Source organism: Paenibacillus sp. J31R34 (genome assembly GCF_059383715.1).
In genome coordinates this window covers 230687-288357 of record NZ_JBXENU010000002.1, presented here as the reverse complement: position 1 = coordinate 288357, position 57671 = coordinate 230687, and the positions used below count along the sequence as shown (strand labels likewise).

Genomic DNA, 57671 nt, shown 5'->3' with positions numbered 1-57671 from the left:
TTATTGCAGGCATGCATTCACCGCTAGATGTTATAGGGGGACGTGTTATGGCAACGGCGCTAGCGGCTGCTACCTTGTCTGACCCGGACCATGCGGCACTCAAGCAGGAGGCTTATAATCAGGCGCATGCCCTTCTGTTGACCGAAACAGGTACAGCGGAAGACCGTTTCACTGACTATGAGAAAAATAAAGTGCAATTTACCGAGCGTTTGACCTACGGCTTCGATCAGATCCATTCGACAACCGAGCCGATGGTTGTACCTAAAGGGGCAGAAGTGCTGCTGGAAACGCGCCAGCCTTATTTGACGGGCGAGCAGCGCCGTGCGGTATTGGCTACTACCGGCATTTCTTCCGGCTATCCGGTGCTCGATGACCCAGAAGGCTGGGGACGTCTGAATCTCTTTGCAGCAGCAGACGGATATGGCGCTTTTGACAGTGACGCAACGGTGTCGATGGATGCCAGCAAGGGCGGCTTCCATGCAGTGGACAGCTGGAAGAATGATATTTCTGGCGTTGGCAAGCTGACGAAGGAAGGAACCGGCGCCTTGAAGCTGCTCGGTACCAACACGTATTCCGGTGGTACTCAGATTAACGCGGGTACGCTGGAGAGCGGTTCGGCAACAGCTCTTGGAAACGGCGATGTCGTGAATAACGGCGGTACGCTTACGGAGAATGTAGCTGGAAAAATGACGATTGACGGGGATTTCACGCAAGCTGCGAGCGGTAAGCTTGAGCTTAACGTTGCGAGCGCTAGTGATGTGCTTGAAATTAAAGGCGCGGTAAATGCGAACGGAAAATTGCAGGTGAATTTTCCAAGCAGCTACGTGCCAAGCAATGGCTCTGTCACACTTGTGAGCTACGGTGCTAATCAGCAAAGCGGACAGTTCTCATCGGTCGAGATCAGCGGGGTGCCGAGCCAGTATAATGCTCAGGTCGTTTATCAAGCCGATAAAATAACGCTTGAAATTACGAATAAATCGAGTTCTGGAGGCTCTGGTGGTTCTGGAGGCTCGGGTAATACGTCAACGCCTTCACCAACACCTGCTCCAACGCCTACTCCAGCTAACCCTGTAGATCAGAATTCTGGTGTAACGGTGACAGCAAAGGCTGACGCTAATGGAAATGCAGAGGCTGTCATTGACGATGCTCAGATTAAAACCGTAGTGGAGCAGGCTCAGGTGAAAGAAGCGGGAGCACGAATCGTCACGCTGACCGTTGAATCGGCAGATAACGCCAAATCAGTCGGCATCTCGCTATCCAAAGCTGCTGTTGCCAACCTGTCTGCTGGCAAAGTGGATAAAGTGGTCGTGGTGACTCCATTCGGCACCCTTACCATTCATTCAACTACGCTGAATGCAATTGAGAAGGCTGCAGGCAATAACATTCATGTCAAGGTAACACAAAGCGGAGCAGACACGCTTACACCGGAAGCCAAAAATGTAGTTGGCGCAAGACCAGTGCTGGATATAGCGATTGAATCCGGAAATACGAGTCTTTCTACCTTTGGTGGCAGCAGCATTCAAATTGATATTCCTTATACGCCTGCACAGGGCGAGGATACAAGCGCCATTGTTGCTTATTATATCGACAATGACGGGAAGCCTAGCATCATGAGCAATTCCAGCTACGGCAATGGCAAGGTTACTTTCGTAACGAATCACCTCAGTCATTATGCTGTTGGCTACAATAAGATCAGCTTTAGCGATACAAACAGCCATTGGGGAGCTTCATTCATCTCCTATTTAGCTGCCCGTGATATGATTGAAGGCAGCGGCGGCAACCAGTTTGCACCGGATAAGAACATTACGAGAGCAGAATTTGCTAAAATACTGGCGGGTATTGCAGGCGCAGATGTGTCTGGAAATACGACCTCCGCATTCGGAGATGTCAAAGCCGGAGATTGGTACCTGCCTTATGTAGCTTGGGCAGCAGAGCATGCGATTGTCCAAGGATCATCGAGCAGCACATTCAAGCCAAATGAGCCGATTAGCCGTGAGGAAATGGCGGTTATGCTGAAGCGATTTACGGATCAGGCTGGCTTCACGCTGCCTAAGTCGGCTAGCGGAGTTACTTTTGCTGATCAAAGCAGCATTAGCTCGTGGGCAACAGATGCAATCGTTTCGTTGCAGCAGGCCGAAATTATCTCCGGCAAGGGCGGCAATGCCTTTGATCCGAAAGGCGGCGCAACAAGAGCCGAAGCGGCGAAGATGCTAGCTGTGCTGCATCAAAGCATGAATAAACAATAATAGCGTCAAATATTCGAAAAAATAAGCTTTAAAGTGTGAGATTCAAGGGAACAGAAGCAAGAAACAAGAAACAAGAAACAAGAAAACATGGAACAGTGAGAACTCGAAATTGGGGTTCTCTTTTTTTCGTTTGACACAAGCGATTTAGCTTGGTCTATCGAATATAACACCAGTGATGAATCATGCTTGAAGCTGCTTAGACAAGGAGGCTCTACCCCAACTCCAAGCTTTACTTGAAAATGGCTGCTGATAGCCGTGTCCTATCGGACTGCACAGACCTTATTTTTTGAATTGAGATCATATATTCCTATTGGCGGACTGTGGGGCCGCTATCATCCGATTTCTGGTGGCATTTCACGGTTTTTGGAGACAATAGCGGCTTCTGAGTCCGCGAACCGGATAAAAAGGGGAAATGTTCAGTTTTAACGGCCTCTCGGTCCTCTCACCCTCCGATTCCCTTTAGACAAGACTGACAGGAAGTTAGTCAGTCAGGACTCCAGTTCGATGGCTGCTCTTTCTTCCATTCACTAGTTCAACTTATATTCACGATATCCTTTGAACTTACGAAAGGAGAGGGGCAAGGGAGTATCTTCTAACGATAGGAAAAGACGGTTATTTAATGGAAATACTCTGTTTTTTTCCTAGTGTCGCCAAATAGGAATCTATATACTAAAAAGGGATTTACTGCGCTAAATAGCTGTCGGAAAAAGGAGGCTAGATCGTTCAACCTGTATTTTGTAAGCGCAACCAACTGATCTTCAAATCGAAAGGATGCGATTGATTCATGTTCAGCAACCACTCCAACTGGCTTAAAAGGACGGCTGCCACGCTAACGGGGCTTACGCTGCTATGCGGCAGCGCCGCAGGCGCAACTGCTGCGGAAACGACAGCCTCAGGGCAAGCAGGGACAGCTTTGAGCAAAGTACAGCTGGAATATTTGGATAGAGGACTTGTAGCTGTAGCTTCTTCGGGAAACGTATTTCTCAGCTGGCGGCTGCTAGGCAATGAGGTGACGGGCTATTCCGAGGGTGGAATGACCGGAGCGAATTTCAACGTTTATCGGGATGGTACGCTCATTGCAACGGTGACGGACAGCACGAACTACTTGGATCCGCAGGGCAGCGCTTCATCGCGTTACCAGGTAGCGGCTGTGGTGAATGGGGAAGAGCTGGCACGCAGCAGTGAAGCTATACCGTGGGGAAATGGCTATTATGATTTGCCGCTTAATAAGCCGGCTGACGGGGTTACCCCTGTGGGCGAGGCTTTCACATATTCGGCTGCCGACATGAGCGTCGGCGATGTGGATGGCGACGGGCAATATGAATATATCGTCAAATGGGACCCGTCGAACGCCAAGGATGTGTCGCAGAAGGGCTACACCGGCGAGGTTATTATTGATGCCTACGAGCTTGATGGCACGCAGCTGTATCGCATTGAGCTAGGGCCGAATATTCGCGCCGGCGCGCATTATACCGAATTTATGGTGTATGACTTTGACGGTGACGGCAAGGCGGAAATGATGTTCAAGACAGCGCCGGGTACCAAAATAACGAAATACGACGGCAGCGGAGGAATCGCGTCCGAAAATTATATTACGATGCCTCAAGAGGATATTGCAGCAGGCTACAGCAATAACGACGATTATCGCGTGAGCAAGCAGGGCTATTACGAGCATGTCGTAAATATGTTCATGAACTGGGACAAGCATGAGGAGGTCGTAAACGGCAATTGGCCGGCAACGCTGGAAGAAAGCTTCGGTATTGCGCCGAAATATGCCTATCCTCTGTCCCGCGAGGATGCGGAAGCGCTGACGGATTATTTTATGGATGTATATGCGCCAGCGCGCAGCGGCAACAACAAGCTGCGTGATTTTGAAGGCTTTATTTTGAGCGGGCCAGAATATTTGACCGTGTTTGAAGGAGCGACAGGCAAGGAGCTGGAGACGATCCCCTACAAGCCGGGCCGGCATGACGATGGCCTCATGTGGGGCGACTATGCGATGGGCCGGATTGAGCCGGGCAACCGTGTAGACCGTTTCCTTGCAGGCGTAGCTTATTTGGATGGCACGAAGCCTTATGCCGTATTTGCCCGCGGCTACTATACGCGCTCGACGCTCGTTTCCTATGAATGGGACGGCAAGCATTTGCGCGAGCACTGGTTTGTCGACAGCGGCTGGGTGCCGATGACGAATCCTTTCAACGATGGGCCGCATGGCAGACCGGGACTGAATCCGGCCTTTGCAACGCTTACGACGCAGGGTGCGCATTCGCTAAGCACGGCGGATGTAGATGGCGATGGCAAGCAGGAAATTATTTATGGCTCCTCGACGATTGACCATGACGGTACACTGCTCTACAGCTCGGGCGATATTTTGCCGCCGGGCAGCGCAAATCCGGGGACGTATGCAGGTCTTGGACATGGCGATGCGCTTCATGTCGCAGATATTGATCCTGACCGTCCGGGCTTAGAAATTTTTATGGTGCATGAGGGTGGGCCGTATGCCCCTTATGGCTACTCGCTGCGCGATGCTGCGACAGGCGAAGTCATTTATGGCGGCTACACCGGCAAGGATACCGGACGCGGCATGGTAGGCGATATCGACCCGAATCACAGAGGGCTGGAGACATGGGCGGTTGGCACATGGACAGCAAGCGGGACTCAGATCAGCACTACCTCGCCAGGAACGAACATGAACATCAAATGGGCGGGCAATATGACGACGCAAATTGTGAATGGTTCCTTGGAAAACACGCCGACGATTGATGATTGGAAACGCGGCAGATTGCTAACGGCAAATGGAACCCGCACGAATAATCATACGAAGGGAACGCCTTCGCTCGTAGCGGATATTTTCGGAGACTGGCGGGAGGAAATGCTTGTGCGCACCGTGGACAGCTCGGCTATCCGCATCTATACGAGCACGGAGCTGACAGATCGCAAGCTGTATACGCTGATGCATGATCCGCAGTACCGTACAGGCGTAGCTTGGCAAAATACGACGTATAACCAGCCAACGTACACAAGCTTCTATTTTGCATCGGACACGAATTTTGCAGGTGTACCGATTCCGAATTATTGGACACCCGTTGTGGATGATCGAAGCTCCATCGGCGCAACGCTCATTGGACCTCATGCAATGGCGAAGGGACAAAGCTTCGATGTCGTTTATGCCCTGCAAAATGTGCCAAGAGGCATTGCGGAGCAAAGCATTCGAATCGAATATGATCCGACTGTATTGGAGCTTGTAAGAATACCGGAATCGCTGGATACAGGCAGATTTGTAATCAATGAGCATGTGGACGCTGCAGGCGTTATCAGCTTGAAGGGCAGTCATGCGGGCGACGGACTGAATAATCCGCTGGGCAATTTGTTCAAGCTGACCTTCCGCATAAAAGCGGATGCGCCAGCTGATGTGACCGCGCTTGCGGTAACCAAGCTGATCGGCACGGACGGAGCAGGCGTGAATACGCAGCTTGCAGGCGATGTGCTGAATATTAAAGTTCACTAATGGTATAAAGGATAGAGTAGGCCCGTTTATATGGCTTGTGGCGGCTAGCGCAAATGCGCATACCGCTGCAGAGCACCGGAAAACCTTCAAGGCTGCGTTTTAGCGCGGTCTTGAAGGTTTTTTTGCGATGAGTCTGAAAAGATGCTGCTAAATCGTTTATAGTAGAGTAGAAATCAACTGCTAACATAAGAGGGGAAGAAAGATGCGGAAAAAAGTGGCGATTGCCATCACGATTTTTTGTGGGATATGGATGGTCATTATGGCGTTCCCCTTTGCGACGATTGCCAGCGACGTTCCAGAAGCTGTAAACGGGGAGCTGGATTTGACAAAATGGGCTTTCTCCGAAAACGGTATTGCCCGCCTGGACGGGGAGTGGGAATTTTACCAGAACCGGCTACTGGCCCCGGCTGATTTTAAGCTGGAGAAGCGGGACAGACAAGGGCTTGAGAGAACGGGCTACGTCCATGTACCGGATAGATGGGAGCAATATGCAGTGGCGGCAGATGAACCTTCCCCCTACGGCTATGGAACCTTCCGCTTGCGTGTAAAGCTTCCGGAAGCAGGAGAGCATGTTTTCGGCATCAGGCAGACGAATATTAAAACAGCCCATAAGCTGTTCGTGAACGGTCGGGAGATTGGCGGCCGCGGGATTCCGGGAATGAGTAAGGAGGATACCGTTTCCGTGAATGCGCCATATGTCCGTTTTTTTACGGTGGAGGGCGGCGAAGCGGATATTGTTGTGCAGGTTGCCAATTATCGTTATTCGCAAGGAGGTATTACCCATTCCATCCTTTTGGGATATCAGGAGGACATCTTGTCTGTACGGGAGTTTGCGGTGGCCAAGGACTGGTTTGCTGCAACGACCTTTCTGTTAATGGGCATCTATTTCATCATATTGTTTCAAATGCGAGGGCATGACCGATCATGGCTCTATTTTGGCCTGTGCTGTATAGCGATCTGCTTGTATTCTATGACACATGGCGAAAAAATGCTTTTAATGCCGTTCCCGGGAATTCCCTATGAGCTGTTTACGAAAATTCAGGATCTTTCCGGTGTGCTTGCGGTGCTGTTTTTACTGCTATATACGAGGTATTCCTTGCCCCATCTGTTCCATAAAATCGCGCTGCAAACGTCCGGATTGCTGATAGCGTTCACCGTACTCCTTACTGTGGCGACTCCGGCCTCCGTCTTTACACGCTTTACACTCGTAAATTTCGCCTTGGCGCTTGTTGCCGTTCTCTACGTCATTTACGTCATGCTCGTTGCTGTCGTGAGGAGGATGGAGGGCTCGGTGTATATGCTGGTCAGCGTCGTATCGCAGCTGGTTATGACAGTTGCCTCCTTGATGGAGTTTCTAGGCGTACGGTCATACGTATCGTTGCAAATGGCTGCTTGGCTGTGTTTTTTCATGGCACAGGGCTTGCTATTATCCCGAAGATTTGTAAATGCGTTTGATTCGGTTCAGAAGCTGTCACAGCGGCTCGGCTCGATGGACCGGCTGAAGGATGAATTTCTGGCGAACACCTCCCATGAGATGAAAACGCCGCTGCATGGCATTATCAACATTTCGCAATCGCTGCTTGAGGGCGCGGCAGGCCGGATGACACCGCAGCAGGAGGAAAACATGGCGATGATTGTAGGCATCGGCAAAAAAATGAGCAATCTGGTCGGTGATCTGCTCGATTTCTCGAAATTGAAAAATGGTGAGCTTGTTCTGCATCAGCAGGCTGTTGCTCTGCGTCCGCTTGTGCGCATTATATTCGAGATGTTTCGCCATTTCGCCGGTGCAAAGCCGATACGCTTCACAGACCGTTTGAGTGATCAGCACTATGTTTATGCCGATGAAGACAGGCTTACGCAAATTATGAACAATCTAATCGGCAATGCGCTCAAATTTACAGCTTCAGGGGATATTGCCGTTGCAGCGCGTGAGGAAAACGGCTGGCTCGTGGTGTCTGTCTCGGACACGGGCATTGGCATACCTAATGATAAGCTGGAAGTTATTTTTGAATCCTTCGAGCAGGTTGGGGGAGCACTGGCGAAGGAACGAGGAGGAACGGGACTGGGGCTCAGTATCGTCAAGCGGCTTGTAGAGCTGCATGGCGGAAGCATTTGGGCCGAATCGGAGCTAGGTAAAGGCTCGGTATTCACATTTACTATTCCGCTCGCAAATGGCATGGACGTGGAGCCTGCTGAGGCAGGAGTAGATAGAATCCATGCAAGGCTGGGGAGTACAGCTCAGCGAAGCTACCCGGCAGAGACGATTAAACTGGAAAGCTTCGGGGCGGTTACGATTCTCGTTGTGGATGATGATGCCGCCAATCGGCAGGTGCTGCTCAATCTTTTGTCCGTAGAAAAATATTCGGTTATTGCCGTATCTAGCGGCAAGGAGGCGATGCGGCAGCTGGAGCAAGAACGCCGAATTGATTTGGCGGTTATTGATTTGATCATGCCGGAAATGTCAGGATACGAGCTGTGCCAGAGCATTCGCAAAAAATATTCGCTATCCGAGCTCCCGGTGCTGCTGCTTACGGCAAGAAATCGGCCAGAAGAAATGCTGGCGGCGTTCGACGCGGGAGTGAATGACTTTCTCGGAAAACCGGTCGAGGCTGGCGAGTTGAAATCGCGCATTCGCACACTGCTGGAAATGAAAAAGTCCGCGAGCGAATCGGCACTTGCCGAGATGGCCTTTCTGCAAGCGCAGATCAAGCCACATTTTCTCTACAATGCGCTTAACACAATCTCGGCTTACTCACTGGATGATCCTCAGGCTGCACGGGATTTGCTGGCCGCGCTAAGCGACTATTTGCGTGGCAGCTTCGATTTCAGAAACTTGGAAGAACTTGTTCCGCTGCATAAGGAGCTAGAGCTGGTGGAGGCTTATCTATCTATTGAAAAAGCCCGCTTTGGGGAGCGATTGCAGATTAGGTATGAGATAGACGGTGATGTAGATTGCCTTCTGCCGCCGCTTGTCATTCAGCCCTTGGTGGAAAATGCGGTGCAGCATGGTTTGGCGAGCCGCAAGCAAGGGGGGAGCGTTAAGATTTCCGTTTGCGAGGAGGAGCATGATGTCGTCATTACGGTAGAGGACGATGGCATAGGTTTTCAAGATTCCTATTATGCAACACGAATCGGGGATGGCGGGGCGCAGAGCAGCGGCGTGGCTCTGAAAAACATCCAGCAGCGTCTATTTCGGATATACGGTCGGCGTTTGGATTTTGCAAGCAAGAAGGATGGGGGTACAGCAATAAAGATTAGTATTCCGAAGGGAGACTACCTGGATGATTAAAGTAGTCGTGGTTGATGACGAGCTTCCGGCTTTAAAAATGGCTGAGAGTGTGCTGCGGACGTTGGGCGATGTGAAAATTTGTGGGCTTTTTGACGACGCTGAGGAGCTAGTGGCGTGCTTACATACGATAGAGGTTGACTTGATTTTTGTCGATATGAAAATGCCGAGCATGAATGGGTTGGAGCTGGCTGAGCAGATTCAGAGGCACAGACCCGATGTAGGAATCGCTTTCGTAACGGCCTATGACTATTATGCGGTTGACGTTTTTGAATCGGAAGCGTTCGATTATGTGATGAAGCCCATGACGGCGCAGCGGATCAGCAAGACGCTGGAACGATTCACAAAGAAGAGAGGGACAAGGCAAAGCGCGAAGCCAATGGACATCCTTGTCCGCAGCTTTGGGCAATTTTCCTTGGAAACGAGCCAGGGGAACACGCTCAAGATGCGCAGAACCAAAACGGAAGAGCTGCTTGCCTTCTTTCTCCACCACCGGGACCAGCCTGTTGGGATGGAGACCATTATGGATGCATTATGGGGGGACCGGGATGCGGAGCGGGCGCAGGCAATGCTGTATACGACAGTATATCAGCTGCGCAAAGAACTGGAAGCGCTCGGTCTGATGGATGTCATTGAGCAGACCCGCGCCGGAGGGGGACGCTACCGCTTGTTATGGGAACCGAAAAGCTGGGATTGCGATGAGTTCGAAAGCAGCTATCGGCGCTTCAAAAACGGCGGCAGCATGGATGAAGTGCAAAGGGCGTTGGAGCTGTACCGAAACGGCTATTTAACGGACAATGGGTACGAATGGGCGGAGACGAGACGGACGGAGCTTGAACTCAGATATATCGAGCTGCTGGAATGGGCAGTCGATGTGGAAGTACGGCAGCAGCGCTACGAGTTTGCTTTGCTGTATTTGCAAAGATGGGAAAAACAGCAGCCGTTTGCAGAGCGCATTCACGCTAAAATAATCGCTTTGCACTTGCTGATGAGCAACAAGGAAGCAGCCGCGGCGCAAGAGAGAAAGCTGCGGGACTTGTTTGCCGGCGAATTAGGCGCTTTACCGGATATAGATACAAGGGTGCTTGCTCTAAATCCCACGTCTGTTTTTTAAAATATAAGCATTTATAAGCTTCACCTTTATAATCGGCGATTACGAGCGGCTTCCCTGTCCTAAGGACGGTGGGGGCCGTTTTGTTTTGTTCAAATTCGGTTCAACAACGATAAAGTATAATGTCGAAATAAGGCATAATTTGAAGTTAAAATGTGAGAGGATGAATACACGAGTGAACACACGAAAAAAGAAAAAAATGCTATTGATATGGACATCATGGTTATTGATTATCTCCAACTTATTTTCAATAACGGCATTTGCCGGGCCCGCACCTATTTATAATCAAAGCGGCTTAGGCTACAGCGGGACAATCTCCGCATCCCCGATCGGCGATACGATTGAGATGACTGGGTATAGCGACTGGCCTGCTGGATTTACACAAAACAACAGCTTTTCGGGCGGTATTTTTGATGGAGAGAGCATTTGGATGCTTCCTCAAGGTGCTGAAGGCTTGATCAAGATTAACAAAGATACAGGAGCAATGAATGGCTACACGGCATGGCCTAGCGGGTTTGCGAGAGGAAGCTCAAAGCCGGATTTCACTAGCGGTGTCTTCGACGGCCAGAGCATCTGGATGATTCCTTATGGGGCGGATCGAGTGATCAAGGTGGACAAGGATACAGGAGTGATGACCGGTTATAACAACTGGCCAAGCGGTTTCGTATTGCCTAGCACTACGACAAATCCAAATCCTATGATTAGACCACAGCCAAACTTCTCTGGCGGTGTCTTTGACGGCCAAAATATTTGGATGGTTCCTGCCGGTGCCAATTATGTTATTAAAATCAACAAAGATACGGGAGCGATGATCGGCTATAATAACTGGCCAAGCGATGTTCAGCTGCCAAGCCAAGGTGTGCTAACACCTGAGGGAGCTTTTCTTATTAATACGAACTTCAATGGCGGCATCTTTGACGGTCAGAGCATCTGGATGGTTCCTAACGGAGCAGACCGGGTAGTCAAAATTGACAAAGACACTGGCGCGATGACGAGCTACAGCGATTGGCCAAGCGGCTTTACGAAAGATTTCTCTTCTTCTCAAGGCTTTAACGGCGGTATCTTCGATGGTCAGAACATTTGGCTAGTTCCTAACGGAGCAGACCGGGTCATCAAAATCGATAAAGACACCGGCGTGATGACGGGGTACAACAATTGGCCGAGTAGTCTGCCCGCTGGCGGCAAATATTTCAGCGGTGTCTTTGACGGTAGGAGCATCTGGCTGATGCCTGGTTTGTTTACGGATCAGCTTGTAAAGATTGACACAGACACGGGGGGAATGACGGCTTTCAACAATTGGCCGAGTACGACAACGATAGGCATGGCTCCTTTTTATAGTGGTGTTTTTGATGGCGAGAGCATCTGGATGACGCCTGGGACAGCTAATCAAGTGGTCAAGCTTGGTGGAGCGACGGTACCCGTGACGGGGGTGACGGTGAGCCCTGAAACGCTGACCCTTACAGCTGGAGGCAGTACAGGAACGTTGACAGCTAATGTATCGCCAAGCAATGCAACGAATAAAAAAGTAACGTGGACAAGCAATAATCCGTTGGTAGCGACAGTAGACGAAGACGGAGTGGTCACACCGCTGACAGCGGGAAACGTGACCATTACGGCGACGACGGAAGATGGAGGCCAAACGGGAACGAGCATGGTGACGATAAATGAAGCGGACGTGCTTGTGACGGAAGTAACGGTGAGCCCTGAAACGCTGACCCTTACAGCTGGAGGCAGTACAGGAACGTTGACAGCTAATGTATCGCCAAGCAATGCAACGAATAAGAAAGTAACGTGGACAAGCAGCAATCCATTGATAGCGACAGTTGATGAAGATGGAGTGGTCACACCGCTGACAGCGGGAATAGTAACCATAATCGGAACGACGGAAGATGGAAGCAAGACAGCAACGAGCACAGTGACGATAAATGAAGCGGACGTGCTTGTGACAGGAGTGACGGTGAGTCCGGGAACGCTGACTCTTACGGCTGGAGGCAGCCCGGGAACGGTGACGGCGGGCGTATCGCCGAGCAACGCGACGAACAAGAAGGTAACGTGGACGAGCAGCGATCCATCGGTAGCGACAGTGGATGAAGATGGAGTAATCACACCGCTGAGAGCAGGAACGGTGACGATTACAGGGACAACGGAAGATGGAGGCAAGACGTCAACGAGCACGGTGACGGTGAATGAGACAGACGTGGCGGTGACGGGAGTGACGGTGAGCCCGGGCACGCTGACCCTTACGGCTGGAGGCGGCACGGGAACGGTGACGGCGGGCGTATCGCCAAGCAATGCGACGAATACGAAAGTAACGTGGACGAGCAGCGATCCGTCGGTAGCGACGGTGGACGAAGACGGAGTGGTCACACCGCTGAGAGCAGGAATAGTGACGATTACAGGGACAACGGAAGACGGAGGCAAGGCGGCAACAAGCACCGTGACGGTGAATGCGCCCGGAACCTCTGCGCCAACCGCACTTACAGCGACAGCCGGCAATGGAACGGTGACGCTGAACTGGACTGGCGTACAGGGATCGGTTTCTTACAGTGTATATCAGTCAACGACGGCTGGTGATTACGGGTCCGTTCCAATTGCAGTTGTAAGCAGTGAGAATTTCACTGTAACGGGACTAACCAATGGAACAACTTATTACTTTAAGGTTAAAGCGAATGACGAAGAAGGAGTAGGCAGCTATTCCAATGAAGCGAGTGCAACGCCGAGAGCAGGCTCCCAAGGCTCGGGCGGTGATTCCTCCAGCGGTGGCAATGGCACTTCTGGTTCTTCCGCAACTGGCGGACAAGTGGCGCTGGAAGGTTTCCGAGTAATCGTGAACGGCAAGGAGTACGATCAGATTGCTACAGGGAACACGACGAAACAAGACGGTAAAAGTACTCTGACCGCAACGGTGGATACGAACAAGCTGACAGCACAGCTCGCCAAAGAGGGCGGTAATTCGACCATCATTATTCCTGTTGCGAGCGTGAGCGCGGATAAAGTATCCACGGTATTGACTGGGGATGCAGTGAAAGCGATGGAAAACAACGAGGCTATTCTGGAAGTTCGGACGATTAACGGGAACTACAAGCTGCCTGCGTCAGAAATTGCAATCGATAGCCTGTCATCATTGCTGGGCGTTCAAGTGAAGCTGACGGATATCGTCGTGCAAGTGGACATAGCGAAGAGCAATGATGCAAGCGTCGAGTTGGTTAAAAATACGGCGGGTAAAGACGGGTTTAGCGTGGTGCTGCCGCCAGTTGATTTTACGGTTACCGCTTCATACAATGGCAAAACTGTAGTCGTAGACAAGTTTAGCTCATATGTTCAACGGGAAATCCCGCTTCCGGCTGGAATAGACCTGAGCAAAATTACAACGGCAACCGTGCTTCTGGAGGACGGAACGGTTTATCATGTGCCGACGTACGTTACACAGCACGATAAAAATTATTTTGCGGTCGTTAGCAGTCTGACGAACAGCACGTATACTTTGATCTGGAATCCCATTACGTTCGCGGATGTGGAAGGGCATTGGTCAAAAGATGCGGTAAACGATATGGGGTCGCGTATTATTGTGAAAGGCATCGACGAGACGCATTTTAATCCGAATGCAGCCATTACGCGCTCGGAGTTCTCGGCGATTATCGTTCGGGCGCTGGGACTGGCCGAAAACGGAAAAACAACGACCTTCCATGATGTGAAGTCCAGCGACTGGTTCATGGGCGCAGTAGCTAAAGCGCAGGAATACGGTATTATTAAAGGCTATGAAGACGGCGCATTCCGTCCGAACAAAACGATTACACGCCAAGAAGCGATGGTTATGCTTGAGAGGGCGATGAAGCTTACGGGCTTGAACACAACGGTGAGCGAAGCTGAGGCAGCGTCTGCACTTGCTTCGTTTGCAGATGGCGCGGCTGTAGATGCTTGGGCGAAGCAGGCTGTCGCTGCGACAATAAACAGCGGCTTGGTTCAAGGCAGAGATGCTGGTTTGAAGCCAACAAGCAACATAACTAGAGCAGAAACGGCAGTTATCGTTCAGCGCATGCTGATTAAGGCTGAACTCATTGACCTCGGAAATTCGAAGTAAACGAGATTCCAAGCACAAAAACCTTCAAGGCTGCCTATTCGCGCAGCTTTGGAGGTTTTTTGCGTATGAGGGTGGTTGGGAATAACAGCTGCTGAGCGGTTTATTTTTGACAGGCAAGCTAGAAAATGGTTTATAGTAGAGAGGTAGAGTTGATAAGTGTTCATTCGTTCATGTTTGCGGGTAATTAGCATTAGAGTGTGGGGGCGAGTCATATGCGTAAATTAGTATTTTTTCTAGGCGGGGCGGGAGCGGGCAAGACGACGCTGGCCAAGGCGCTCGCACGGCGCAAGGGCGCTGCGATTTTTGATATGGATACGCTGCTGCGTCCGGCTGCCGAAGCGATTATGACGGCGTCGGGGCTCGATCCGAAGGACCGCGATTCGGAGCTGTATAAGGTGCGCTGCCGGGATCTCGGCTATCGGATTACGATGGATGCGGCTTTGGAAAATGTAGCGATTGGCACGGACGCGCTCGTCATCGGTCCTTTCACGAAGGAAACCGCTGATCCGCTATGGATTGAGCAGGAGCTGTCGGCAATCGGTGCAAGCCTGCGTGATGTGGCTGTGCGGGTCGTTCTTGTCTCCTTGCGGGATCAGGAGCTGCATCGCAGCCGGATAGAGGAACGGGGCCTAGAGCTTGATGAATGGAAGCTTGGCAATTGGGAAGCCTTCAGCCGCTCACTAGGGCCGCGCAAGCTGAATTGGCCGATTCCAGCGTCTTCGGTGCTTGATTTTGATAATTCAGGCGAGCTGAATGAGGCAAAGCTGTTGCTGCTGGAGCACTTCGTATATGGTGATGACATCGTAGAAGGGGAGTGAGGCTGCATGTCCTTATATTTCAGAGACAACTTCTTCAATTCCGGCAGTACAAGCATTATGAATGAGACGGGGCAGTCTGCGGGGTGGGTTAATCTGAAAAGTGCGTTCAGTACTTCGCTTGAAGTTTATGATGCCAATGATACGAAAATGTGCGAGGCGAGATTTCGATTTTTCTCGATGAAATGGGAGGTCAGCGACAGTCAGGGCACTCCGCTTGGCACGCTGCGCCCTCGGATGAGCTTCATGAACAAACGGTTCGATTATGATGCGGGCGAGCGAGGCTTTTATTTGATTGAGTCGCCGGCTTTTTCCAAGGAGTATATGATTATGAACCGCCGCGAGGAGTCGATAGCGAGCTTCGCGCAGACGAGCGGCTGGATGCAAAGCGGCGCTTATTGCTTATGGAATGAAACCCGCCTGCTTGGAGATTATGAGCTGATTGCCGTTATTATGGGCGTGAATGAAATTAGGAAGCGCCAGCGTCAATAGCGTGAATAGGAAAATGAACAGGCCGCCATGCCTTAATAATAGGTCTAAGTAAGCATGTGTGATTTCAACACATGCTTCTTTGTCGTTGTCTTCCTATCAAAAAAATCATGCTTCGTAATACTTCCGCCATGTTCATAAAGGCTTGCTTCGTGGAAAATGAAGGAAGTAGCCAGGGGGGATAACATGTTTTTAACGATAAAAGCGCTGGGCGAGCATGCGGATAAGCTTTCTTTTTTACTATCCAAGCATCCGGATCATTTATATGAACGCAGGGAAAAAGAGGCGCGCGTGTGCCTCGTTTATACGATAAGCTCGCCAGAAGAAACGGAGGTTCTGCTGTTTGCAGAGCCCGATCCCATAGATTTGTACAAAGGAAGCCCGGAGCATTATGATATTACGCATTATATTAATGACCGCGAATTTGCGGTGAGCAGCTTGTTCTGTACCTACATGCGATCCGCCCTCGGGACAGCCTTGAATGGCAAGCCGAAGGAGGCTTATGCCGAGTGGGTGCAGCATGCTTTCCAGCTGGAGCTGTCCTTCGGACCGCTCGCCTCGAATTTGCCGGACCGGACGATTGAAGAGCTGTTCGGCGCGCTCGGCTATGAGGTCGAGATTGAAAGGGCGGACATCGCCTATCCGTTTCAATTGAAAAGCCGCAGCTCGGCGCGGACGATTCGGCTTGCCGGCAAGCAGACGCTTCAGCTCGCCTTGCGCCAGCTGTTCATTATGCTGCCAATGCTGGACGATTATAAGCATTATTTTATTGGCGAGGATGAAGTGGGCAAGCTGCATCGGTATGGAGAAGGCTGGCTAGCTGGGCATCCGCAGCGCGAGCTTATTATTAGGCGCACGCTGCGCTTCAGCCCGCTGATTGCGAAGTTTAATCGCGAGTTTGCGCAGCAAACGCAGCGGCAGCCGGAGGCGCAGCAGGTAGAGCAGGGCATAGTAGCCGGAGTAGAAATAGAAGTGGAGCCGCCGCGCAAAGCAAGGCTGAACGAGCTTCGTTATGAAGCGATAGCTGAAGTGGTGGGGGCGCTTCCTCAGCATGCGTTTATCGTAGACATGGGCTCAGGGGAAGGCAAGCTGTCGGCGATGCTCGGAGCCGTAACGGGCGTGAAGACGATTATGGCGGTAGAGCCTTCGGGCCGCTCGCAAATTCGCGCCTTGGAACGTTTTGCAAAGCTTGAGGGCAGGCAGGGCACGGTAGTGCCGCAGGCCGTTATTGGCTCGCTTTTTTATTATGATGAATGGCTGTGTGGCAAAGATGTGCTGGTATTGTGCGAGGTCATTGAGCATATTGATGCCTTCCGGCTGGATCAGGCGATTGAAATGATTGTTTCGCGCTACAAGCCGCAGAGCTGGATCGTTACGACGCCGAATAAGGAATATAACACGCTGTATGAGCTGGACGACTATGAAATGAGGCATAACGATCATCGCTTCGAATGGACGCGGGAGCAATTCCGTGAATGGTGTGAAAAATGGGGCGAGCCATTTGGCTATGCAGTCCGTATATGCGGAGTTGGCGATGCGGATAGACAGTACGGACAGCCTACACAGATGGCTGTATTTACAAGATTAGAGGGGGATGGTCGATCATGAGCGAACAGGATAAAAGGGTCATTCGGCTCCCCCATGCCGGTATTGTGTTATTGGTTGGCCCATCGAACAGCGGCAAAACGACGCTGCTGGATACGCTGATCGCAGCGGGTACGATCAAGGCGACTGAGGTTGTGTCTTCAGACCAGTTCCGGATGCTCGTTGGCGATGTGGAATTTATGGATTGGACCAGTCGCAGCAAGCTGGAATCCGATATTATTTACAAGCAGTATCAGCATATTTCGGCAAAAGCGTTCGAAGCGATGGAGGGCATGATCGCCATGCGCTGCCGCTTGGATAAACTAACGCTGATTGACGCTACGCATTTATATGAGGAAGACCGCAAGCGTTATGTGGAGCTTGCACGGAAGCAGCATGTTCCGATTGTTGCGCTGGTGCTGGATACGCCTGAAGAGGAGCTGCTTCGCCGGGATGGCAAGCGTGAGTTTCCTAGGGGCAAGCAGCGGGTGAAGAAGCAAGCGCATTTGTTCAAGCGCTCGCTGCGCAGCTTGAGGCTGGAAGGCTTTGACGCCAGTTATGTCGTGAAAGCCGCACAGCTTATGGATATTGCATTCGAGCGCAAGATTAACCCGCTCGTTCATGAGGTGGGGCAAGGAATCGACATGATTGGCGACGTTCATGGCTGCTTTCAGGAGCAACTGGAGCTGCTTGGCAAGCTTGGTTATGCACCGGATGAGGCAGGGTTTTACCGCCATCCGGAAGGCAGATTGCCCGTATCGGTCGGGGATGTGATGAGCCGTGGGCCGGAATCGTTAGCGGCGATGGAATGGTGGCGCAAGCATGTGGAAGCAGGGCTTGCCTACATGACGGACAGCAATCATGGCTGGAAGATAGCGAGATTGCTAGACGGCAGGCAGGTTGAGCTTAGCCATGGCGATGAGAAAACCGCAGCGGAGCTTGGGCAATTTGAGCGGGAGCATGGTGAAGAAGCGGCACGTATGCTGAAGGAGCGGCTTCGGATATTTTTACTGCAAGCGCCCCCGCAGCTTGTCTTTTGCCGCAATGGCGTGAGACAGCTCGTTGTTGTGCATGCGGGCATTCGCGACAGCTATATTGGCAAGCAATCCACTAAAATTCAGGACTACTGCCGCTATGGGGAGCAGGGTGGTACCGATGCAGAGGGCAAGCCGCTGCGCAAGGAATGGTATAACGATCATGAGTCTGGCGAGCTTATCGTCTGGGGACATGATCCGCGAGTCGAGCCGACGATCATGAACCAAACGATTAATATTGATCAAGGCGCCGTATTTGGCGGGTATTTGACCGCATACCGTTACCCGGAGAAGCAGTTCGTACAAGTGAAGGCGTATGAGAATTATGCCGGGGAAGGTCGCAATCCTTTGCTGGAGGGACAATTGAATCGGTTCAGGCAGCCAAATTTGCGAAAATATATTGAAGGGTACTCGGTGCTGACCGCCGCTTATGGCGATATAACGGCCCGGGGCGAATTCGTTAAAGCGGCGATTGATACCGTATCGCATTATACGGTGCCGCTGGAGGAGCTGGTGTATATTCCGCCGACGATGAGTCCGCCGCCACAGACGGCTGAGGATGAGCGGTATTTGGAGCATCCGGCCGAAGCCTTCGTCTATTATCGTTCGCAAGGCGTAGAGAAGATGATCATGGAGAAAAAGCATATGGGCAGCAGAGCCATCGTGCTGCTGTTTCGAAACGAAGCCGCAGCTGCCTCGTATGTCGGCCGGCAGACACTAGGCGTCATTTATACTCGAACAGGCAGGCGGTTCTTCGAGCCTATGCTTGAGGAGCAAGTGCTGCGGAAGCTGAATAGCGATTTGACGAAGGCGAATTATTTTGAACGTTACGGTACGGATTTAGTGCTGCTGGATACGGAAATTGTCCCGTGGAATTTAAAGGCTCGGGAGCTGATTGCTTCGCAATATGCCCATGTGGCAGAGGTTTCGCTGATGGACAGACGGGCCAAAATCGCCAAGCTGCGGGAGGCGAACGGCGCGGGCAAAGCTGTGCAGCACTGGATTGATGAGCTGGAAATCAAGCTGGGCAATGCCGAAACGTTCGAGCGGGCATTCCAGCAATATTGCTGGGATACGAATGGATTGGAAGGCATTCGAATTGCGCCTTTCCACACGCTGGCGCATAGTACAGCAAGCTACCAAAGCGAACAGCACAGCTGGCATATGGAGCATGCGCGCGAGCTGGCTGCTTGCTCGGAGCTGTTCATGGAAACGGAATATAAGGTTGTAACGGATGAGGCCAGTGAGCTTTCGGCGATTCAGTGGTGGGAGGAAATGACGGAGCAGGGGCATGAGGGAGCTGTCATTAAGCCAGAGTATTTTGTCGCCAGACATAAAGGAAGACTGATCCAGCCGGCCATTAAAGTCAGAGGCCGCAGCTATCTGCATATTATTTATGGCATGGATTATTTGCTGCCCGAAAATCTGCAAAGGCTGAAGCAGCGCAAAACAAGCAAAAAGGAGCGTTATGCGCTCAAGGAATTTGCGTTGGGACTGGAGTCGGTGGAACGGTTTATTCGCAAGGAATCGGTGGAGCGGATTCATGAATGTGTGCTTGCCGCTTTATCCATGGAGTCGGATTCGGTTGATCCGCGGCTTTAGAGGATGAAGGGAAGATGGTTATAAAAACGGGGCTGTCCAATAAGTCCCTAAAATAAAAAGTTGGACGGAAAAAATGCAATGTTTTCCGTCCAACTTTTTTTGTGCCCATGCTTTTGCAGAAGGTAGCAAGGCGAATGCCTGCCACCTTCAAGAGATTGTGAGCCAACGCCACAATCCCAAACTCCGTGTGAACCTTGTCCAGCCCTCGCAGGGAGAACCGGCGGAACGACCGGTTGCCCTTGATGTGACCAAATACGCTCTCTACCTCGACCTTACGCCGAGCATAAATGGCGGATTTATCGTCATCCTCAAGGGCTTGTTTGGCCTTTGCTTTTAACTCTTCCCAAATCGTATTCCAGTGAACCTGGCGATTTCCCTTTGCTTTGCTGCATACGGGCTTGAAGGAGCAGTTCCTGCAATCTTCACATTCATACAGCTTGAAGCTTTGTTCCAAACCGGAATCATTCTTTTTCGTTTGGTATTTCTTAAAGCGAACGTAGCGTCCATTCGGGCATACAAAGCGGTCATCGTGTTCCTCGTATGCCCAGTTCGAGGCGTGCCGGATGTCCTTTTGGTAACGACGCGTTTTTTCTTTCATATAGTTGCCATAAGGGATGAGAAAATCAAAGCTCGGCTCTTTTTCCTGGCCCATCGCATACAAGTAGTTCGCTTCACTGCCATAGCCTGCATCGGCAATCACGGTTTTGGGCATAGGCAAAGAAGACGCCGCCAACTTTTCCATATGTGGAATGAAGCAGCGCGTATCCGTAGGTCGCTGATGAAGACTGTAAAACAAAACGAATTGGTTTTCCGTGGCCATTTGCACATTGTAGCCCGGTTTCAGTTGGCCATTTTTCATGTGATCTTCCTTCATCCGCATAAATGTGGCGTCCGGATCGGTTTTGGAGTAGCTATTGCGCTCGCCAAGGCAGGCTTTCTGCTGCTCATACCTCGCGAGCCTAGGAAGAAAATCCTCCCGAATCTGCTTCAGTGGCTGCTTTCAGGCACGAAGCGCTTTACGTAAGGCTTTCCTTCCTTCGCTGTCGTTTGCCCCAGCGATCTGTTCGGTTACGTTTGCCACTTTTTCTTCCAGTACGACAGCTGCTTCTTCGAGCTGACCCGTAAGCCCATCTGGATTCGCTGCTACGTACTCGCGAGCTTCTTGCTGCGTGAGGGTATGAATATGGGCAAGGGTCTCCTGCACCTTCTCTTTCAGCTTTGCTTCAAAGGGCAGTGTGGATTTTTTCCACACGAACGAATACTTGTTAGCATCGGCTTCGATCTTCGTGCCATCTAAAAAGTACTGCTCCATCGTAATGTAGTTGCCTTCGATGAGCTTTTGAATCATCGTTTCAAACAACTCGTCCATGCATGCTTTCATACGCACGCCGCGAAATTCATTCAAGGTGCGGAAGTCCGGCTGCTGCATCGCCGACAGCCACATCGCTGGGAGGTTTTCGCGCAGCAGCTTCTCAATCCCTCGGCAGGAGTAAATCTTTTGCGAGTAGCCGTAGAGGATCGCCTTAAGCATCATTTTAGGATGGTAAGAGCTGCAGCCCCCACCAACATAGTGAGTAAACAACTGCTCGTCCGGGAGCGCTTCGATCATCTCATCAATGACACGAGCCACATGGTGGGCAGGGATAAATAACTCCAGATCCAAGATCATCTGAGCCTGCTTGTTGTCGTAGGGCTTGAAGGTAGGGGCCAGCTTTCGTTTCGACACCCCTTTTTCTTCAATATCCTCTAGAGGAAGTGAAAGCTGCATGGTATACTGTTCGGTAGTAGTCATCAGATTACGCAAAAAATCGCCCTTTCTGTAGTGGTTGTGTGGTAACTCCCATTCTACAAGATTTGGCGATTTTTTTGTGCTTATTTTTTATATGTCACGAAAATGGGGGGCCAGAAATCACTTTTCACTGACTTTCTGGACAGCCCCGCTTTTTTTGTGCGGAATGCTATAGGTTGTGTTTATTGGGCAGAAAAATAAACAATCAGGTGACGATAGGTTCGTTTTCTGAGGAATAGGTACGGGTGAGACACATCAAACATGAGGGAGTCTTCATTTTTTCTTAATTGGTTTTAATGAACTGTTTTTATAAAAAGTTAATTATTTAACTTAAATTTCAAATAAATGAAAGGGTTGTATCCGATATAAGACTATAGGGATGAAAATGAGAAAATAGGATAGGAATCTTGGTTAGAATAAAAAGTAAATCTTTACGAAAGTCGAGGACGCAAAGCTGCGGGTCTAATTCATCGGTAGGAGAAACGATGTCATGACAGTCGAGCCGCGGGAGGGACCAAGGCTCCGCGTAGCTAGGATACTTGCGTATGGCGAAATAAGAGAACATAGCCACCATAAAATTATAAGCGGTGAATTCTCAAAACCTATTAGACCAAAAACAACAGAATTAGATTATGTACCAACTCATTGTGTAACAGAAAATAAATACGATTGATCTCTACTGGGGGATGGTAATGAGATGGGTTTGAATGATCTTCAGAAACGAGTCTTTGAAGAACTATACTTCGAGATGTTCAATTCTTTGTTAGCATATGCGCAAAGCGCATTGAAGGACCGAAGGTTAGCTGAAGAATCTGTACAGGATACATTTAGAATAGCATGTAATAAAGTTGGCCATATAATAACCAGCCCCAATCCAAGAGGCTGGTTATTAAATACACTGAAATATGTTATAAAGAATATGATTCGAAGCCGAGCCTCTTTAAGCAGCCTAGTAGTATCATCTTTGGTTTACGAAAACATCTTCTTGGGAGATAAAAATTCGCATAATGTCGATCTGTTATACTCAGAACTAATGGATGCCGATGATTATAATTTGCTGAAAAAGGTAGTCATAGAGAAATATACTATGTTTGAGGCGGCACAGGAGCTTGGCATATCGGTAGAGGCTTGTAAAAAACGAGTTCAAAGAGCTAAAAATAAGCTGAAAAAGCTGCTTGAAAATGAGGCTTAATTTTATCCTAAATTTCGAAAGTAAGTATTCAAAATCATTAAAAGAATACGCTACCAAAGTAGTGCTTTATGGTGTTAAACAATGGCTCTTGATAGTATCAGTAGATTGTGTTTTCAAATGGACGAAGTACATGTTTAGTTTTACTGATTAGCTAGTGGCTTACTCTAATGGATAAACCTTAGTGGGTTCATGTTTTTGTTCAGTTATGCTGTATAAGGATTTAAATTGATCAAAATAGTATAAAGTATTGTTAAAGACTTGGAAATTGGTGACTCCCGGTATTTCTATATTAAGATGTCCGTCAGGAAATGAAAAAGACTGTAATAATCCAGATCTATTCAACGTTACGATTTCGTTATTTCCAAATACTTGGACAAACGAATAGTCACCATCTTTTAAGACAGAAAGTTTTTTAGTATTTATATTATATAAATAAATTCGATTGTCTTCAGAAGAATTTATGAATATAAGGGCATTATCTTTTTTTCTGTATGTTAAAGAATTTAACTGTATGTCGGAAAGTAGCTTTTGTTTGTTTTTCCCATCAAGATTGATTGAATAAAGGTTATTACCGTCACTGTAAAATATGCCATTGTCATGTAAGGTGAATTCCTCTACTGGTTCTTCAGCAAGCATCTTAAGTTCTGAATTTTTAATGTTAATTTTATAAAGATTTCCTCCACGTAGATTGGTGGCATATATCCAATCTTCGAAAACAACAAAGGGGTAGTAACTCATCTTTGATATCTGTCTCAAGAACTTACCGTCCAATGAGCGGACAACAAGTCCTCTTTTGTTTTCTTTGCTATTGAATGCATTATAATACAAGTATCCATTGACTACGTTGACATATCCAAACTCGGCAACAATATCCTGTAGTACTATAGAATTTCCGGTTTGTTTGCGTATTTCTATGACATCATTCTCTAAAGGAATATATATGTACTCGTCTGTGCTTGCCATTAGACCTCCTTGGTTTACATTGTCAGAAGTATTGCCGAACATTGCTGTAAAATCTTCCGTGTAGAAATCAGACTTCTGGCACCCTAATAATGAAAAAGATGCAACGATGACCAAAATTATACACATTATTTTTTTCAAAGTATCCTCTCCTTATCTATTATTTTGTTTTAGTGCAATATATATCATTTGTTTAAGATGTCTTATGCAAAAAATATATGAGTAATGGGATAAGCGTGATGTAGATTAACAGTATTATAGTGTATTGTTCAACGATTAATGAACTGTTCGAAACAATTAATAACGATGTTTCAGTATACAATTTTATAAAATTTCCAGAAATCAAAGTTGCCGCCTTGTCAAGCTTATCTAGCGTGGTTGCAATAACCGTAAATGCCACAAAAGTTAAGCCATTGATAGAATACGCTAATCTACTGTTTTTAGAAAGTGAGGACAACAATAGCACTAGACAAGACATAAATACAGTATTTAGCATACCAATTATATAAAACTTGATTAGAAACATGCCTATGCTATCATTTGTCAACACCGCACTGATGATGCTCCGGTAGGGACTGCTTACTGATCCAAAATCGGATAAGGTAAAAGTTATTAATAGATCGCAAATATAACCAATGTTGAATATTAACGTACTGACTCCTATTGTCAAAGCCAGTTTGTTTTTAAAGATTTTACCCCATCCCATCCCTGTAGCTCTAATTATAGACTGCATGCCTGTTTCGCGTTCTATACTAAAGATCGAGGAGAAAACTAGAATAATAATAATCGGTATAAAGTTCACTTCGTTCAGTTTAACGAAAAGCTGATAACCTAATACATTCACTATATCAGGTAAATTATTTGAAGCGTAGACCGATCTGAGTTTATTGAAATCAGGAGGCATGTTAAAGACGTAACTAGATTCTGTTTGAGCCACTTTTTGTACAATCTCGTAGTATTCTCGTTCTTTTAATTGCTCCAACACAGTATCAATTGCTTCTACTTCAGCACTATATTGGCTGAAATTCCCTCTAACTGCACTTAGTTCTTTTTCTACAATATTAATGTCGTGCTCTAGCGCGTAAGTAAGATAGTTGGAGTAAGTTTGTCTCCATTCTTTATCATGATCATTGTAATATGCAGTGGCTACTACTCCCTTGAACATCAACATAATAAGCAAACTAAGCAACAAAAATACAAGTGGAATTTTTCTAAGCTCAAAAAGCAGCAATTTGGTCATGATCATACCCCCTCGTATAGTAAGGCGTGCAGATGGTCGCATTCTTTTGTTAAGAAGAAACTACCATTCGCGAGATACGACGATTAGAAGTAATAATAATAGTAGAAATAAAAAGAGAGAATAATAAAATACAGGTGAATAAAATGGTTGTGTTATTAATAAGTTTAGAAAAAACTACAGAATACTCATCCAGCGCAACGAAGGTATTGTGTGAATAAAGATTTAGTAGATTGTATTGAAAAAAGATATTGTAAGGGTACGTAATTTGCACAAGTTCACTTATCAAAACAGATAATCCCACCAAAGATATCGAAGCGATCATGGAATAGGCCATTTTTCGGCAAAGCAAGGATATAAATGTAACAATCACAGCAATAAAAACATAAAAAACAGTTTTATAAGTTATTAGTAACAATATATAATCTATGACTGTTCCATTAAACAATGAATTACTCATATTTCCAATTGCTTGAACCGGCTGCAATAATGAGTGAAAATTTGTTGTATGAGCAATTAGCATAGATAAGTTGATTAATATTGAGATAGCCGAACACAGCAACGCAACAAAGAAGGAACAAAGAATCTTATGTATACCGATTCTAATATGGCTGATAGGCATGCTGAATAACAACAAATGCCTGCTTTGCTCGTAGTCACTACAAAATACGGTTGAAAGTACCATTATAATTGTGAAGAGAAACATCCAATCTGTTGCGTAACTTTCCAAAAAAGAATTTACAGCACGCATATCATAGAACTCTACTTTTTGCAGGTTTTCACTTTTTTCCATTAAGAGACTCCAGTACTCCGTGTTACTGTTCGACCTTTCCATATTTCGGGCAATATTTCCCCGCATCTGAACATTTTTATCTTCCACCTGACTTAATTCGCGATAAGAGCTAATTAGGGTCGAAAGTATCAGCATGTCATCATATACGGTATTTCCATACTCGCCTTTTCCATTAAGAAATTTTTGAGATTTTTCCCATAATTCCGATTCAATATTGACCGTTGAATTTTTTTTGCTATTATTAGTGAATTGTTCTAACCAACTATTTTGTAAGTCATCATAAGCTGTGGAAGACATTTGAGCGTGCTTATAGATCAGTTCTTCCATCTTCTTATCTTTTTCAACGGAAATAGGTCCCGAAAATTGTTCGCTTAAACGAGTATACGTTTTTCCAAACTCTCTTGCAGGCGAGTATTGAAGGGCGATTATTACCGTTGAAATCAATATAACTGCAATATACACATACTTGAATTTATTGAATAGATCTTTTAAATAATAATGTGTTAACTGAATATTCATGTTAATACACCTCAATCATATATGTGGAGAAAGATTTCTGAAAGCGTCTTCGTGTCAGGAAATCTTTTTTTATGTTCGTCTATTATTTCGGAAACAGTGCCTTCATAGAGTATTGAAGAGCCCTTTAGCAACAAAATTTTGTTTGATATGTCCTCTACATCGGATACAACGTGAGTTGAGAATAATATCGTTTTAGTACTAGATGCTTCTTTTAGATATTCTATGAAGATCATTCGCTCTTTCGGGTCAAGTCCGACTGTCGGTTCATCCAAAATGAGAATCTCTGGGTCGCCTAATAATGCCTGCGCTATAGAAATTCGCTGCTTCATACCACCAGAATAGTTTTTGATTTTCTTCTTTGCATATTCAGTCATTCTAACGATGCTTAAGACTCTTTCTATTTCACATTGAATATGTTTAACGGGTATCTGCTTTAATAAACATATATATTCAAGAAACTCATGTCCGGTGTAGAACGGATAATAGGGAGGTGACTGGGGCACAAACCCCAAACAATTTCGATATTCAACTATTGACTTCTGAATTTTATTATTTTTATACAATATCTGACCACTATCAAAATCAAGCGAAGTAGCTATGATATTAAGTAGAGTTGATTTACCTACCCCATTTGCACCGAGTATTGATGTAATTCCAGTGTCAAAAACGGTTGTAAAATTTAAGATTACATTGTTATCGCGATATTTCTTGCTTAAGTTCCGAAGCTCCAGCATTTATTATTCCCTCCTCTAAGGATTCGGTGATTTTCTTGAAAGATAGGAAAGTATATGATTTCGCCATACTTTCTCTATATTTCTCGGACTGAAACGCCGCGCGCGGTCAGAGGACGGTGACAGCCGTTTCACCTTGAAATATAAGAAATTATAAGTTTCACTCTTATAATCCGGCTTATATTTCATCGCGAAATGGAAGCTTTGCCGCCAAAGGACGGCGAAAGCCGTTTACGCTTGGGATACGCATGTTGAAACACCTATCGATCACTGTTGTGCCCCTGAATTTTTGAATTTAGGTACCTGTATTTGTGAATTTCGGAATATAAAGGCGAACGCTAACACTTCTCAAGGTTGTTTTCCGCCTATTCAGCCGCCTTTCACCGGACTTCTAATTCTGTTTCAAAGGTAGCTTTATTAGTCAGAAATGGCATATAGTTTTCATTATCCAGTGGGAATATCAGAGCATATAAACTTCCATCAGTATCTTCGACTGATATTTCTATTTCCTTTGAAAGCATGTCGTCTCCATTTAACATAAATATATAGTTGCTTTCATTATTTGAAAAACGTATGGGTTTATTATTGCAGAATAACAGGAGAGAGTATACTCCTTTATCTCCAACCGTCTCTATTCTTATTCCTTTTCGTTTATCAGAATTGAGTTTAAGACTCCTATTGCTTATCATTTGGTATCGACTTGTTTCGATATCTTGTAATGTAGCAAATTGATAATTTCTGTACCTTTCAATAATTTCATCACTCTTGAGGTAATAATCGTTTTCATTGATTGCAATTTTGGGGATTTCGACTTGAATAGCATCGGGAACATTTATTTTGTTAGCAAAAGATACTTTGTTAAAGATCAAATCAGTATTCTGAACATTAGCGATCTGATTTTCTGTAATTACTGTAAAAACAAGGTAGTTTGATTCGGGCAGGAGTTGCTCTTCTGTTAATTGTATATTAACTTCCATTTCTGTAACGGAATCTGCTTCAGTGCTGTTGTTGTAGATGATATCAGCCTGTTGACCATCTACCTTAATAGGGCACAAAGTACCGTTTAACGTCACAAAAAAGGTATAATCAGTTTTATGATCTGTCAGGTTATAGAATTTAATTATCCGATCCTTATTTGGTGAAAACTCGTCAATGGCATTGGGCAACATCTCCATAGACCTGTCAAATACTTGGATTCCATAACTAAATTTATTTTTATACTCGTCTAAATTAAGCGTATCTTCACGGGTGCTGCAACTTGTGAAAAAAATTAAACTTATTGTAGCCACAAAGAGAATATGGACTCTGCATTTCATTTTCATCCCCCTATTATGTAAATAATAATTTTTTAGCAACTGCGTGCTTGCTTTCCATAAAATACAGCCTTAAATAGTTATCGGAGCATGGGGATTCCATGCTCCGATAACTCCAATTTAAGCCCCTATATTGTGTAAGGGAGAATTGAAAAGGAGTGCCGCAAGAATGGTATGTTTTCCGACCTTTTTGGGTCGAAGCCCCAAACCATTCGTTGAACGTGGGCAGTGCCCCGTTCAACGGGTGGTCAGTAATTAAGAGTAGTCTGCTGAAGTGCCTCCACTCCAAGATCCGCGAATATTGGAGGAATATGTGTGACCTCCAGTCCCACGGTTACCATTATCGTTTGGTGCTGTACTAGTAACAGATATCTCAGCTGTAGAATTGTTAACAATTTTGTCTTCGTATTTGGACTTCTCACTTGTCCCATCGTTATACCAAACAACTGCTGCAACTCCGTAGGTACCGGTCGCGTCAGAAGTTGTATAAGCTGTAGCTGAGTCATTACTAAATAATCCACCTTGCGAGAGTGTTATTCTACCAGAGGAGTTAGCTATTCCTGATGATCCACCAGAAGATGGCCCTGAGACAGTGGGTGCGGCAAAAGCAGTCACTGTGTTTCCTAGTAACCCTAAAGCCACCAACAACGTAAATGTGCGGATTTTAAATTTTTTCATACATCTAGCCTCCATATCATTAGTATTTGTTAAGTATCATTAACCCAATCAGAATTCACTTGCATTTTATTATCTTATTTGCATCACCTCTTTACACATATATATATGTGTGCAAAGAGGGAAAAGGGGACTTTTTATGGTAAATATTTCTTTAATAGATGTCTCAAAACCAAATAGGCTTCCCTCACAATCTTTTCCTATTCAATCGTCTCCTTGTTTCTGGAGAAAATCAACCTCTTTTTGTTCCTTCGCAGGAGATCTAGAGTCTATGAAATATTTTGTGTAACTTGATAATGGGCTGTTCGATATTTAAAGGGTTGACAAATGGTTTAATAATGTCATAATGACAATATGAAAAGGAAGATACAACGTAACAGGAAGTGAAGCACTTGATCGAAAATGAATCCAATTATTCGCCCGATCATTACCGAACGCCGGACGGAGCGCCGACGGACATCGTGATCTTTACGATTGTTTCAACCGAGCGCAGCAAGGTTAAGAAAGCTTTGCCGCATCATGAGCTGCAGGTACTGCTCATCAAGCGTAACATTTGGCCTTTCGAAGGGCAATGGGCGCTGCCAGGCGGTTTCACATTGGAAACCGAGACGGTGCAGGAATGCGCCAGACGTGAGCTGCTCGAGGAGACGCAGGTTAGCGAGGTTCATCTCGAGTATTTTAATGTATATAGTGCGCCCGGACGTGATCCGCGGGGCTGGATGATTTCACATGCGTTTCTGGCACTCGTGGGTGAGCAGCAGCTTGCGAATCGGCAGGCGGCGGTCGATGCATCGGAAGTACAGCTGTTCCCGGTAGCGGAGGCGTTGAAGCTCCCGCTCGCCTTCGACCATCGGACTCTGATCGAGGATGCGCTGCTCCAAATTCAGCGGAAGATGCTGACGACGACGATAGCGAAAGCTTTTTTACCGGATGAATTTACGATTGCCGAGCTGTATCAGGTCATTCAAGCGGTCGTGCCGGATTTTGCGGAACAAAACTTTATTCGGAAAATTACATCGACGCAAAGCCGCAGCGGCATTATTGAGAAAGCCGTGGACGCGGCGGGGGAGCCGAAGTCATCGAATTTGTATTCCCAGCGCCCGGCTCAGCTGTATCGGTTTACGGGACATGAACCGCAGCTGTCGATTTATGGATAGCTCCCAGAGTAAGGGAAACAGAGCATATCAGAGTGTGTCAGAGCGGAATGGCAGATTTAAATAGTAACTACGTAGCAGCGAGGAGAGTGAGCAAGATGATCAAGCTCAATGGCACGGAGCTGGTATTCAAAACTTTTCCCAACGGAGAAACGCTTGTGGATGGTGACGCGATTACAACGCTTATGGCCGAGCAGAATACGCTTGCTTTTAAATATGAGAATGACAGCGACTTGATTAAGCTGATGTTCGTGAAGCAATATTTGGACAGCCGTAAGGTGCACGCCGACTTGACGATTGCTTATATGCCCTATAGCCGGATGGACCGGATCGAGGGAGCCTCTGTTTTTACTTTGAAATATGTATGCAGCCTGATCAACTCCTTGGCATTTGGACAGGTGACGGTGCTGGAGCCACATTCGGATGTGACGCTCGCGCTGCTTAACAATTGCTCGGCACGGTATCCGACGATTGAGCTGCTGGACCTTGTGGTTGAGGCAACGGGCTTTGACCGTGCGGCGGATTATTTATTTTTCCCCGATGCCGGGGCGCAGAAGCGCTACAGCAAAGTTCGCGGCTATAACGAGCTGGTCGGCTTTAAGGCGCGGAATTTTCAAACGGGTGAAATTGAACGGCTAGATGTGGTTGGGCAAGTGGCAAGCGAGGGCTTTAAGGCAATTATCGTCGATGATCTTTGCTCCTACGGGGGAACGTTTATGCGCAGTGCGGAGAAGCTCAAAGGCTTGGGCGCGGCGGAAATTTATTTACTGGTAGGGCATTGTGAGCCTTCGATTCATAAGGGCAAGCTACTTGATTCGCCGCTTATCGATAAAGTGTTTACGACCAATACGATGCTGAATGAAGCGGGACATGAGAAAATCCAACTTTTTGAATGGGGAGAGGTTTAAAATGACGACGAAGACAGCTTACCCTGCGACACTGCTATGCGATTTTTATAAAATCAGCCACAAAAACCAGTATCCGAAAGGGACGGAATTCGTCTACTCGACCTGGACCGCCCGTACTAGCCGGCTGGAAGGCGTAGAGGAAGTGGTCGCCTTTGGTTTTCAAGCCTTTATTAAGGAATATTTGATCGACTATTTCAATGAGCATTTTTTCGCAAGAACGAAGGAAGCAGTTGTGGAGGAGTACTGCCGCGTGCTTAAATTTGCACTGGGGGACGCTAATCCGGATGCTTCGCACATCGCTGCGCTGCATGAGCTCGGCTACTTGCCCATTCGCATCAAGGCTGTGGAGGAAGGCTTGATCGTTCCGGTTAAAGTACCGATGCTGACGATTGAAAATACGCATCCCGAATTTTTCTGGGTGACCAATTATTTGGAGACGCTCATGTCGTGCCAGCTATGGATGCCGACAACGAGCGCGACGATTGCTTTTGAATACCGTAAAATTTTGGAGCAATACGCTTTGCTGACAAGCGGCGATACGTCGGGCGTACCTTTTCAGGGGCATGATTTTTCGATGCGGGGCATGAGCTCGCTGGAAGCGGCGAAAGGCAGCGGCGCCGGGCATTTGCTATCGTTCACAGGAACGGATACGGTTCCGGCGATTTTGTATCTGGAGCAATTTTATGGCGCGGATATGGAAAAAGAGCTGGTTGGCACTTCGATTCCAGCAACGGAGCACAGCGTCATGTGCGCCCATGGCACCGATGAAATGGCGTCGTACCGCTACCTGATTAATGAGGTATATCCGAAAGGGTTCGTCTCGATTGTTTCGGATACATGGGATTTGTGGAGCGTGCTCGATGTGGTGGTCAGAGGGCTTAAAGAGGATATTCTTGCCCGTGATGGCAAGGTCGTCATTCGTCCGGACAGTGGCGATCCGGTCAATATCATTTGCGGCGATCCCGATTCGGAGCATCCGCTGGCGCGCAAAGGCGTTATTGAAATTTTGTGGGATATTTTCGGTGGTACTGTGACCGAGAAGGGCTATAAGCAGCTCGACAGCCACATTGGCGCGATTTATGGGGATGCCATTACGATTAGCCGCTGCCGTGAAATTTGCGAGAAGCTGGCGGCGAAGGGCTTTGCTTCGACGAATATGGTATTCGGCATCGGCTCGTTCACCTACCAGTACAATACACGCGATACATTCGGCTTTGCGCTGAAATCGACGTTTACGATCATTAACGGCGAGGAACGCAAAATTTTCAAAGACCCGGCAACCGATATCGGCAAAGTCAAAAAATCGCAAACCGGACTCGTACTCGTAACCGAGCAGGACGACGTGCTGACACTCACGGACGATTTAAGCGTTCAAGAGTATGAGGCAAGGAAGCAGGAGGACGTAATGAAGCCGATTTTTGAAAATGGCAAGCTGGTGCGTGAGCAGGAGCTGGCGGGAATTCGAGCGAATTTGCTGGGTAACTTGTAGGAACGGTGACGGATGGATCAAGCGGTAGTACCGCACATTTGGGAAATTATATTTAAAAAAAGATGGAATATTAATGCCTCGCATCTAAATTAGACGCGGGGCATTTTTACGTCGGTAGGGAAGGGTTAGACGATTGATGAATAATTGCTCATATGTTAAGGTGAAGTGAGATTTCTTCTCTTAGATGGGGAATAGAAGCTTTTGTGTGAAGCGCTGCAATTTTTATGAATAGTACAGGGGGCAGAAGCAGAATGAAAAAGAAAAACGTGAAATCAAGGACATTAGTTTGGTACACCGTAATCATTGTCGTTGTTTTTATTGCGCTGTTCGCCATTAACGAGATTTCCAAAAGCCGGACGGGCATCGAGCAGGAAACAGCAGAGGCTCCGCCCATTTCCAGCCAGCCTACATGGGGAGACAAGGCAGCCAAGGTTTCTATCGTAGAGTTCGGAGATTACAAGTGCCCGTCCTGCAAAGCATGGAGCTCGCAGATTTGGCCGCAATTAAAGAAAGATTATGTTGATACGAATCAAGCCTCTTTCTCGTATGTGAACGTTCTATTTCATGGGGCAGAATCAGCATTAGGCGCTTTGGCTGGGGAAGCGGTGCTTGAATCAAATCCGGACGATTTCTGGCATTTCCATGAAGCTTTGTTTGCGGAGCAGCCGGATGCAGACCATGACGGACTTTGGATTACGGTAGAGAAGCTGATGCAGGTGGCTGAGGCGTCCGTTCCAGGGCTGGATAAAGACCAGTTCAAGGCCCTGCTGAGCTCGGAGGAAGTGCAGGGGCGGGTCGATCAAGATCAGCAGCTCGTGAAGGATTTTAATATTTTGCAGACTCCAACTATTATGATTAACAACAAGAGAATAGGGAATCCGTTCGATTACGAGGCCATTCAGGCTGTGATTGAACAGGAGTTGAGCGAGGCGGAAGCGGAATAAAGATTTGTGGTTCTTGGGGAATATGAGGGATAAGTGCTTGCAAGCCACATTTACCTAATTGAGAAACCAGACAGCCCGAATTCTCTTGAGTTCGGGCTGTTTTATTAGCCTAACTAAAGTAACTTAATAAGCATAGATTGTTTAATCAAGCTTCAGCCTAACAAAAGAATTCATAATCATTGGTTTGGGCTATGGTCATATATGGGAAAGCTCTTTTGATAGCAAAGAGAATAGGGGGCGTTCATGTGCTGCATGAGTGTAATCTTGAATCATTCCGCAGTAAAGCCTCGTGTGTCATTGTTTCTCAATAGCTCTTGTTTTCATACTTGAGACAATGGTAAAATTGAATGAGAACATACGTTTTCTTTTTTTTGTTTTTCAGTGGATAGGGGGATTAGGCATGGTTGAAATCGTTGAAAAAGAGCAATTTTCGATTATTAGAAAATTAGGAACGGGGCTTGCTAATGAAGCGCCCCAATGGATACCATCATTATGGCAAGAAGCAAATAGTAACTTTATTGAGATAAGCAAGCTCGCCATCCATCATCATGTGCAAGCGGATCCCGTTTGTTTCGTTAAGGAGCTGACGCGTACATGATCCAATTGACAAACCGTCAGGCACGGCAATTTCTGTTACTGAAGCACGGGCTGTTGGGCGAATATCAATTTACCGGAAAGCAGGGCGTATTGGATTTTGTGCGTCAGGTCAGCTGTATTCAATATGATCCCATCGATGTTTGTGGAAAAAACGCCGAACTGGTGCTGCAGTCGCGAATCAAAGAATTTACCAAGAACATGCTCGACGAGTTGTTGTATAAAGATAGACTCCTGATCGATTATCCCGACAAGAATCTGGCTATTATCCCTGTTGAGGACTGGTCGTATTTTGAACGGTACAGGAATGCTGCCCGACAGCATGCCAAGCGCTATCCCGAAATGGAAGCGTTGACAGAGCAAGTAAGGGGTTACATCCAAAATCACGGTGCGCTAAGTTCGAATGATCTAAAATTGGATGGGAATTTCTCTTGGCAATCGGTGATCCACTGGAGCAGCGGAAACAATGCATCGCGGTCGGTGCTGGAGCAGATGTACTCGACAGGAGAGTTGATTATCCATCATAAAAAAGGAACGCGTAAGTATTACGATAGCGCGGAGAAGTACATACAGCCAAATTTGCTGAATGCGCCAGAGCCGCTAGAAGGCGAGCTTGAGCATTATAAGTGGCGGGTACTGCGTCGAATCGGCGCTGTTGGACTTTTATGGAACCGAGCATCCGATGCCTGGCTGAACATATGGGGATTGAAAGCGGAGCAGCGCAACGAGGTTTTCCGCCATCTGTTGCACGAAGCTCGCATTATTGCTGTTGTCGTGGAACAGATGAAGGATATACTGTACTGCCGCGCGGAGGACTTGCCGCTTATTGAAGCCGTCCTGCAAAATCCAGCACCGAAATTGCGCTGCGAGCTGATTGCCCCACTAGATAATTTCTTATGGGACAGAAAACTGATCAACGAATTGTTTGGATTTGATTACACCTGGGAGATTTACACGCCTGCAATCAAACGGAAATTCGGTTATTATGTGTTGCCTTTATTATACGGAGAAAGCCTCATCGGACGAGCTGAGGTAATCGCGGAGCGAAAATCCGGGACGCTCGTTGTTAAAAATATTTGGTACGAGAACGGCATAAAGCCAACAAAGCAATTACGAACAGCCTTAAACAATTGTTTTCAAAATTTTGCATTATTCAACGGCTGCGAGACGATTTCGGCAGAGTCTATGAACTGATATTTTCAGTTCCCTAGTACCATTTGCCTACAAGCTTTTGCATAATACGAAATTGATGTATCAGTTTCAATGTCTGCTACTGTTGCACTCCATACGGAGTGTGACAAGATGGAGACCGCCTGTAAAATGTCTCAGGACACAGTTTCAATCCACGCACCCCATACGGAGTGCGACCTGCTGCCTAGTCCTAATGTTGTATGTGCCGTCATCGTTTCAATCCACGCACCCCATACGGAGTGCGACGATGACCTGAGCATCGAGAATGTTATGGAGCTTTTGGTTTCAATCCACGCACCCCATACGGAGTGCGACCGCGCCGCAAATATCTGCTGTGTCCATTCCGGCAGGTTTCAATCCACGCACCCCATACGGAGTGCGACCAGAATGATTTGCTGCTGTGTTATAATACAGCCAGTTTCAATCCACACACCCCATACGGAGTGCGACGTTTGTTATCCCCCAAGGCAAAGCAGTTACAAGTCGTTTCAATCCACACACCCCATACGGAGTGCGACGCTTTAGGGATGAAGCATGATGGCTGGTCCATTGTTTCAATCCACACACCCCATACGGAGTGCGACCGCAGCTGCTGCGCGCCGAGCGTCGCCGTCTCCAGTTTCAATCCACACACCCCATACGGAGTGCGACAACAAGACTTCAGCTGCAGCACTAGGTAGTTTGGTTTCAATCCACACACCCCATACGGAGTGCGACAGCAAAAACAGTACTAATTAATCCCATCATGGCATTAATTGGCGCTATTTTCAACGAAATAATATCGAAAAAAGATAAGAGTAAGCTTGACTTTTTGCGGATTAGCTCGTTTTCGTCACGGTTCGACAAAATCTGAGGTGCGAATCCCCTAGGGATTTTATGGGAGCTTCACATTCGCACCATAAAAGCGAAGAAATTTATTACCTAGGCGCGTTATCGTATCCGTAAAAATAATAACAAAAATATTTTTTGAAAACTACTTACAAAATTAAAGTAAATATATTATAATTACAACATAGAAGCAAGCTTTTAAGCCACTTTACATAAAACGATTTTTTAAAGGGAGCGTTTGAACATGGGAGAACTTAAAACGATTATCGAAAAACGTCGTTCGGCAGTGAATTTTGTGGAAAATGTAGCGATTTCGGAGGAGGAGCTTCAGCAGCTTTTTTCATTAAACCGCTTCGTTCCTTCAGCCTTTAATTTGCAGCACAGCCACTACATCGTGGCGACATCCGAGGAAAGCAAAGAAAAAATCTATGCGGCTTCCAAACAATATAAAGTAAAAACTGCCTCAGCGGCGATTGTTGTACTTGGGGACACGAAGGCGCATTTGAATGTTGGAGAGCTGAACGCAGGCATGCTCGCGCTGGGCATGATGAGCAAGCTCGATTACGATCAGGAAAATGAAAATGTGATTCAGTTTTACGAATCGCGCGGCGAGCAGTTCCAGCGGGACGATGCGATTCGCAATGCGAGCCTGTCGGCCATGCAGCTCATGCTGATCGCGAAGGATATGGGCTGGGACACATGCCCTATGATCGGTTTTGACGCGGATAAAGTGCAGGAGCTGTTCGAAATCCCCGAGCGTTATGTGCCGGTTATGCTGATAACGCTGGGCAAAAGCGATCCAAATAAAGAGCGCCCGCGCGGCTACCGCAAGCCGGTTAATCAGTATGTGAATATGAATGCTTTTCATGCCCCTGATACTCACTGAAATCATTAAATCATAGCCATTCCTGTCCATACGAAAAAGCTGCCTCCTTCTAAGGATGCAGCTTTTTTACGTGTTACGTGCAGTTGTAATAGGGTGGTATGCAAACCGCAGCCTGCGATTATCCATTAGCCCAGACCTCGCAGCTCGGGATGCACACGCCTTTTTCGAGGACTGAGGTTCCGCTATTCTGGCTTTCGGATCGATTTCAGGCGGTAAGCGGACAGGAAAGCCGCTATCACCCTCATTATCCCGACAAAATGGATATTTTCAGAGTAATAGTGTCTCCTGAGTCCGCAGCCACTGCCTAAACCCGTGATTCTACTAAAATAGCGCCTGCTGTGTCCGCCAAAACGATCATGACGCATCCGGCTTTAGCTTTGGGACAGCGTCGGCGTTTGCAAGTGCTGCTGCCCTTGCTTCTGCTGCTGCCTCATTAGTGTGTGCCTTGCACACACTATAAGCTAGCTTACAGAAACTAGCTATACGCTAGCTTACAGAAACTAGCTGTCGCTCTCCCCATTCTTCTCCTGCGGCTGCTTCGTATAATACAGGCGGAACACCAGGTCCTGATTATGATTGCCGAAGCCGGAGCCGAACAGCGTGACGCCGCCAATATGCTCGGCATTTTCCTCTACGGCGATACGGAAGGTCCACTGGTTGCTGCGAATATCAATATCGTCAATCGTCACATCGGACAGCTTGATGCCATCCATGAAGGTGCCTTCCTTCTTCACGATCAAATGCTTGAGCAGCCCATGCTGATTGACGCTTTCGAACCACCATGGCGGATTAAGCTTGCCTTTGCCGCCAAAGTCGCCGGGACTCGTCCACATGCCCACCTTCATGCCGTTGAAAAAGAAGCTGATGTCCGATGGCCAATTGTTGTTCGTAAAAGGGGCCTCCGAGGAAATTTCCATCGAAATTTCGAGCTGCTCCGGATTTTCGCTCCCCAGCATGTAATTAGGCATCTTGTATTCAATATACCCTTGCCCAAACCACAAAATCTTCGCGTTCAGCCGCTCGGGATCAAGAAAATGCCTCGGATCGTCGAATATGCCAATGATGGAATCCCGCGTACAAATGCCGCAGGTTGGCGTAATGTCCAAATCGGTAAAATGGCCAATCGAAATATCGGTCCGGCGTACCTCGCGCGGAATCACATCTTTGATCGGAAACATGATCTCCAAATTATCGATGCTGAGCGAGCAAACCTTCTGGGCTGCTCCGCCTTTGCCGGGCGTCATTTCCGAGTGGATGATGTTTGCTTTCTCCAGCTTCTTGACGTGCATCGTCATAATGGCGCTGCTAAGTCCAAGCGCTTCGGCGAGCTCGCGGATATTCATCGATTTTTGCGACAGCAGGTGAATGATTTGGATGCGGACGTTGCTGGACATAGCCTCGAATACAGGCAAATATTGTTCGGAAAGTTCTATTTTCAACGTGGCGTCCTCCGGAAATTGAAATATTAATAAATATGTGAATAACACTGATTGACACTAATGATACATGATTTGCTCAAAACAGACAAGGAAACGCCTTCAAACAGGCATAATCCGGTTGACATTCACATAAAACTGTTGATATATTAACATCGAAGATAGTAAGTAATATATTTGTGAATAATTAATAAAGGGGTTTTGATTATGCTGGAGCAGCAGATTCAAGTCGAGCAAGCTTTCGTCAATCCTATTATACCGCAGCGTGCGGACCCGTGGGTATATCTCCATTCCGACGGCTACTACTATTTCACAGGGTCCGTTCCGGAATACGACCGTATTGAGCTTAGAAGAGCGCGCACGATTCAGCAGCTTGGGGAAGCAGAACCCGTTGTCGTCTGGCGAAAATATGCGGAAGGACCGATGAGCGCTAACATTTGGGCGCCGGAGCTGCACTTTGTTCAGGGCAAATGGTATATCTACTTCGCGGCCGCTCGGACGACGGAGACGGTAGAAGGATTGTTTGACCATCGCATGTTTGTATTGGAGAATGAATCAGCTAATCCGCTTGAAGGGCAATGGGTGGAAAAAGGGCAGCTTGTCGCCAATTGGGAATCGTTTGCGCTGGATGCGACAAGCTTCGAGCATAAGGGGACGCAATATCTTGTATGGGCACAGAAGGATTTGGAGATAGCGGGCAACTCCAACTTGTATATAGCGGCAATGAGCAATCCTTGGACGATGAGCGGCAAGCAGATTTTGATTTCCAAGCCCGAATACGAATGGGAGAAAATCGGTTTTTACGTCAACGAAGGAGCTGCGGTGTTGAAGCGTGGCGGAACGATATTTATTAGTTATTCGGCGAGCGCAACGAATCATCATTATTGCATGGGACTCCTGAGCGCGTCGGAGGACAGCGATTTGCTGGATCCGGCCTCATGGAGCAAAGCACCTGAGCCTGTCTTTTCAACGAGTGAAGAGAACGGACAATATGGCCCTGGACATAACAGCTTTACGGTGTCACCGGATGGCAAGCAGGATATTTTGATTTACCATGCTCGCAATTACAAGGAAATTACAGGAGATCCGCTGTATGATCCGAACCGCCACACAAGAGCGCAAGTATTCGGCTGGACAGCGGATGGCAGGCCTAGCTTTGGTGTTCCGGTGCGAGACGGCAAGTAGGCAGGAGGCTGGCAGCAGCACAACGGGTCTCCGATAATTAAACAAATATAGTTGACAATGTAAGCGCTTTGAACTATTATCATAAATAATAAAAACATTAATAATTAATAAATTTGTTATTAATGTTTGCTAAGCAATATGGAATCATAAGGCGCGATACAACGGTTGAAAGGCCATTTGGCTTGCAAACGGGTGTGTCGCGTAAGCCAGCACTTATACCATCATGATGCACATCAACATTTTCAAATTGTGTATGCGGTTTCATTTTATGGAGGAGGGCTTGAGGATGAAAAAAAGTTTACTTGCAACAATGGCAGCGACGATTGTGCTGGGGGGCGTTATCGCGGGCTGCAGCAGCAACTCGCAAACAGAAGGAAGCACCGAGGCTGGGCAGGGTGGCACGAAGCAAATTAGCTTTATGTTCCGCGGCGGACCGGAGGAGCAGAAGGCGTATGAGGCGACGGTCAAGAAATTTGAGGCCGATCATCCTGATGTAAAGGTGAAAATCATTACGACGACGGGCGACCAATACGCGACGAAACTGAAAGCAGCGATTACGGGCAAAAGTGTGCCGGATGTCTTTTATTTTGACCCAGGCGATTTAAGAGCTTATGTGAATGCGGGAGTGCTCAAAGATATTACCGAATATGTGAAGGATGTCGACTTCGATAACCTATGGAAGCGCGGCGTCGATATTTACCGTTATGATGGCAATAACGTAGGCCAAGGCAGCATTTATGGTCTGCCGAAGGACGTTGGCCCATTTGCGCTCGGCTACAATAAAGACATGTTCACAGCGGCGGGAATCCCATTGCCGGATAAGGAAAAGCCGTATACATGGGACGAATTCATCAAGGTCAATCAGCAATTGGTGAAGGATACGAATGGCGATGGAAAAATCGACCAGTACGGAACGGGCTTTAATGTCAACTGGGCGCTGCAGGCCTTCGTCTGGAGCAATGGCGCGGACTGGCTGGACGCAACGAATACGAAGGTGACGATTGACGATCCGAAGTTCGCGGAGGCGCTGCAATATTTTGCCGATATGCAAAATGTACATAAAATCACGCCTTCCATTGAGGATGCGGCGACGCTGGATACGTATCAGCGCTGGATGAAGGGCGAGCTTGCTTTCTTCCCGGTAGGTCCGTGGGATCTTGCGACGTATGAGACGCTGCCTTTCGATTATGATTTGATTCCTTACCCCGCTGGCTCGACGGGCAAATCGGCGACATTCCTTGGCTCGCTTGGCATCGGCGTATCCAGCAGCTCGAAAAATCCGGAAGAAGCGGCGCAGCTCGTAACGTATCTCACCGCATCGCCGGAAGGCATGCAGCAGCTCGTTGATGCCAAGGTGCAAATTCCGAATCTGGTTGATATGGCGGAAAAATGGGCAGCAGACACGACGACGAAGCCTGAAAATAAAGCAGAGTTTCTCCGTATCGTCGAGGATTACGGCAAGCCAATGCCTAATACGCTGACGTACAACTCGGAATGGTATCAGCTATTTTTCACCGACATTCAGCCTGTACTTGATGGCAAGATGACGGCTGCCGACTATGTGAAGGCAGAGCAGCCGAAGATGCAGAAGCTGCTTGATAAAGCGATTGAGCAGGAAGCGAAATCCAAGAAATAAAGGTTGAAAGCAGCAGCTAATCTTAGAGGTAATCTCAGAGGTAATCTCAGTACCGGCAGTGCAGAGGGCAGGCGAAGCTGCGGCTCCTTGGCTTTCAAGGGGCAGCTGCAAAGAGCGTCTGTTCCTCTGGCCTCCGGTCATTTTGAGGGGTGAAACATGAAAGTAAGATCGAATCTCTACCGGAAGGAAAGCTACTACGGGTATTTATTCGTGCTGGCCCCCGTTGTTGGCTATCTCTTGTTTACGATGTATCCGCTGCTGTACTCCCTATATGGTTCTTTTACCGATTGGGATGGGCTCGGGCAGATGACGTTTATCGGGCTGGACAATTTCAAAGATATTCTCGCGGATGAGCTTTTTTATAAAGCGAGCTTTAATACGATTTTTATGATGATTGGTATTCCGATTGAAATTACATTAGCGCTGCTGCTGGCGATGGGCCTGAATCGAAAAATGTTCGGTACGACGACGTTCCGGGTCATCTATTATGTGCCGGTTATTTCTTCACTCGCGGCTGTATCAATTTTGTGGCAGTGGGCCTATAACGGCGACTATGGTCTGGTGAACCAGTTTCTAGCGCTGTTTGGTTTTGAGGGGCCGAACTGGCTCACGGATAAGTACACCGTAAAGCCCGCTCTTATTCTCATGATGATTTGGAAAAATATTGGATATTCCATGCTGCTTTATTTGGCTGCTCTGCAAAGCGTGCCGAAGGATTATTATGAAGCGGCGCAGCTGGACGGCGCAAATAGCTGGAACATTTTCTGGAACATTACGTTCCCGATGGTGAAGCCTGTAACGTTCTTTATCGTCGTCACGAAAATTATCGGGGGAGCGCAAATTTTCACTGAGGTTAACATTATGACGCCGACGGGCGGGCCGGAATACAGCTCGGCAACGGTCGTTTTCTACGTATGGAAGAAAGCATTCGAGAACCTGCAGATGGGCTATGCCTCGGGGATGGCGATGCTGCTGGGACTATTTATTTTCGTCATTACACTCGTGCAGTTCCGCATGAATGAACGTTCCTCGAAGGATATGGAATAAACTTGCCGGCAGGAAAGGAGTGAAGCCTGACTTATGCTATCGTTAAAAAGATTCAATCTGACCGATGTGCTCGCTTTTATCGTCATCAGTATCGGTGCCGTATTCATGATTGCCCCGCTGCTGTGGACGTTGTCTACCTCCTTTAAGTCGAAGGCGGAGGTTTTTGCGCTGCCTCCGGTATGGATACCGGAAACGTTCCATTTTGAGAAGTATATCGAAATTTGGGAAAAGGGCCCGCTGCTCAGCGGCATTCAGAACAGCCTGATCATTACGGTGTGCGTGACGATTATCGGCACATTCACCTCTAGTCTGGCGGCTTTCGCCTTCGCCAAGCTGCGGTTTCCTTTCAAAAATATGATTTTCCTGCTGCTGCTTTCCGCCCTAATGATTCCTTACCCGGCGGTTATGATTCCGCAGTTTATTCTGTTCTCTGAATTTGGCTGGGTCGATACGCTCAAGCCGCTGATCGTGCCGGGACTATTCGGCAATATTATGATGATTTTTTTCCTGCGGCAGTATTTGACCAGCGTTCCTGGAGCGATTATTGAAGCGGCAAAAATTGATGGCAGCTCGTATTTCGGCATTTTCTCCAAAATCATTTTCCCGCTTATCCGTCCAGCTGTGGCGGCGCAGCTTATTTTATGGTTTATGGCGGTATGGAATGATTATTTGGCGCCGATTATTTATTTGAATTCGCCGGAGAAGCAGACGCTTCAGCTCGTTATTGCGAATTTTAACGCGACTTATGCGATTCAGACCGATTATGCGCTTATTATGGCGGCCTCTTTCATTGCGCTGCTGCCGATGCTTATTATTTTTCTCGTGTTCCAGAAGCAAATTATTGAATCGGTTGCCATTTCTGGCGTGAAAGGTTAGAGGCGCCTATGAAACGATATTTGTTAACGATTACGGCAGTTGCAACGGTATGGCTGTCTGGCTGCTCTGGCGAGAAAGTGATTTATCCGCAGGCGCCGCCTAGCTACCCGATGTACGATACTTCAACGATAGACAATGAGCAGGGCTGGAATATAAGCAATGTACATGATCCTTCTATTATTAAGGAAGGGGATGCTTATTATATTTTCTCCACGGATGTTAAGGTTGGCGGAGTAGCAAAGCCGGGGCTCATGGTCAGAAAATCGAAGGATCTAATGAACTGGGAATGGGTAGGCTATGCGCTCGATGGTGTTCCTGCGGAAGCAGAGGCTTGGACGGGGGCAACGGGCATGTGGGCGCCAGAGGTTGCGAAGCTTAACGATCGCTTCTATTTGTATTATTCCGCGTCAACCTTCGGCTCGAATCGCTCGTTTATTGGCGTCGCAACAAGCGATTCGCTTGAAGGACCGTGGATGGATCAGGGGGAAGTCGTCAAGACGGGACCTGGTGATGAACCGAATGCCATTGACCCTAACATCGTAAAGGATGCCGAAGGCAAGCCTTGGTTTGTGTATGGTTCTTTTTTCGGAGGCATCTATGTATCTCCGCTTGATCCGGCTACGGGCAAGCTTAAGGAGCAGGGCTACGGGACGAAAATCGCGGCTCGCGCTGCCTCGGAATCGGGTGCCGTGGAAGGCCCTTATATGATTTATAATGCTGAGCAGAAGCAATATTATTTGTTCGTTTCCTATGATTCGCTCAGCCAGGATTATAATGTGCGAGTAGGACGCTCGGCGTCGATAACAGGGCCTTTTCTAGATTCTCTCGGGCGGGATCTGCTCGATACCGCCTATGATCCGACCTTCGATGTCGGTAACAAGCTTATGGGCGGCTACCGATTTGCTGAAGGAGAGGGCTGGATCGCTCCCGGCCATAATTCAATTTTGCAGGATGGCGATAGCGATTATATCGTTCATCATGCTCGCCCCGAGCAGGACTCAAACTGGATGTACCTGCATGTGCGCAAGCTGCTTTGGACTGGCGACGGCTGGCCGGTGGTGTCGCCGGAACGATTCGCGGGGGAACAGGTGCAGACGCTACCTAAGGCTGCGCTTGTGGGAACATGGGAGCGCATTGTACACGAGAAATATATAGACGGGCCTATTGATTCGGAAAGGGTCGAGCTGAGAAAAGACGGTAAGATTGGCGCCAAAGACGCAAAAGATGTTGTAGACTATTGGGAGTTTGACGGCGAGCATACGCTGCGCTTGTACTTTCAAGAAGAGGATCAGACGGAGGCGGCGGTCGAAACGGTGCTGGTACTGCCAGCATGGGACTGGGAGCTGAACGAGCCTACGCTCGTATTTACCGGCATGGACGACAAAGGGCTTGCTGTCTGGGGAAAACAGATCAAATAGCTAAAATACCTCTATAAAATTGGATAGCGGCACCCTAATAATGGGTGCCGCTGTTTGTGTATCGTATATTTAACCGGGCCTTCTGCAACAAGTCGGCCGTTATATCCCTTGTTAATCTTGCAAGACAGCATAATCTTGCCTCGTAACCTAACTCCAAAACAACGGAAGCCCTACCTCTCTTCCATCCTTGCGGCTCCTAGACCGCGCCAGTGTGAATCAAAGCTCGTACAGCACGAACGTGAGAATTCAGAAATAACAGAAAAGAAAATCCAGAAAAGAAGATTAAAATCTGTGGGAAAAATTGAATCTCTAGGAGGGATATTTGGGGGTTAAATATAACACATCAAAGTCTATTATAGCCCATATATAGAACAATTGCAAGGGGAGGCAAAAAGATGCCTCAATATGCATGACTTTTGCCTATCTGGATACGCTATTTTAAGGTGAAACAGCTGTCGCCGTCCTCTGGCGGCACGCGGCGTTGTTCCGCTTACCCGGGTAAGAGCAAACAAATGCAGGAGGCGTATCCTTTTATGCAGGATTGGTTGGAAATTACGCTGCGAACGTTGTCCTCGGTCGTTATATTGTTTGTCATGACCAAGCTGCTGGGCAAACGGCAAATTTCGCAGCTGTCGTTATTTGAGTATATTACGGGGATTACAATGGGGAACATTGCTTCGTATATTTCGCTTGACCTCGATAATGACTGGTATTTAGGTATTGTCGCTTTGTCGGTGTGGGTGATTGTGTCTGTAGGGTTTGAGTTCGCGACGATGAAAAGCAAAAAGCTGCGCGACTTTATAGATGGAAGAGGAACGGTGCTTATTAAAAAAGGAAAGCTGCTGGAGAGAAATTTAAGCAAGGAGCGTTTGACTTTGGATGAGCTGCTGGAGCAGCTGCGCAAAAAGGATGTTTTTCAAGTAGCGGATGTGGAATTTGCGATCATGGAGCAGAGCGGCGAGATCAACGTTCTATTGAAGAAGGAGCAGCACCCGCTGACCGCCGAAATGCTAGGCATCCAGGTTCCGGAGCAGGCAGAAGCCAAGACTATTATCATGGATGGAAAGGTGCTCCTGCCGGAGCTGAAAGCGGCAGGCCTTGATGAAAATTGGCTGAACAAAAAGCTGCGTGAGCAGCAAATGAAACTTAAGGACATTTTTTTGGGACAGGTGGATGATCAGGGAGGACTCATGCTTCAGACAAGCAGTAAATCCATTGAGCGAGCAAAGCCTAAAAACCCCAAAACGCAGCTTCTTCAGATAATGAAGCAATTTGAGGTTCAACTGCAGCTTCAAGATCAGCTGTTTCTCGATGAGAAGGACAGATCCGATTATCAAAGTGCGATAAACAAGCTGCAAGCGCTAATTAATAAAAAATAGGCCGGGCAGCCACTGGCGCTGTGTCATAAATGCTGTAAAATCGGCTGTTCAACGCAGACGATGTATTTTAAAATATACGGAGGTGGATATACATAACGATAAGGGGCGAGCTATGAGACAGGTTTTATTTTTGCGCGCATACAATTACTTCTATTTCTCGCTGTTTGCATTATTTCTCTCCTTTCTGCCGATTTATTTGGCTGAACGCGATATTAGTGCGACGAATATTGGGTTAATGCTGGGGCTGGGCAGTCTCATAGGCGTCGTATCTCAGCCGCTCTGGGGAATGATTAGCGACAAATATAAAGTAGTCAAAAAGGTTTTACTGCTGCTAATTGCGATATCCGTTGTAATCGGCGGACTGCTCTATCGCTCAACAGAGCTGGTGCCGTTGTTTGTAGGGATAAGCTTGATGTATTTTTTCTTCATGCCGACCGACCCTCTTGTTGAAAGCTTCAATTATCGCGTGTCCCGTCAATACAAGGTCAATTTTGGCTCGATTCGGATGTATGGGGCGCTTGGTTTTGCGATGGCCTCTTCCATCATTGGCTATGCGGGCAAGCACTATGGCATCGGAAGCTTGGCGGTATTATTCCTCGTTTATGGGGTCATTACCTTGCTGCTGTGCAGTCTGCTTGCAGAAGTGCCGGCAGCCTCCAAACCGATTGCAATCAGGGATATCGGCATGTTTTTCAAAGACAAGCAGACGCTATGGTTTCTCGGGCTTGTGCTGTTTCTCGCCGTGCCGCACCGGATGAATGATAATTATATCGGCCTCTACATCAAAAGTTTAGGCGGTGATGTCCAACTGGTCGGGCAAGCCTGGACCGTTATGACGATTATTGAAGTTGTCTTTTTTGCCATTAGCCATTATTTTATTAAACCGGGAAAAGAGCTGGCTGTTATCGCTGCTGCCGCTAGTTTCTATGCGCTGCGCTTTGCGCTGTCTGCTGTCGTCACGGATCCTGCTGCGCTCATGTGGCTGCAACTGCTGCAAGGAGTCTCCTTTGTGCTTTTTTATGCGGCTTCGATTCAGTATTTGTATGCGATTATTCCTGAGGAATGGAAGGCAACGGGGCAGACGGTGCTGGCGGTATTGCTGTTTGGGGTATCCAGCATAGTATCGGCAACCGTCGGAGGATGGTTCATTGATCAGTACGGCGGGGCGAAGCTTTACGGGGCAATGGCGTTCTGGTCGCTTGCTGCCATGCTGCTATGTCTGTTCATCATGCTGAAACAGAAGAAAGGGGACCCTGCATAAAGGTCCCCTTTCTTCATTGTTGCGTTGCATCAGCATATATAATAGAAGAGTTTTTTTGATACACAATGGCGAGGCGCGACTTTATGGTGTCTTTTTGGATTGAATAGGCTTAGGCATTTGCTTGCCGCCGATAAATTGATATTTCACCAAAGTATTAAAAGCATCGACATGCGGGGTCAGCGGCCGTCCGCCCCAAGACTCCACCGCATAATCATTCATTTGGTTCACAAAATCCATATTGGCGGATATGTGCACCTCCTGCACCATAGGGGCAAGCTCGCGAATACGTTTGGCGATAGTCTGTTTAAGCTCAGGAGACAGCTCATTGTGGTCGTTGACTGAAAAATACGACTGATAGGGCCTGACGAGCAGCCGATTGTCCTCAAGCGGGCTGACACGGCTCGTGTTGTAGGCGTCCTCCGGCTGTCCGCCGTTCAGTTGCTCCCGATTGCCGCCAGCACCTCTTGTGCCAACAGCGGTCCAATCAAGCACGATGCCGACATAAGCGTTTTTGTCCGTCAGCATGACGTTCGCCGAGGCGACGCCATTTAAATCCGTCACCTTTTTCGAGAGGGTATTGCTGTATTCAAAAAAAGCATTGTCATGCTGATGCGGGTTGTTCGTCGTCGTTCCATACATTTTGCTGCCCAGCATTTTTGGATCGCCGGCTTTCCTGCTGCCATAATCGTAGTCGCTGTTTTGTACCCGCTGCTCGTAGTTGCAGGCAGTGGATGAGCTAACGAGGAGGGCGGCGCATAATAACGCATTAAGCATTCGATTTTTAGGCATTTGGATGTCCTCCATTCCTGCTGTAATAAGAATAGGGTTTGTAGGGAACGATTAAATATACACAGGAAAAGCTATACAGATTTGACTTTGTGAACGGAAAGCCCGCGATTCTCGAAAAAAGCGCTTTAAAATAACGAATTTGACAGCTTTGCGAACAATTTGTGAACTCTCTGTGGAACATTGACAAATAAGGGCTTCAACTTTATATTTAATAAGGTATTAAGGTCGCAGAAGTTGTCATTTTTTATTAGCTTAAAAACAAGCAGTTTGCCACAATTTCGGGGTGTTTACAGCTGCAAAAACGTCAAAAGTGGGGTTGATTATTGATGAATCGGTGGCAGTTTTTAAAACGGCTTACGCCGCTTCTGGCCTTGATGGTATTGGTGCTGTCAGCATGCGGACGAGCAGATCTATCCGCGCTGAATCCCCAGGGGCCCGTAGCGCAAGAGCAATTCGGATTGATGAAGCTCGCATTTTCAATCATGATCGGTGTAGTTGTGATTGTCTTCGCGCTTTGTTTGTTTGTCATTGTTCGTTTTCGCAGACGCAAGGGGGATAAGTCGATTCCCAAGCAGGTCGAAGGTAGCCACAAGCTAGAGATTATTTGGACCGTAATTCCTATTATTCTCTTGATTATTTTGGGTGTACCTACTGTACAGTCCGTGTTTAACCTGTCAAAGGATTATTCAAACGATCCAGATGCGGTTAAAGTAATCGTAACTTCACACCAGTATTGGTGGGAATTCGAATATCCGGAGCTGGGCATTAAGACCGCGCAGGAACTGGTTATTCCTAAAGGCAAGATCATTACAATTGAAGCGAAGACAGCAGACGTGCTTCACTCGTTCTGGGTTCCTTCTCTTGCAGGTAAAATCGACACTAATCCTGGTGGTTCTACAAATAAAATGTTCTTCTCGGCACCAAAAGAAGGCGTTTACTTGGGCAAATGCGCCGAGCTTTGCGGACCTTCCCATGGCTTGATGGACTTTAAGGTGAAATCGGTTGATGATGCATCGTTCGACCGTTGGGCAGCCGCGCTTCAAGAACCAGTAGCAATGCCAAGCGATCCGGTAGTTGCTGCTGCTTTCGAAAGCAAATGTCTCGTTTGCCACGCTGTTGGCGACAAAGGCGGACCATTGTACCCGAACCTTACCGGTATCGGAAGCCGTGATTCCGTTGGTGGTATCCTGATTAATACAGATGATCCTAAGTACTCCAATGAAGGTTCCACTTATGACAATCTTCATCGTTGGATCGAAAATCCAAATGAAATTAAACCAGGCAATCTAATGGATAAGATCGATCTGACGCAGCAAGAGCTTGATGGTATTGCGAAATACTTATCGGAATTAACATTGGACTACGAAAAATAGATCATCGGTGATGAAAAGGAGGTACCAACTTGGCTCAAGGACACGCGGTTAAGCGTTACTCTGGTCTGATGGACTGGTTAACAACGGTTGACCACAAAAAAATCGGTATTTTATATTTGATCGCCGGCGGTTTTTTCTTTCTGGTCGGTGGTTTGGAAGCACTTCTTATTCGGATTCAGCTTTGGAAGCCGCTAAATGATTTCGTTAGTGCGGATACATACAATGAGCTGATTACGATGCACGGTACGACGATGATTTTCTTGGCTGCGATGCCGATGCTGTTTGCATTAATGAATGCGGTCGTTCCGCTGCAAATCGGCGCACGCGACGTTGCCTTTCCGTTTGTAAATGCACTAGGCTTCTGGACGTTTTTCTTCGGAGCGGTATTATTGAATGTCAGCTGGTTCACGAGCACAGGTGCGCCAGCAGCAGGCTGGACGGCCTATGCACCACTTTCGGGGCCGGCGTTCAGTACTGGCCATGGGATGGATTATTATGTCCTGGGTCTCCAGATAGCCGGTATTGGTACGCTAATCGGAGGCATTAACTTCCTGGTAACCATTATTAATATGCGTGCGCCAGGCATGACCTTCATGCGGATGCCGATGTTTACATGGGCTTCGTTCATTACGTCGGCGCTTATCTTGTTCGCTTTCCCTGCACTTGCTGTAGGCTTGGCAGCGCTTATGTTCGACAGGATTTTCGATGCCAACTTCTTCGACCCTAACAATGGCGGTAACGCTGTACTTTGGGAGCATATCTTCTGGATTTTCGGACATCCTGAGGTATATATCCTCATCCTGCCTGCCTTCGGTGTTATTTCCGAGGTAATCAGTACGTTCTCGCGTAAACGCCTGTTCGGTTACAGCTCGATGGTGTTCGCGACCATTCTGATTGGCTTTTTGGGCTTCATGGTTTGGGCGCATCACATGTTTACGACGGGTCTAGGCCCTGTTGCAAACGCCTTGTTCTCAATAGCAACGATGCTGATTGCGGTACCAACAGGTATCAAAATCTTTAACTGGATCTTTACAATGTGGGGCGGCTCGATCAAGTTTACGAGCGCTAACTTGTATGCTGTTGGATTCATTCCAACCTTCGTTATGGGTGGCGTTACAGGTGTTATGCTTGCAGCTGCGCCAGCGGATTTCCAGTATCACGATACGTATTTCGTAGTTGCCCATTTCCACTACGTTATCGTCGGCGGTCTGATTTTAGGTATTTTCTCCGGTCTTCACTACTGGTGGCCTAAAATGTTCGGTCGCATTCTGAATGAAACGCTTGGAAAATGGACGTTCTGGATATTCTACATCGGCTTCCATCTGACATTCTTTATTCAGCATTTCCTCGGTTTGCTCGGTATGCCGCGTCGTATTTGGACGTACCTGGACGGCCTTGGATTTAATGAAATGAACCTGATTAGTACAATCGGTGCGATTATGATGGGTGTTGGTACGATTATGTTCATTCTGAACGTAGTTATTACGAATGCAAAACCACAAAATGCAGCGGATGATCCTTGGGAGGATGGCCGTACGCTGGAATGGACAATTCCATCGCCGCCTCCGGAATATAACTTTAAGCAAACTCCGCTTGTTCGCGGCTACGATGCTTACTGGAAAGAAAAAATGGATGGACACAAAGGCATGACACCTGCTGAGCCAATTGGCTCGATCCATATGCCATCTCCTTCTATTCTGCCGTTCACAATGTCGCTTGGCTTGTTCATTACAGGCTTTGGCCTGATGTATTCGAGGGATTGGACGTTTATTACAGAGCATATCGGCTTCTATGTTGCCGGTCTCGGCCTGTTGATTACGTTCGGAAGCATGTTCCTTCGCTCGGTATATGATGATCATGGTTTCCACATTGAGCCGGAAGAGTTGGAAGACAAGGGGGTTAAAGCATGAGTACACATTCACATGCAGAGGGGCAGCTTCCTCATGAGCCCGAGAAAGCCACTCTTGAGGGTCGCAATAAAGTATTAGGCTTCTGGCTATTTCTTGGTGGTGAAACGGTCTTGTTCGGTACGCTGTTCTCGGCGTTCCTTGCCCTTCGCCATCAAGTGCTGGATGGACCGCAGCCGAGCGAGCTGTTTAAGCTTTCGCTCGTTGCAGCAGCAACTGCTATTTTGCTTACATCAAGCTTGACTAGCGTATTTGCTATCCAAGCGCTGCATAATCATAATGTAAAAGCGTTAATCAACTGGTTGATCGTAACCGTAGTGCTCGGACTTGGATTCCTTGGACTCGAAATTTATGAGTTTTACCACTACGTGCATGAAGGACATGGCTTTACGACAAGTGCGTTCAGTTCTTCCTTCTATACGCTAGTAGGTTTCCACGGTGCTCACGTTGCGTTCGGTATTTTCTGGATTTCCAGCATTATCGGACAGTTGATGAAAAAGGGCCTTACGGTTGTTACAGCTCCTAAAGTGTACGTTGCAGGTATGTACTGGCACTTTATCGACGTAGTTTGGGTATTTATCTTCACCGTCGTTTATTTGATGGGAAAGGTGGTCTAGCCAAATGGCAAGCAATCACTCGACAGCTGAAGACCAGCGTCCAGTTCGCCACAACTCAGAAGGACCGAAGAAGCACATTATTGCTTTCATTTTCTCCATATTGCTAACACTCGTGGCATTCGCTGCGGTAGCGGCTGGCGAAATCAATAAAAGCTTCATCTATATCATTATCATGGGTTGCGCTATGCTCCAAGTATTCGTACAAATGGCATTCTGGATGCATATGAAAGACCGCGGCCATGTTTTCGCTACGGTCGGCATTCTTATGGGCGTATTCATTGCATTCACGTGTATCATTATGGCGGAATATTGGGTTTGGTGGTAATACAGATTTACAATTGCACAGAGGAGGGTTCCCGGGTGGGTTCCCTCCTCTTTTGCAGAAGATAAAGGGAGGTTGCAGCCATGCTTGGCCTGGAATATTTCAGTTTTGAAGAGTTGTGGACCCCATGGTATATGTTCGGTACAATTGCAGTTATTATTTTGTATTTTTATATGAACGGACCATGGCGGGAGAAGCACGCACCGCTTGAGGCGTCTGCAACAGGCAAGCAGCGGTTTATGTTTGTTGTTTCAGCTATTCTCTATTATTTGTGCAATGGCGGGCCGCTTAATTTCCTGGGACATTTAATGTTCACCTTCCATATGTTCAATATGTCGATTTCGTATCTCATTGTGCCGCCAATGCTTATTTTATCAATCCCTGCATTTATGTGGCGCAAGCTGTTTGCTTCGACAAAATGGCGTTCGCTCCATTTTCTAATGAATCCTATTTTATCGCTGCTGCTGTTTAATCTATTGTTTTCTTTTTACCATGTTCCAGTCATACATGACTTTGTCATGACGCACTATACGATTCACCGTATCTATTATTTTGTTATGCTAATTGCTGCGATTATGATGTGGTGGCAGATTGCATGTCCCGTGCCGGAATGGAATCGCCTGACAGATTTGAAGAAGATGGCGTATGTTTTCGCGAATGGCATTTTGCTGACTCCCGCGTGCGCCTTAATTATATTTGCAAGCTCTCCCTTATATGCGGTATATAATGATCCGAACGTCTGGGTTCTGGCGATGGGTTATTGTGTTTCGGGCGATCCGACAAGGCTGCTTACGATGTTCGACGGTCCTCAATTTTTCAATTTGATGGAAGTGGTAGAGGACCAGCAGTTGGGCGGCATCGTCATGAAGCTATTGCAAGAAGTAATGTATGGCATTATACTGGCGTATATATTCAAGCAATGGTACAAGCGTGAGCATAAAGAAGACGATTTGCCTAATACCAATACAGGTACGGCATAAGCTTATATAAGCTGAACCTAAGTGTTATGGAGCAGGGGAGAAACGGAGAGAGCGATAGCGTCCGCCTTTGTTTTCGGATTTCATCCTTAAAGAGGAACAAATTCAAGAAATCAGAAAATAACAGCGGCCGGAGGTCCAAACTTTCTCGCAGTGACGACCTTTGCTACCATGCGATTCATTAGTTCAACTTCTGTAATAGTCATGCGGATTTACTATTTTACCGATATAGGTGGGATCGACATTGGATTGGTATTTTATTCTCCCTACAATAAGCACATCGTTTATCGTTATTAGTGCGATACTGGTTGCGATTGGTTGGGGACTGATTATTAAGCGGAAGGTTGAGGCGCATAAGAAAGTGATGATTGCAGCTGCAATTGCAGCCATCATCTTCTTTATTATTTACTCCTCACGAACAATAGTTGTCGGCAATACGACATGGGGCGGACCCGAAAGCATGCATCTCTATTATGTTATTTTTCTAATTTTCCATATTACGCTCGCAACGGTTGCAGCGGTATTTGGAATTACGACGCTGGTGCTCGGATTTAAAGAGAAGTATGCCAAGCATCGCAAATGGGGACGCGTAACGTCGATCATTTGGTTTTTCACAGCGATTACGGGAGTTATTGTTTATGTGCTGCTTTATTTATTGTATCCGGGCGGCCATACGAAGCCGATGATTGATGCTATATTTGGTCTATAAGGTTAAAATCACGACAAGGAAGCCGCGAAGCTGATTCGCGGCTTTGCTGTATTAAGGGGGTCTTGCTTTGCCTAGAGAGATTCACGCAGATGAGCTGGCGTCGCTCAAGGAAATTGCCGAAATGCTCAATTCGATGAATGATATGAAGGTCATGCTGAATGCGGTACTGGTGAAGCTTCTTGAGGTCACGAGCTTTACAACAGGCTGGATTTTCTTGCTCGATGAGCATTCAGACAGCATATGTGCGGCCGCGCAAAATCTCCCCTCAACCCTTGCGGCAAACGATAATGCAGCGATGTGCGGAGAAGGCTGCTGGTGCACCGAAAGCTATCGCCAGAACAAGCTGAATCGCGCGGTCAACATTATTGAATGCTCACGAATCGTATATGCTGCGGAATACAACGCCGGCGATAAAGGCGGCTTGACGCATCATGCGACGGTGCCGCTGAAAGCAGGCACGGAGAGCTTTGGACTGCTGAATGCAGCGCAGGCGGGCAAGGAGTTTTTTTCGAATGAGGAGCTGGCCCTACTGCAGGCGGTTGCCTACCAGATAGGAACAGCGATTAAGCGTATCCGCCTATTTCAGGCACAGGAGCGAAGTGCGCTGCTCTATGCGAAGCTTGGCGACGTCATTACCCGAATCCATGCCGTGCAGGACATTAGCGAGCTTCCGCTTAAAGCCGTAGAACATATCGCTGAAGCGTTCGACTGGCCGCAAATTGCGTTATTCGTCTATGAGCAGGACAAGCTCTCGCTTCGTGCCAATTACGATGGCCGGCAGACGAGGGAAGGCTGGCAGCAGCTCGATTGTGGAAATGGAGGGCTTGTTGCCGAAGCGTTTCACCATAATCGTCTCGTCGTTGTTACGGATAGCAAGGAGGAAGCGGTTGTGCCGCTAACAGCTACGGGTCTAAAGGCATTCTCATCGGCCGTGGCGATTCCGCTGCGAAGGGGAAGCTGCCCGTATGGTGTTCTGTTCATTAGCAGTATGGATAATGGGCATTTCGATCATTATCATGAGGAGTTTATGTATGCGCTCGGCGAGCATTTGACGCTCAGCATTGATAATTTGAGAGTAATTGAGCAGCGTAGGGAGCTTGCCCGCATGGAGGAGCGAATCCGAATGGCACGGGATTTGCATGATTCGGTGATGCAGAAAATATTTTCAATGTCTTTTATCGCCAAAGGGGCAGAAAAGATTCTTGGCGGGAAAGAGCCGATTGTGGAGCGCTCGCTTCAGGAAATTGCCAGCTTATCGCAGGAGACGCTAGGCGAGATGCGTACCCTTATTTGGCAGCTGCATCCCGCTGGCCTAGAGAATGGGCTGCTGCCTGCGCTTAAGCAATACGGCGAAAGGATGGAGCTTACCGTACATACGAAGGCAGAAGGGCTGAAGGAGCTGCCCCGAACGCTGGAGGAAGGGCTGTGGCGAATTGGCCAGGAAGGGCTCAACAACATTCGAAAGCATGCCGGCGTGAATGAGGCCTATATTCGACTGGTGAAATCGGAGCGGGCAGTATCGCTGGAGATCGAGGATCATGGGCGAGGTTTTTCGCCTAAACAACTGCACGGACAGACGATGGGAATGCTGTCTATGCGGGAAAGAGCAGAGGCGCTCGGCGGCGAATTTATTATTCATAGCGAGCGGGGGCAGCGAACCATTATTCGGGCAAGCATACCGCTGGCAGTAGAGGAGGGAGGGTAAGCGGTGAAAATTAAGCTTTTACTCGTTGACGATCATCAAATTGTTTTGAAGGGCATTGCTTTTTTTCTGAGTTTGCAGCCGGATTTCGAAATTGTCGGGGAGGCAGCCAATGGACAGGAAGCGGTGGAGAAAGCGGCCGAGCTGCAGCCGGATATGATCTTGATGGATTTGCAAATGCCTGTCATGGACGGCATAGAGGCAAGCCGAATCATTGCCGAGCAGCATCCAGCGATAAAGGTGCTGGTGCTGACCAGCTTCGCAGACCGCAGCCATATTGTACCTGCTCTGCAGACGGGGGCGATTGGCTACATGCTGAAGGATGTCGCACCGGATCAACTGGCGGAGGCGATACGCAGCGCTTATAAAGGCAATATTCAGCTGCATCCCGATATTACCAGCGTTTTAATCGGTACGGGAGCAGCCTCTTCCCGGTTCGATGGGACAGAGGATCGCTTATTTCATTCGCCCCCGCAAGCAGAGTCGGAACGCGATTCATCACGCTCCAAGTCAGATCAAATAGCTTTCGCTTCGCTGACACCCCGTGAAATGGAGGTGCTTAGGCAATTGATGAGAGGGAACAGCAATAAAGATATTGCCCGGGCATTAGTCGTTGCTGAGAAAACAGTGAAAACTCATGTCAGCAGCATTCTTAGCAAGCTTGATGTAAGCGATCGAACACAAGCTGCGCTGCGCGGCATTCATTATTTGGGCCCAGAGGCGTAAGGCTAGACCTAAGCCCTCCGCGCCTCCAAGCTGGCGACTTTCATGCTATTGGCCGATGTTTTGTGAGCAGAAGGCTTGTAAAATAAAGCTTATCACAAATACACAATAGAGAAGCTGCCCGCATAGAGCGCTTTTTTACGGAGGGAATATTTATTATGAGCACTGTACTTTTTGTAAAAGCAAATGATCGTGGATTAGACCAAGCGGTTAGCGTAAAGCTTTATCAAGCTTTTCTCGATTCTTATAAAGAAACACATCCGAATGATGTCGTTACGGAGCTGGATTTGTTCCAAGAAGAGCTTCCGTATATGAATGCCAATATGATTAACGGCAATTTCAAAGCGCCACGCGGCTATGAGCTGACACCAGAAGAGCAAGCAGCGGTTGACGTTTCCGGTAAATATATCGATCAATTTCTTGCGGCGGACAAAGTTGTTTTCGGTTTTCCACTGTGGAATTTGACAATTCCTGCTGTGCTGCACACTTATATTGACTACATTTACCAAGCAGGCAAAACATTTAAATATACCGAGCAAGGTCCAGTTGGTCTTATTCCTGATAAAAAGGTTGCTCTGCTTAATGCAAGAGGCGGCGTGTACTCCGAAGGTCCAGCAGCGGCAGCTGAAATGTCCCTTAATTATGTCCGCAATATTATGCAGTTTTTCGGCGTAACGAATTTCGAAATCGTTATTGCAGAAGGTCACAACCAGATGCCAAATGAAGCGGAAGCGATTGTTGCGCATGCAATTGAAGAAGCAAAAGCAGCGGCAGCACGTTTCTAAATCAGCAATATACATCAATATACAATTCGAAAGAAGCAAAGCCTTGGCCAGAGCCTAATAAGCTCATGGACAAGGCTTTTTAATGTTTTGCCCCTGCTGGATGGTGTGGGAGAAGCAGCTTTATAAAAATTTGCTGGCGATGGATTGACAACGAAAAGAGGTGTGTTTATACTGTGTATAAAGATATATACAGTATACAGAGTGACAGGAGGAAAACTTGTGAGTATGTGGCAAGGGGCATGTCATATTTTAATCTACGAATTGCGGAAGACTCGTTGGGGTTTTCTAGGCTCGCTCTTTTTAGCTTTATATATGGCAATTATCGGGGGTATGCTCTTCCGGCTAGATGAGACGCTGGTTTTGGCAGCCGAGTATTGGGCCATTGATTTTGTTTTTCTCACGACGCTTCCTTGTCTAGGCTTTGTGCTAAGCCATACGAATATGTTCTATTGGCGTAATGATACCTTTAGCGGGAAGCTAGCTGAATGGCGCATATTGCCGATACCGCTGCCTCAGTTGATTTGGGGAAGGCTGATGCAAATCGTTGTTATACTGCTTCCTATGCAGATT

The 57671-nt window shown here is 47.4% G+C and carries 44 protein-coding genes, 1 CRISPR repeat array and 1 riboswitch (2 of these 46 running past the window's edge); of the genes, 34 read left to right on the top strand and 10 right to left on the bottom strand.

Features of this window, described 5'->3' with window-relative positions; all coding sequences use genetic code 11:
- The 9 genes from AC50YG_RS06755 to AC50YG_RS06715 all read left to right on the top strand — a co-directional run.
- Positions 1-2246, top strand: partial view of an S-layer homology domain-containing protein gene (locus tag AC50YG_RS06755; RefSeq protein ID WP_494825665.1) — the 3' portion only. It extends 817 nt beyond the left edge of the window; 2246 of the gene's 3063 nt are visible here — the last part of the coding sequence; its start codon lies off the left edge, out of view; it ends in the stop codon at positions 2244-2246.
- 784 nt (positions 2247-3030) lie between these two features.
- Complete coding sequence (locus AC50YG_RS06750; protein ID WP_494825663.1) at positions 3031-5754, top strand: rhamnogalacturonan lyase family protein; 2724 nt, start codon at positions 3031-3033, stop codon at positions 5752-5754.
- Between the two features lie 202 nt (positions 5755-5956).
- The gene (locus AC50YG_RS06745) at positions 5957-9043 is read left to right on the top strand and encodes an ATP-binding protein (protein ID WP_494825661.1); all 3087 of its coding nucleotides are present in this window, start codon (positions 5957-5959) and stop codon (positions 9041-9043) included.
- On the top strand, positions 9036-10154 hold the full coding sequence (locus AC50YG_RS06740; protein WP_494825659.1) for a response regulator: 1119 nt from the start codon (positions 9036-9038) through the stop codon (positions 10152-10154). The genes AC50YG_RS06745 and AC50YG_RS06740 overlap by 8 nt, the downstream gene beginning before the upstream one ends.
- Positions 10155-10326: 172 nt before the next feature.
- Positions 10327-14232, top strand: a complete 3906-nt coding sequence (locus tag AC50YG_RS06735; protein ID WP_494825657.1) for an Ig-like domain-containing protein — start codon at positions 10327-10329, stop codon at positions 14230-14232.
- 212 nt (positions 14233-14444) lie between these two features.
- Entirely contained in the window at positions 14445-15050 is a 606-nt protein-coding gene (locus AC50YG_RS06730; RefSeq protein WP_494825655.1) for a P-loop nucleotide/nucleoside kinase family protein, read from the top strand.
- A 6-nt stretch (positions 15051-15056) separates the two neighbouring features.
- Positions 15057-15539 carry an LURP-one-related family protein gene (locus tag AC50YG_RS06725; RefSeq protein ID WP_494825653.1) on the top strand — a complete coding sequence of 161 codons (483 nt, stop codon included), beginning with the start codon at positions 15057-15059 and terminating at the stop codon, positions 15537-15539.
- 183 nt (positions 15540-15722) lie between these two features.
- A complete protein-coding gene (locus AC50YG_RS06720) occupies positions 15723-17144 on the top strand; it encodes a 3' terminal RNA ribose 2'-O-methyltransferase Hen1 (protein ID WP_494825651.1) in 1422 nt (473 codons plus the stop codon).
- Positions 17141-19756, top strand: a complete 2616-nt coding sequence (locus AC50YG_RS06715) for a polynucleotide kinase-phosphatase (protein ID WP_494825649.1) — start codon at positions 17141-17143, stop codon at positions 19754-19756. The genes AC50YG_RS06720 and AC50YG_RS06715 overlap by 4 nt, the downstream gene beginning before the upstream one ends.
- Here AC50YG_RS06715 and AC50YG_RS06710 read toward each other — a convergent pair.
- Both AC50YG_RS06710 and AC50YG_RS06705 read right to left on the bottom strand, forming a co-directional pair.
- Positions 19668-20738: a transposase gene (locus AC50YG_RS06710; protein ID WP_494826351.1), complete on the bottom strand. Its 1071-nt coding sequence runs from the start codon at positions 20736-20738 to the stop codon at positions 19668-19670. The two genes, AC50YG_RS06715 and AC50YG_RS06710, sit on opposite strands and share 89 nt — an antisense overlap.
- Before the next feature lie 18 nt (positions 20739-20756).
- Positions 20757-21560 (bottom strand): transposase, encoded by an 804-nt coding sequence (locus AC50YG_RS06705; protein ID WP_494825647.1) that lies wholly within the window; start codon positions 21558-21560, stop codon positions 20757-20759.
- A 397-nt stretch (positions 21561-21957) separates the two neighbouring features.
- A riboswitch (cyclic di-GMP riboswitch) is annotated at positions 21958-22055 on the top strand.
- A 187-nt stretch (positions 22056-22242) separates the two neighbouring features.
- Here AC50YG_RS06705 and AC50YG_RS06700 point away from each other — a divergent pair.
- Positions 22243-22737, top strand: coding sequence for an RNA polymerase sigma factor (locus AC50YG_RS06700; RefSeq protein WP_494825645.1), 495 nt, complete (start codon positions 22243-22245; stop codon positions 22735-22737).
- Between the two features lie 159 nt (positions 22738-22896).
- On the opposite strand, the gene AC50YG_RS06695 is transcribed toward AC50YG_RS06700, so the two are convergent.
- The 6 genes from AC50YG_RS06695 to AC50YG_RS06670 all read right to left on the bottom strand — a co-directional run bounded on the left by AC50YG_RS06695 (position 22897) and on the right by AC50YG_RS06670 (position 28968).
- Positions 22897-23838, bottom strand: a complete 942-nt coding sequence (locus AC50YG_RS06695; RefSeq protein WP_473758088.1) for a DUF5050 domain-containing protein — start codon at positions 23836-23838, stop codon at positions 22897-22899.
- Positions 23839-23890: 52 nt separating this feature from the next.
- Entirely contained in the window at positions 23891-24937 is a 1047-nt protein-coding gene (locus AC50YG_RS06690; RefSeq protein ID WP_494825643.1) for a hypothetical protein, read from the bottom strand.
- Between the two features lie 49 nt (positions 24938-24986).
- Positions 24987-26246, bottom strand: a complete 1260-nt coding sequence (locus AC50YG_RS06685; protein ID WP_494825641.1) for a hypothetical protein — start codon at positions 26244-26246, stop codon at positions 24987-24989.
- Positions 26247-26257: 11 nt separating this feature from the next.
- Positions 26258-26980 carry an ATP-binding cassette domain-containing protein gene (locus tag AC50YG_RS06680; RefSeq protein WP_473758092.1) on the bottom strand — a complete coding sequence of 241 codons (723 nt, stop codon included), beginning with the start codon at positions 26978-26980 and terminating at the stop codon, positions 26258-26260.
- Positions 26981-27357: 377 nt separating this feature from the next.
- On the bottom strand, positions 27358-28293 hold the full coding sequence (locus tag AC50YG_RS06675; RefSeq protein WP_494825639.1) for a hypothetical protein: 936 nt from the start codon (positions 28291-28293) through the stop codon (positions 27358-27360).
- Between the two features lie 252 nt (positions 28294-28545).
- Entirely contained in the window at positions 28546-28968 is a 423-nt protein-coding gene (locus AC50YG_RS06670; protein ID WP_494825637.1) for a hypothetical protein, read from the bottom strand.
- A 389-nt stretch (positions 28969-29357) separates the two neighbouring features.
- On the opposite strand from AC50YG_RS06670, the gene AC50YG_RS06665 reads away from it, so the two are divergent.
- From AC50YG_RS06665 to AC50YG_RS06635, 7 genes are all read left to right on the top strand, one after another.
- Positions 29358-30122 (top strand): NUDIX domain-containing protein, encoded by a 765-nt coding sequence (locus AC50YG_RS06665; protein ID WP_494825636.1) that lies wholly within the window; start codon positions 29358-29360, stop codon positions 30120-30122.
- A 95-nt stretch (positions 30123-30217) separates the two neighbouring features.
- Positions 30218-31027 (top strand): ribose-phosphate pyrophosphokinase, encoded by an 810-nt coding sequence (locus tag AC50YG_RS06660; RefSeq protein WP_494825634.1) that lies wholly within the window; start codon positions 30218-30220, stop codon positions 31025-31027.
- A 1-nt stretch (position 31028) separates the two neighbouring features.
- Positions 31029-32516: a nicotinate phosphoribosyltransferase gene (locus AC50YG_RS06655; RefSeq protein ID WP_494825632.1), complete on the top strand. Its 1488-nt coding sequence runs from the start codon at positions 31029-31031 to the stop codon at positions 32514-32516.
- A gap of 251 nt (positions 32517-32767) precedes the next feature.
- Positions 32768-33460 (top strand): DsbA family protein, encoded by a 693-nt coding sequence (locus tag AC50YG_RS06650; RefSeq protein WP_494825630.1) that lies wholly within the window; start codon positions 32768-32770, stop codon positions 33458-33460.
- Positions 33461-33860: 400 nt separating this feature from the next.
- Entirely contained in the window at positions 33861-34058 is a 198-nt protein-coding gene (locus AC50YG_RS06645; RefSeq protein ID WP_494825628.1) for a hypothetical protein, read from the top strand.
- Positions 34055-35248 carry a winged helix-turn-helix domain-containing protein gene (locus tag AC50YG_RS06640; protein WP_494825626.1) on the top strand — a complete coding sequence of 398 codons (1194 nt, stop codon included), beginning with the start codon at positions 34055-34057 and terminating at the stop codon, positions 35246-35248. Before AC50YG_RS06645 ends, AC50YG_RS06640 begins: the two co-directional genes overlap by 4 nt.
- Positions 35249-35389: 141 nt before the next feature.
- A CRISPR array of direct repeats spans positions 35390-35962; the repeat unit is 33 nt; unit sequence GTTTCAATCCACACACCCCATACGGAGTGCGAC.
- A gap of 355 nt (positions 35963-36317) precedes the next feature.
- On the top strand, positions 36318-36959 hold the full coding sequence (locus AC50YG_RS06635) for a nitroreductase family protein (protein WP_494825625.1): 642 nt from the start codon (positions 36318-36320) through the stop codon (positions 36957-36959).
- A 500-nt stretch (positions 36960-37459) separates the two neighbouring features.
- Here the strand turns inward: AC50YG_RS06635 and AC50YG_RS06630 are convergent, their stop codons facing one another.
- Positions 37460-38398 (bottom strand): ArsR/SmtB family transcription factor, encoded by a 939-nt coding sequence (locus AC50YG_RS06630; protein WP_494825623.1) that lies wholly within the window; start codon positions 38396-38398, stop codon positions 37460-37462.
- A 204-nt stretch (positions 38399-38602) separates the two neighbouring features.
- Here AC50YG_RS06630 and AC50YG_RS06625 point away from each other — a divergent pair, with 204 nt between their 5' ends.
- The 7 genes from AC50YG_RS06625 to AC50YG_RS06595 all read left to right on the top strand — a co-directional run bounded on the left by AC50YG_RS06625 (position 38603) and on the right by AC50YG_RS06595 (position 47197).
- Entirely contained in the window at positions 38603-39580 is a 978-nt protein-coding gene (locus AC50YG_RS06625; protein WP_494825621.1) for a glycoside hydrolase family 43 protein, read from the top strand.
- A gap of 286 nt (positions 39581-39866) precedes the next feature.
- Complete coding sequence (locus tag AC50YG_RS06620; RefSeq protein ID WP_494825619.1) at positions 39867-41216, top strand: ABC transporter substrate-binding protein; 1350 nt, start codon at positions 39867-39869, stop codon at positions 41214-41216.
- A gap of 156 nt (positions 41217-41372) precedes the next feature.
- Positions 41373-42263, top strand: coding sequence for a carbohydrate ABC transporter permease (locus AC50YG_RS06615; protein ID WP_341281261.1), 891 nt, complete (start codon positions 41373-41375; stop codon positions 42261-42263).
- 33 nt (positions 42264-42296) lie between these two features.
- Positions 42297-43139, top strand: coding sequence for a carbohydrate ABC transporter permease (locus tag AC50YG_RS06610; RefSeq protein WP_494825617.1), 843 nt, complete (start codon positions 42297-42299; stop codon positions 43137-43139).
- Between the two features lie 29 nt (positions 43140-43168).
- Positions 43169-44557, top strand: a complete 1389-nt coding sequence (locus tag AC50YG_RS06605; protein WP_494826349.1) for an arabinan endo-1,5-alpha-L-arabinosidase — start codon at positions 43169-43171, stop codon at positions 44555-44557.
- A 533-nt stretch (positions 44558-45090) separates the two neighbouring features.
- Positions 45091-45936, top strand: a complete 846-nt coding sequence (locus AC50YG_RS06600; RefSeq protein WP_494825615.1) for a DUF421 domain-containing protein — start codon at positions 45091-45093, stop codon at positions 45934-45936.
- 112 nt (positions 45937-46048) lie between these two features.
- Positions 46049-47197: an MFS transporter gene (locus AC50YG_RS06595; RefSeq protein ID WP_494825613.1), complete on the top strand. Its 1149-nt coding sequence runs from the start codon at positions 46049-46051 to the stop codon at positions 47195-47197.
- An 81-nt stretch (positions 47198-47278) separates the two neighbouring features.
- Here the strand turns inward: AC50YG_RS06595 and AC50YG_RS06590 are convergent, their stop codons facing one another.
- Positions 47279-47986 (bottom strand): YhcN/YlaJ family sporulation lipoprotein, encoded by a 708-nt coding sequence (locus AC50YG_RS06590; RefSeq protein WP_494825611.1) that lies wholly within the window; start codon positions 47984-47986, stop codon positions 47279-47281.
- A 323-nt stretch (positions 47987-48309) separates the two neighbouring features.
- Here AC50YG_RS06590 and coxB point away from each other — a divergent pair, with 323 nt between their 5' ends.
- From coxB to AC50YG_RS06540, 10 genes are all read left to right on the top strand, one after another.
- Entirely contained in the window at positions 48310-49359 is a 1050-nt protein-coding gene (gene coxB, locus AC50YG_RS06585) for a cytochrome c oxidase subunit II (protein WP_494825609.1), read from the top strand.
- A 68-nt stretch (positions 49360-49427) separates the two neighbouring features.
- Positions 49428-51269: a cytochrome c oxidase subunit I gene (gene ctaD, locus AC50YG_RS06580; RefSeq protein WP_473758419.1), complete on the top strand. Its 1842-nt coding sequence runs from the start codon at positions 49428-49430 to the stop codon at positions 51267-51269.
- Positions 51266-51883, top strand: coding sequence for a cytochrome (ubi)quinol oxidase subunit III (locus AC50YG_RS06575; protein WP_494825607.1), 618 nt, complete (start codon positions 51266-51268; stop codon positions 51881-51883). The genes ctaD and AC50YG_RS06575 overlap by 4 nt, the downstream gene beginning before the upstream one ends.
- A gap of 4 nt (positions 51884-51887) precedes the next feature.
- The gene (locus AC50YG_RS06570) at positions 51888-52208 is read left to right on the top strand and encodes a cytochrome C oxidase subunit IV family protein (RefSeq protein WP_341281268.1); all 321 of its coding nucleotides are present in this window, start codon (positions 51888-51890) and stop codon (positions 52206-52208) included.
- An 80-nt stretch (positions 52209-52288) separates the two neighbouring features.
- The gene (ctaG, locus tag AC50YG_RS06565; protein ID WP_494825604.1) at positions 52289-53185 is read left to right on the top strand and encodes a cytochrome c oxidase assembly factor CtaG; all 897 of its coding nucleotides are present in this window, start codon (positions 52289-52291) and stop codon (positions 53183-53185) included.
- 241 nt (positions 53186-53426) lie between these two features.
- On the top strand, positions 53427-53891 hold the full coding sequence (locus tag AC50YG_RS06560) for a DUF420 domain-containing protein (protein WP_473758119.1): 465 nt from the start codon (positions 53427-53429) through the stop codon (positions 53889-53891).
- A gap of 67 nt (positions 53892-53958) precedes the next feature.
- Positions 53959-55596: a GAF domain-containing sensor histidine kinase gene (locus AC50YG_RS06555; RefSeq protein ID WP_494825601.1), complete on the top strand. Its 1638-nt coding sequence runs from the start codon at positions 53959-53961 to the stop codon at positions 55594-55596.
- A 3-nt stretch (positions 55597-55599) separates the two neighbouring features.
- Positions 55600-56319 (top strand): response regulator, encoded by a 720-nt coding sequence (locus AC50YG_RS06550; protein WP_494825599.1) that lies wholly within the window; start codon positions 55600-55602, stop codon positions 56317-56319.
- Between the two features lie 155 nt (positions 56320-56474).
- Entirely contained in the window at positions 56475-57101 is a 627-nt protein-coding gene (locus AC50YG_RS06545; RefSeq protein WP_338554749.1) for an FMN-dependent NADH-azoreductase, read from the top strand.
- Positions 57102-57320: 219 nt separating this feature from the next.
- On the top strand, positions 57321-57671 hold the start of the coding sequence (locus AC50YG_RS06540; RefSeq protein WP_494825597.1) for a hypothetical protein. It continues 363 nt past the right edge of the window; the window shows 351 of its 714 coding nt (coding positions 1-351); it begins with the start codon at positions 57321-57323; its stop codon lies beyond the right edge, outside the window.

Excerpts from the sequence above, each read along its gene's own strand:
- AC50YG_RS06750 (WP_494825663.1), top strand. The coding sequence starts at position 3,031 with ATGTTCAGCAACCACTCCAACTGGCTTAAAAGGACGGCTGCCACGCTA.
- AC50YG_RS06745 (WP_494825661.1), top strand. The coding sequence starts at position 5,957 with ATGCGGAAAAAAGTGGCGATTGCCATCACGATTTTTTGTGGGATATGG.
- AC50YG_RS06740 (WP_494825659.1), top strand. The coding sequence starts at position 9,036 with ATGATTAAAGTAGTCGTGGTTGATGACGAGCTTCCGGCTTTAAAAATG.
- AC50YG_RS06730 (WP_494825655.1), top strand. The coding sequence starts at position 14,445 with ATGCGTAAATTAGTATTTTTTCTAGGCGGGGCGGGAGCGGGCAAGACG.
- AC50YG_RS06725 (WP_494825653.1), top strand. The coding sequence starts at position 15,057 with ATGTCCTTATATTTCAGAGACAACTTCTTCAATTCCGGCAGTACAAGC.
- AC50YG_RS06720 (WP_494825651.1), top strand. The coding sequence starts at position 15,723 with ATGTTTTTAACGATAAAAGCGCTGGGCGAGCATGCGGATAAGCTTTCT.
- AC50YG_RS06715 (WP_494825649.1), top strand. The coding sequence starts at position 17,141 with ATGAGCGAACAGGATAAAAGGGTCATTCGGCTCCCCCATGCCGGTATT.
- AC50YG_RS06700 (WP_494825645.1), top strand. The coding sequence starts at position 22,243 with ATGGGTTTGAATGATCTTCAGAAACGAGTCTTTGAAGAACTATACTTC.
- AC50YG_RS06690 (WP_494825643.1), bottom strand. The coding sequence starts at position 24,937 with ATGACCAAATTGCTGCTTTTTGAGCTTAGAAAAATTCCACTTGTATTT.
- AC50YG_RS06685 (WP_494825641.1), bottom strand. The coding sequence starts at position 26,246 with ATGAATATTCAGTTAACACATTATTATTTAAAAGATCTATTCAATAAA.
- AC50YG_RS06680 (WP_473758092.1), bottom strand. The coding sequence starts at position 26,980 with ATGCTGGAGCTTCGGAACTTAAGCAAGAAATATCGCGATAACAATGTA.
- AC50YG_RS06675 (WP_494825639.1), bottom strand. The coding sequence starts at position 28,293 with ATGAAATGCAGAGTCCATATTCTCTTTGTGGCTACAATAAGTTTAATT.
- AC50YG_RS06670 (WP_494825637.1), bottom strand. The coding sequence starts at position 28,968 with ATGAAAAAATTTAAAATCCGCACATTTACGTTGTTGGTGGCTTTAGGG.
- AC50YG_RS06660 (WP_494825634.1), top strand. The coding sequence starts at position 30,218 with ATGATCAAGCTCAATGGCACGGAGCTGGTATTCAAAACTTTTCCCAAC.
- AC50YG_RS06655 (WP_494825632.1), top strand. The coding sequence starts at position 31,029 with ATGACGACGAAGACAGCTTACCCTGCGACACTGCTATGCGATTTTTAT.
- AC50YG_RS06650 (WP_494825630.1), top strand. The coding sequence starts at position 32,768 with ATGAAAAAGAAAAACGTGAAATCAAGGACATTAGTTTGGTACACCGTA.
- AC50YG_RS06645 (WP_494825628.1), top strand. The coding sequence starts at position 33,861 with ATGGTTGAAATCGTTGAAAAAGAGCAATTTTCGATTATTAGAAAATTA.
- AC50YG_RS06640 (WP_494825626.1), top strand. The coding sequence starts at position 34,055 with ATGATCCAATTGACAAACCGTCAGGCACGGCAATTTCTGTTACTGAAG.
- AC50YG_RS06635 (WP_494825625.1), top strand. The coding sequence starts at position 36,318 with ATGGGAGAACTTAAAACGATTATCGAAAAACGTCGTTCGGCAGTGAAT.
- AC50YG_RS06625 (WP_494825621.1), top strand. The coding sequence starts at position 38,603 with ATGCTGGAGCAGCAGATTCAAGTCGAGCAAGCTTTCGTCAATCCTATT.
- AC50YG_RS06620 (WP_494825619.1), top strand. The coding sequence starts at position 39,867 with ATGAAAAAAAGTTTACTTGCAACAATGGCAGCGACGATTGTGCTGGGG.
- AC50YG_RS06615 (WP_341281261.1), top strand. The coding sequence starts at position 41,373 with ATGAAAGTAAGATCGAATCTCTACCGGAAGGAAAGCTACTACGGGTAT.
- AC50YG_RS06610 (WP_494825617.1), top strand. The coding sequence starts at position 42,297 with ATGCTATCGTTAAAAAGATTCAATCTGACCGATGTGCTCGCTTTTATC.
- AC50YG_RS06600 (WP_494825615.1), top strand. The coding sequence starts at position 45,091 with ATGCAGGATTGGTTGGAAATTACGCTGCGAACGTTGTCCTCGGTCGTT.
- AC50YG_RS06595 (WP_494825613.1), top strand. The coding sequence starts at position 46,049 with ATGAGACAGGTTTTATTTTTGCGCGCATACAATTACTTCTATTTCTCG.
- AC50YG_RS06590 (WP_494825611.1), bottom strand. The coding sequence starts at position 47,986 with ATGCCTAAAAATCGAATGCTTAATGCGTTATTATGCGCCGCCCTCCTC.
- ctaD (WP_473758419.1), top strand. The coding sequence starts at position 49,428 with ATGGACTGGTTAACAACGGTTGACCACAAAAAAATCGGTATTTTATAT.
- AC50YG_RS06575 (WP_494825607.1), top strand. The coding sequence starts at position 51,266 with ATGAGTACACATTCACATGCAGAGGGGCAGCTTCCTCATGAGCCCGAG.
- AC50YG_RS06570 (WP_341281268.1), top strand. The coding sequence starts at position 51,888 with ATGGCAAGCAATCACTCGACAGCTGAAGACCAGCGTCCAGTTCGCCAC.
- ctaG (WP_494825604.1), top strand. The coding sequence starts at position 52,289 with ATGCTTGGCCTGGAATATTTCAGTTTTGAAGAGTTGTGGACCCCATGG.
- AC50YG_RS06545 (WP_338554749.1), top strand. The coding sequence starts at position 56,475 with ATGAGCACTGTACTTTTTGTAAAAGCAAATGATCGTGGATTAGACCAA.